Origin of the sequence: Mycobacterium sp. PO1, assembly GCF_017312405.1 — a bacterium.
In the GTDB taxonomy this organism is placed as follows: Bacteria; Actinomycetota; Actinomycetes; order Mycobacteriales; family Mycobacteriaceae; genus Mycobacterium.
In genome coordinates, this window is sequence record NZ_BLTG01000046.1 from 114,649 (window position 1) to 159,665 (window position 45,017).

Below are 45,017 nucleotides of genomic sequence, written 5' to 3' on the forward strand. Positions count from 1 at the left end.
TCCAGTGGCAGAGCAGCCGAAGAACGAGCAGCAGACGAAGAAGTCGCGCGCTGGGCGCGACCTGCCCGCGGCGATCGCCGTCGGCGTCGTGCTGGGGGCGATGGCGATCGGCATCCTGCTGTTCGCGCCGATCTGGTGGCTGGTCCTGGTGGCCGTGGCCATCGCCATCGCGACCCATGAGGTCATCCGGCGGATGCGCGAACACGGGTACGCGCTTCCGGTCGTGCCTCTGCTGGTCGGCGGTCAGGCGATGATCTGGTTGACCTGGCCGTACGGCGCGGCGGGGCTCCTGGGCGCCTACGGCGGCACCGTGATCGTGTGCATGGTGTGGCGCCTGCTGGGCCAGGGGCTCGGCCAACCGCCGGTCAACTATCTCCGTGACATCGCTGCCGCGGTGCTGCTCGCCACGTGGGTGCCGATGTTCGCCGCGTTCTCGGCGCTGTTGATCTTCGCCGACGACGGCGGGGTCCGGGTCTTCACCGTCATCGTCACCGTGGTGTTCGCCGACATCGGTGGCTACGTCGCCGGGGTGCTGTTCGGCCGACATCTGATGGTCCCGGCGATCAGCCCGAAGAAGTCGTGGGAGGGGTTGGGCGGCTCGCTGCTGTTCGGTATCGGCGCTGCGGTGGTGACCGTCACGTTCCTGCTCGACAAGCCCGCCTGGGTCGGTGTTCCGCTCGGGTTGATGCTGGTGATCACCGGAGTTCTCGGCGATCTGGTCGAGTCGCAGGTCAAGCGTGACCTGGGGATCAAGGACATGGGGACGCTGCTGCCGGGCCACGGCGGGCTCATGGACCGCATCGATGCGATGCTGCCCTCGGCCGTCGCCGGCTGGGCCGTGCTGACCCTGCTGGCCTGACCCGGCGCAGCGGACCGCCCGCCACCGCGGGAGTGCGATACTGGACCACGTCATGTCGAAATCCCTGCCGCTCGTCTTCGACGCTCCCCGCCGCGCGATGCCGCCGCGGCACTTCGCCGACCTCGACGACGATGCCCGGGCCGCGGCGGTCGCCGAGCTGGGTTTGCCGGCGTTTCGTGGAAAACAGCTGGCCAACCAGTACTTCAACCGGCTCATCGCCGATCCCGCAGAGATGACGGATCTGCCTGCCGGAGTTCGCGACCAGCTGGGCGCGGCACTGTTCCCGCCGCTGCTCGAGCCACTGCGGGAGATCGAATGCGACGCTGGGGAGACCCGCAAGGTTCTGTGGCGCGCCGTCGACGCCACGACGTTCGAGTCGGTGCTGATGCGATACCCGGACCGCAACACGGTGTGTATCTCGTCGCAGGCGGGCTGCGGAATGGCCTGTCCGTTCTGCGCGACCGGGCAGGGTGGACTCAAGCGCAATCTGTCGACGGCCGAGATCCTCGAGCAGGTCCGCGCCGCCGGCGCCGAGCTGCGCCACCGCGACGCGCGCCTGTCGAACATCGTGTTCATGGGCATGGGGGAGCCGCTGGCCAACTACAGCCGGGTGCTGGCCGCGGTGCGGCGCATCATCGCGGCGCCGCCCGGCGGTTTCGGGATCTCCGCGCGGTCGGTGACGGTGTCCACGGTCGGGCTGGCACCGGCGATCCGCAAGCTCGCCGATGAGCGGCTCAACGTCACGCTGGCGTTGTCGCTGCATGCGCCTGACGACGAACTCCGCGACACGTTGGTGCCGGTCAACAACCGGTGGAAGGTCAGCGAGGTTCTCGACGCCGCGCGCTACTACGCCGACGTCACAGGTCGCCGGGTGTCCATCGAGTACGCGTTGATCCGCGACGTCAACGACCAGCCGTGGCGGGCCGACCTGCTGGGCAAGCGTCTGCACGGCGCGCTGGGGGCGCTCGCTCACGTCAATCTGATCCCGCTCAACCCCACCCCGGGCAGCGAATGGGACGCCAGTCCCAAACCCGTCGAACGCGAATTCGTCCGGCGGGTCCGCGAGCGGGGGGTGTCATGCACCGTGCGCGACACCCGCGGTCGCGAGATCGCGGCCGCGTGCGGGCAGCTCGCCGCTCAGGGCTAGCGTCTCACCGTCAGGCGTTCCGGCGTCGTGATGGACGCGTCAGCTCAACGGATAGTCCACCACGGTGGCCACCGGCCCCTGTGCCGCGAGGCCGGATGCCGCTTCGATCCACTGGCCGGTGACGATCATCGTCAGGTTGGGCAGATTCACCACGTAGTCGCCGTAGGTGCGTAGGTAGGGATCGCCGACGTAGATGGCGCCACCGTAGTCGGGAAGCAGATTCTGCACGACCGTGCTCGATTCCGAGTCTTTGACCTGGACCGAACTGTTGTACAGCACGGAGGCCTCGATCTCGAGCTGCAGTCCGACGAACACGCCCGCCTTCTCCTTGAGCTTGATTCCCCCGCCGGCTGCCCAGCTCGCCGATTCCGTCTTGGTGGTGGTGATGGTGTAGTAGTACGAGTTCGTCTGCGAGCCCCGATTGACTTGCTGCTGAACGGGTCCGGATGTCGGCGCGTTGTAGTACGTGTCGCCGGTGACGTTGACCCCGCATCCGCCGGGCATCGCATCGCCGTACGCCGGAGTGCACGCCACGTCGACCGCCGCGGACGCAAGATTCGGGTTGTTGGTGACGTCCATCCGCCCGGGCGTCGAGTACGGGTAGATCAGGTACATGATCCCGGTGTCCCGGTCTGCGTCGTCACCGATGCATCCCGCGGTCTGGCAGGTGACCAGAGGTGCGCTGCCTCCGTTGAAGACCTTGAGCTCCGCCTTGATGTCGATTCCCGTCGAGTTCGTCCACGTCACGTACGCTTCTTGGTCGACGAAGACGTTGTAGTCGACCTCGATGTCGATCCGCTCGAAGGGTTGCAGAACGAAGCCCCTGGTCGGGGAGTCGTCCTGTTCGTATTCGCCCGTGATGCTGCTCAGTGTCTGCGCGTACGGCGAGAGGTTGATGATCTGGATCGTCTGGGAGCTGATGGCTCGGCCGGCGAAGACGATATTCGGCAGAACTCGGAAGGCCTGCAGCTGATCCCGAACGTAGCCTCCGATGATGCCGAACAGCGACCTCGGTGTCGCAGCGGGCGCCGGGAGGGGCGCCGCGATGTCGGGCGTTGTCACAAAGCCCGCACCGGCCGTCTCCGGAGGCGTCGGTGTCGAATTCGAGTCGGGATACGGGTGCGGACCCGTCCCGATCTCCCAGTCCACGGTGGTGTAGGTGACCGCGACCGGGTTTCCGTTCTCGTCGACGACGCCCGACGGGGCCAGACTGACGTACTCGACGTCGGGAATCGTGATCGTGACACCCGAATTGGTCAGCGTCATGTCGACATAGTCGTGGTACTCCGGGTACTGCACGTAGATCTGTCCGTAGCTTCCCGGCGGCACATCCAGGTCCACCTGGGATTCGGTGGTGAAGCCGTCACTCCAGCTGTGGCCGTACTTCTGTTGCACCAACGCGCCGATTTCCGTCTGGAAATCCAACGGGCCGAGCGAGAAGTTCAATGAGGTGCCGGCGACGATCTTGAGGTTCTCCTCGACACCGCTGGTCTTGGTGACCTCGTGGACGACCTTGTACCTGTTGGTGGAGATCACCGTTCCGTCGTTGAACAGGCTGTTGCCGACCTGCTTGGGTGCGCTGAGCCGCACCTGCTCGTCGACGACGTCCTGAGTGCAGGTGCCTGACACCTTGCACAGCGCCGCGGCGACGAGTGCTTGGCCGACAGGGTCGGTGCTGTCGATGGTGACCACTGTGCCGGCCTCCGGCAGGAGCACCAACGTTTCGCGCAATGAGATGAGCGAGGGACCAGTGATGGATTCCGGGGTCTCGAAGATGACGGTCTGGATCAAGCCGTTCGTCGTCGTCGCGACAGCGCCGCCCGCCTCGACGTCGACGCTGACGGTCGTGGCACCGTCCGACCACGTCATCGTGCCCGCGTAGGTCCAGTCGTCGTCGTGGTAGCTGTTGCCCTGATAAAACGCCAGCTCGACCTGGCGGGCGTGGTCGAGGACGAACCCTTGCTGTGGGCCATAGGTCAGCGGAAGCTTGGTGTCGAGGTCGGACAGCGTCACTGCCCTGCCGGTCAGGTTGAGCACGGTGACTTCGTTGCGGACCCAGGGGAGATAGATCTCACCGGTCGGGTTGCAGACATCGTCCCGGCACGCGCCAGGGGGGACGGGGTCGGCGCGGGTCCCGAGGATGAGGCCGCCGAGCTCGGTCAGAAGGGTCCCGATGGGTTTCAGAAGGGTGCTGACGGCCAGCGCGAAGCGATCGACCCGCTGGTTCGCCGACGTAACTGGCAGGGGGGCGCCGGTGACGGAGACCGGTGTGCTGATCTGCGCACGTGCAGTGGTCATTTCGTTGCCCGGCACGGTCGGCGAAATCCCTTGCGCCGACATGCCCGCCGCGACCGCGGGCGTCGCCGCCGCAGCCAGGGTCTCGCTGTCCCGGAGTGTGCCCCGCGCGGTGCTCGGTGAAGGGTCTGGTGTGTCGTCCGCACCGTCGGAATTCGTAGGAGGCGGGGCGTCACGGCTCTGTACGGGGCCGGCGGCGCTCTCGTCGGTGGCTTGCTCGTTGCCGCTGCGATGCGGCGAATCAGCTACGTTCTCTTCACCTTCGGAGTGATCGGCGGAAGCGTTGGCGGGGTTGGTGTCACGCGGTGTGGCCGCCTCATCCGCACTCTCTGAGTCCGTATCGTTGTCCTCGTTGTCCTCGTTGTCCTCGTTGTCCTCGTTGTCCTCGTTGTCCTCGTTGTCCTCGTTGTCCTCGTTGTCCTCGTTGTCCTCGTTGTCCGGATCCGACGCCGACTCGTTGCCGTGCTGTGGAGCCGGGTCTCTCTCCGATTGGGATGACGTGTCGTCGTCGGTCGGTGAGATCGAACGGTCGGTATCGCCGCCGCCCGACGCGTCGCCCTGCCTGCTCGTCGACGTGTCCTTCGAGCTCGAGTCGGACGTCGACCGCGAACCGGCGCCGTCCTCGGCGTGAGCGGCGCCGGCTCCGGCCACCAGCGCCGCGCTCATCCCCAATGTGATCGCACCTGCGCCCAGCCAGGTGTACGGGGCGATGCGGGACCGTGCCCCCTTCTTGGCCGCAGTGCGCTTGTGGCTTCGAGCCGACATCGGGGACCTCTCCTCGTGAGGCACATCAGCAAAGCTGTGTGACGCCGCTGGGGCAGCTTTTTCTACCACAGCATGCCGTCGGGCGATAGTCGGGCACCAATCCGCGCGACAGTGCGATGGTGCCTCTTTCTCCCTTGTGCGACAGTGATTTAAGACGACACCAAAGTCGGCCTGCGGTGAGGTGGCGCCCATTGGTGATGGTGCGACTTCGCCGTCCTCAGGCCGACGCCTTGCGGTAACCTGAGCAAATATTGACGTTCATCTGGAGTTTGGGTTTCGTGACGTCGTGAGTAGCGGTGCGAAAGCAGAGCGCTGACTCGGGGCTCAGCTGATCACCTGACGCGTGGACGCTGGCCGACCACGTTCTTCACTCGGGCATGCCGATGGTCTTGGTTTCGAGGTATTCCTTGTAGCCTTCGTCGCCGTTGCGGTAGCCCAGCCCGCTTTGTTTGGTGCCGCCGAACGGGCTGCCGATGCCGAAGTGGCTCTTGCCGTTGATGGTGACGTTGCCGGTGCGCATGCGGCACGCGATCGCGAATGCGCGGTCGACGTCGGCGCTGCTGACCTCGCCGGACAGCCCGTAAATGGTGTTGTTGGCGATCGCCACGGCGTCGTCGTCGGTGTCATAACCGGTGACGGTGAGTACCGGGCCGAAGATCTCTTCCTGGGCGATCAGGGAGTCGGGGTCGACATCGGCGAGCAGGGTGGGCTGGGTGTAGTAGCCCACGGGCAGGTCGGGCGGGATGCCGCCGCCGGTGATCAGGCGCGCACCGGCGTCGAGGCCGCTGCGGATCAGCCCGAGCACTTTCTGGCGCTGGGTTTCGCTGATCTGGGGGCCTTGCATGGTGCCCGGCGTCCACGGGTCGCCGACCGGGAAGTTCTCCATCGTGGTCTTGAGGATCTCGATGCCTTCGTCGTAGCGGCTGCGCGGCAGCAGGATTCGGCTGGGCAGGATGCAGCTCTGGCCTGACATGACGCACGCCATCATCGCCGCCATCGGCAGCGCGGCGTTGAAGTCGGCGTCGTCGAGCACGATGTGGGCGCTCTTGCCGCCGAGTTCGAGCAGCGTCTTCTTCACCGTCGCAGCCCCGGCTGCCAGGATCGCGCGCCCGGTGGCGGTCGAGCCGGTGAAGGTGATCATGTCCACGCGCGGGTCGGCCGACAGCGCCGCGCCGACGTCGTTGGCGTTGGAGGTGACGACGTTGAACACTCCGGCGGGGATGTCGGTCTCGTCGGCGACGATGCGCCCGTATTCGCTGCCCGACCACGGGGTCAGCTGGGCGGGTTTGAGGACCACGGTGTTGCCGGCCATCAGCGCGGGCACGGTCTCGGCGATGTTGAGGTAGAGCGGCACGTTCCACGGGGTGATCGCACCGACCACTCCGACGGGTTCGTAGTGGATCTTGCGCCGGGCCGGTCCGAGCGGGGTGTCGTGGACGCCGTTGTCGATGAGATAGTCGAAGTTCTTGCCGTGCTCGGCCCAGTGGGTGACTTCGGCGATCGGGCTCTCGATCTGGCTGCCGGTGACCGCGACCGGGCAGCCGACCTCGGTGATCAGGATGCGGCGCAGCCGCTCTTTGTTGCGTTCCAGTGCCTGCGCCAGCTGCGTCAGGCAGTGGTAGCGAAAGTCCAGGTCACGCGACCAGTCGGTGGTGACGAACGCGCGTCGGGCCGCGCCGATCGCGCGTGCCATGTCCTCGATGGTGCCGTCGCTGGCCTGCCCGGCGACCTGCTCACTGGCCGGATGGAGGACATCGAAAGTGGCTCCGCCGGAGGTCAATTGCAGTTCACCGTCGATGAGCATGCGCTGTTCGCCGGCCAGCACACCGGTCTCGGTCTCAGCTGTCGTCATGACAGCTAGCTTTACAAGAAATCGCTCGAGTGTCACGCGTTCGTGACGATCGGGCGGGCGCGTGGTCAGCCGGTCTTGATGCCCACCGCGTGCCGCAACTGCGCCAGGAACTGGTCGTCATCGTCGCTGCGCACGATGTAGTGCGACACAGCCACGCGGATGGCTGTGGCCGCCTTGACGGCGCCGTTGGGGCCCGGAAGCAGTTTCTCCAGCTGGGCACGCATGTCCGGGATGATGTGTCCCAGCCGGGCGATCACGACCTCGGGCTCGATGTCGACGACCCGAACGCCGGAGTAGGAGCGCTGGTAGGCGACGATGAACTGCATCGCGGCATCGACGCGCTCGTTGCCCCGCAGTCCCGCGGTGGCTTTGGCGATGCCCGTTTCGAACATTTCCCGCTCGTAGATACCGAACGCCTCGAGCAAGGCCGCTTTGTCGGCGAACCACCGGTAGAGCGTGGGGCGCGACACCCCGGCCTGCAGGGCGACCTCGGACAGGCTGAGTTTGGTCTGGCCCTGGCGGCCCAGCACTTCGGCGGTCGCGGCCAGGATGCGGTTTCTCGTCGAGGTGTCCTCGGCGAGCTCGGGGCGTTCGGATGCTGGGTGGTTCACGTACCTGGCCTGTCTTACGGGTTCGAGAACGATCGTAAAGCCCCGCGTGGACACAGAGCGACGGCACGCCCGGCAATGTCGGTCACAATGACCTCCTGAGCAGCGCCACGGTCTCGAGCTCTGCCAACGCCGCCAGGCTGCGCTCGACGCCTTTGAGGGCGATGTCCTCGGCCTGCATTCCGCCCATCCCCGCCGTGATCAACGCGGCCACATACGGATACAGCGCACCCTGGCGGTAGCGATCCCACAGATCGTCTCGGTCGAGCTCCGGTCCGCCGCCGGCAGACAGCGCGCCCCGATAGACATCCAGCAGTTCGCGCTGGGTGGATTGGCGGTCCTCGGCCGTCATCGACGTCACCAACGTGTAAGCCAGTTCGCGGCTGGGGTGACCGCGACGCACGGCCTGCCAGTCCAGCAACCCGGCCCGCCCGGCGCGGAAGTACACGTTGCCCGGGTGGGCGTCACCGTGCATGACGGTGTGCGGCCCGCGGTCGACGAGTGCGGCCAAAGCGCGGTAGTGCTCGTTGATGAAGCGGCCACGCTCCAGCGGCAGTTCGGTGCGCTGCGCCATCCGTTGCGCGGAGGTCCTCAACAGCGGCGCGGTGAGCAGCGAGGCGCTGTCCGCCGACGCGGAGTACACCCAGCCCAGTGGACCGGTGCCGGCGGCCTGCGGCAGCCGACCCCAGAACGTCCGGTGCAGCCGGGCCAGCAGCTCGACCACCAGGGCAGCCCGGTCGGGATCGATCGGGTGCAGCGTGTCGGGAAACTCGCACGGCGGAGCGGAGGGGTCCGCCAGGTCTTCGAGCACGAGGACGAAGCGGCCCGTCCACGCGTCGAAGGCGGAACCGTACGAGGCCGGCACCCCGGTCAGCTCGGGAGCCAGCTGGCGGTAGAAACGGGTCTCGGTGTCGGCGAGGTTGCCGAGTTCGCCCATCAGCCGGGTGGCAACCGTCTCCGCCGCCATCTTGACGAACACGGACGCGGGGACATCGTCGCCGGTCAGCGCGAGCCTCGCCCGCGAGGAAGTCCCGGCATCTCCGCCGATCACCTCGACCGAAGCCACGGGCCGTCCGATCAGTCGCGACAACGCCGCCGCATCGAGATCGGCAACGGTGCGCGGCATCCGGCGCAGGCGCCCGATCGCCGCGTCGGCCCCGATCCGCCGGATACCGCGGCCCAGATGTGCTGCCAACCCGATGGCCGGAGACACCCGATCGTCGATGATGGACACCGCGGGCCTCCTAGGCTCGAGCTGCAGCTCACACAGAGTTACAAAGAGTCGGCTGTTTGTAAAGCGTTGAGAAGGGAAGTCGTGCATGGCGGGTCCGTTGGAGGGGCTGCGTGTCGTCGAGCTGGGAGTCTGGGTCGCCGGTCCGGCCGCCGGGGGGATCCTGGCGGACTGGGGAGCCGACGTCGTCAAGATCGAGCCGCCCGCCGGGGATCCGGCCCGGACGTTCGGCCGCATGCTGGGGATCCCGCCGCACGATCGCCAGCACGAGAGCCCGCCCTTCGAGATGGACAACCGCGGAAAGCGCAGCGTCGTACTGGACCTCACCACCGAGGGCGGCAGAACCAGCGCCCTGGACCTACTCGCTGATGCGGACGTGTTCATCACCAACATCCGCACCGGTGCATTGCGGCGCATCGGGTTGGATTTCGAGTCCCTGGCGACGGCCAATCCCCGGCTGATATACGGGTTGATCACCGGATACGGCAACGACGGGCCCGATGCCGACCGTCCTGCATACGATGTGGCCGCGTTCTGGGCGCGGGCGGGCCTGGCGCATCTGTTGACCCGCCCCGGGGACACCCCGCCCTTTCAGCGCGGCGGCATGGGAGACCATTCGGTCGGGATGACCCTCGCCGGGGCGGTCTGCGCCGCCCTCGTCGCCCGCACCCGGACGGGAGCCGGCCAGCTGGTCTCGACGTCGCTGTACCGCCAAGGCGCCTACACCGTGAGCTTCGACCTGACGACGTTTCTGATCAGCGGCCAGCCGATCGCGATCGGACAGCGCGAATCGATGGGCAACCCGTGCATGAACAACTACACCGCCGCGGACGGCCGCCGCTTCTGGCTGGTGGGGTTACAGGGTGACCGGCACTGGCCGGCGTTGTGCGCCGCCGTGGGCCGGCAGGAGTGGATGGTCGACGAACGCTATGCGACGGCCCGTGCCCGGGCCGCCAACGCGGCCGGGTTGATCGCCGAACTCGATGCCGTCTTCGCCGCCAAACCGCTCGATGAGTGGGCCGAGGCCTTCGGCGCGCAACCGGAGCTGTTCTGGTCGCCGATCAACTCGATGGAAGACGTGGTGGCTGACGAGCAGTTTCACGCCGGCGGCGGAATCGTGTACGTGCCCACCCCGGACGGCTCGAGCGTCCCGATGGTCGCCACGCCCGCCGACTTCTCCGCGACCCCCTGCGAGGTACGCGGGTGCGCACCCGCGCTGGGCGAGCACACCGACGACGTACTGGCCGACAAGCGCGCGAACCGCGCCCGCTAGCTGCACCGACCGTCGGCGCGGGGAACAGTGCGGCGTGGTGGCGGCGCGAATTCCGTGACGCATGCGGCATGCCGGAGCTGGGCAAGGAAGTCGGCGCTGTCATCGCTGTGAACCAGGTACTGCGAAATCGCCACTCGCACCGCTGTCGCGGCCGACAGTCCGGAGTCTGGCCCGGCGCACAGTCGCTGCAGTCGCTCACGCATCAACGGAATGATCCTGGCGACCCGCCTGATCACCTGGTCGGGTTCGACGTCGACCATCCGCAGACCCGGATAGGACAACTGGTACCTCACGATCACCTGCAGCGCGGCATCGAGTTTCTGCGCGGCGGGCACTGCGGCGGTGGCCTCGGCGCTGGCCCGCTCGTACAGATGGCGTTCCCACACCGCGAAATCGTCGAGCAGGACCTGCTTGTCGGCGAAATAGCGGTACAGCGTGGGGCGGGACACCTTCGCCTCGGTCGCGACATCCGACAGCGACAGCTTGGTGGTGCCGTTGCGCCCCAGCACCTCTGCGGTCGCGGCCAGGATCCGCTGGCGAGTCGAGCTGTGCTCGTCGGTGAGGTCCGACATTCACACACTTTACAAAATGATGCCGCAGTGTCACGCTGTTTCGGTGCAGGTCCACCGGGAGCGGTCGTGAGGATCGACGTCGATCTGTCCCGGTGTACGGGCCACGGTATCTGCGAGACGATCGCCGAGGACGTCTTCGAGGTCCAGGATGACGGGACGGTGGTCATCACCGGTGCCGAGCGGCCCGAATCCGACCGTGACCGGATGATCCGCGCGGTCACCCAGTGCCCGGCCGCCGCCCTTCGGCTGATCGACTGAACCGTTGCCGGGTGAGTGCACCGCCAGTCGCAATGAGGCGAAAAGCCGCTACGAGGGAGGCGCTTTCGCGGACGCCAGCCTCGGTGGACGGGGGCGGACGAGCACTGACTGCTGGATCGCGCCCACCGCTCCGCTTTCGTCGAACAGCGTGCCTGACGTCATCCCGACGCCGTCGGGGCCGTACCTGGTCTCGGCGCGGATGCCGATCCACTCGCCGTCGGGCACGCGGTGGATGTGCACCACCAGATCGGTGTTGAGGAAGGTCCACCGGCGGATGTCGAGTTTGGCACCGATGCCGTTGGCGTCGTCGGCGACCGCGAACAGCCGCTCGAGCGGAGTCATCGTCTCACCCTTGACCAGATCGACCTCGGGGCGCAGCCACGACTCGCCCGGTCCCTGGTTCAGGGGAGTGGTGAGCCAGCGCCAATCCAGGCTGTGCACGTAGTTGCGCTCCCAGTCTTTTCTCATGTCTCGGGTGCGGGCTTGCGACACGGGGCGCAGCGGCTCGACCGGGGCCTGGGCGACCGCGGCCGTGTCCAGAGTCTGCAGCCGCCAGCCGCTGGCCCGGGCAACCGGCCGTGGCGATCCGTCGGGCCCCGCAGCGAGCAGTTCGGCGCCGATCAGCTCGATCTGCGTTCCGGAGCGCTCGCGGGTGGCCCGCACCCACAGATCTCCGTCCGCCGGTACCGGGCCGAGCAGGTCGACCAGTACCCGGCTGAGCCGGGTGTCTTCGCGTGGGTCGCACCGCTGCAATGCGCGGACCAGCAGCGCGGACACCGGGGCGGCGTGCTGGATCGCGGCTGACCAGGTGGATCGAACCAGGTCGGTCGCCACGAAGTGCTCGCCGTAGCTGTCGGTGTCGTCGATCTTCACGTAATAGGAGTCGGGCATGCCGGAATCGGACATCGTGTCCTCAGCTGCACCCGGCGGCGGGCACGTCGACGGTCACCGCGTCCAACCTGGCCAGCTTCGTGCCGCGCAGCCGCTCGGGGTAGGCGTCGGTGGCGGACAGCAGAAACAGGGTGCGGCCGTCGGATCCGCCCAGCGTGCACGCGATGGCGGTGCGGTCGCCGATGTCGATCCGATCGCTGACCGAATATCCGGCCCCGGTGGGTACGATCCGCTCGAATCGGTGGGCGAGTGTCATCGCCGTCCACACCCCGCCCTTGTCGTCGACGCAGATGCCGTCCGGGGGGCCTGCCAACCCTTCGGCGAAAACCGTTCTTTCCGAGAGGCTTCCGTCGTCATCGATGGTGAACGCAGAGAGTCTGCGCGCCGTGGATTCAGCGACGATCAGCCTCGAATGGTCGCTGGTGATGGCCATGCCGTTGGGGAAGTCGAGATCGCGGGCCACGACGGTGGCGCGCCGGCCCGGCTCCCGGTCGGGGTCGATCCGCACGATCACCCCGCCCGATCGGGCCTGGGAGCCGACATAGGCACAGCCGTAGCGGTCGATGACCATGTCGCCGAGCGGGGCGGGCGCCAGATCCGTCACGTCGGCGACCAGCGCGACCGTGTCGCCGTCATAGCTCAGCACCTGCCGGTCGTCGGTGGACACGATCAGCAGGGTGCCGTCGGGCCGGAAGCCGAGCCCGGAGGGCGCGTGGCCCGGCAACTCCAGAGTGCTCATCTCGCCGTGCAGGGTCACCGTGTGCACGGCCTCGCCGAGCATGTCCGAGAACCACACGAGTCCCTCGAACCATCGCGGACCCTCACCGAAGCAGAACCCTGAGGCAAGCGGGGCGGGCTTCATCGCGGCGGCTCCAGCGTCGAGCCAAACCCTACTTTACAAAACACCTCACAAGTGTCACGCTCGCTGGGTGCAGCTGTCAACCCGCCATGGGACACCCACGGGCGAAGGGACGTCTCCGATGGGGATTGCGCCGTGGCCATGAAGACCTACCACCGCCACACCCTGCTCTACCTGCACGAGACCATCGATCTCGGGTCCGGCGGCAGCGAGCGCTTCGTCGCGGAGTTCGACGACGTCTATCACCCGATGATGGGCGAACTCGGGGCCCGGCTGTTCGCCCTGTGGGAAACCACCCCCTACAACGGGCACTGGCCGCAGGTCACGGTCATCTGGGAGATCGACTCGTTCGCCGACTACGCCCGCATCGGTCGTGCCCAGACCCGCGGTGGCAGCCATGCCGCGGCATCGGCGCGGTGGTCGATGTTCCTGCGCGACAGCGGCGCTCGCGGGGAAGGGCGGATCATGTACGCGGGGCGCAGCAACCGGACGTTGGCGCAGCTCCAGGCCGACAACGTCACAGCGGGCCTGGTGATCCAGGAGATCATGCAGACCAAGCCGGGTCGGCAGGACGACTACATCCGCGAACTGGAACGGCTCTACGTTCCGTGGTCGGAATCGACCGGCAAAAGGTGGTTGGGCTCGTTCATCACGACCTTTCGGTTCAACGAGGTGATCCACTACTGGGCGCTGGAAGGGGACTGGAACTGTTTCGAGAATCACTACCCGTCGTGGAAAGAGCACCCGCCCGCCGAGATCGTCACCTGGATGAGCGTCGCGCCCGCGCTGCGTGACGGGTGGGAGGACTCCATTCTGGCCGCGCTGCCTCCGTCCCCGCTGCGATGACTCCGATGCAGACCGTCGGGGAATACGACCCGTTCGACCCAGCGGTGATGGCCGATCCGATGCCCTACTACCGGTGGCTTCGTGACCACGATCCCGTTCGCTACCTGCAGAGGTGGGACACCTACGCGCTGTCGCGGTTCGCCGACATCTGGAACGTGCTGGAGATCAACGACGGAACGTTCGTCGCGTCCGAGGGAACCCTGCCTGCCGCGACGGTGCTGGCTAGCCACAACGCCGGGCCGGTGCCCGATCCGCCGTTGCACCCCATGCCGTTTCACGCCAACTTCGACGCACCCCTCTACGACGAGGTGCGCCGCTGTACCGCCGCACCGTTTCGGCCCAAGTCCGTCGGCAAGCTCGCCGAGCGGATCCGGGAACTGGCCAACGCCCGCCTCGATGAGTTGCTGCCGCTCGGACGATTCGACCTCACTCAGGATTACGGCGGAATCGTCTCGGCCTCGGTGGTCTGTGAGCTGCTCGGGCTGCCCACCGAACTGGCCGCCGGCGTGCTCGCCACCGTCAATGCGGGAAGCCTGGCCCAGCCCGGCCAGGGAGTCGAGGTGGCGCAGGCGCGACCCGGCTACCTGGATTATCTGACGCCGGTGGTGGCGCACCGGCGTGCGGCCACCGACACAGGCGCGTTGCCGATCGTGGACAACCTGCTGGCCTATCGGCTGCCCGACGGATCTGCGCTGACGGACGACGAGGCCGCCGTGCAGTTACTCGGAGTGTTCATCGGGGGTACCGAAACCGTACCCAAGATCGTCGCGCACGGACTGTGGGAGCTGTCGCGGCACCCGGCCCAGTTGGCCACGGTGCGTTCGGACCTCGACGCCAACGTGCCGGTCGCACGCGAGGAGATGATCCGGTTCTGCGCCCCGGCGCAGTGGTTCGCCCGAACTCTGCGCCGGCCGTTCACCTTGCACGACACCACGATGAGGCCGGGTCAGCGGATCATTTCGCTGCTGGGCTCGGCCGGCCGGGACGAACGCGAATATCCCGAACCGGACAGCTTCATCTGGGACCGCCCGATCCCGCGGCTGCTGGCCTTCGGGCGCGGTCAGCACTTCTGTCTGGGTGCGCACCTCGCGCGCCTGGAGATCACCACTTTGGTGACCGAATGGCTCAGGCGGGTACCCGATTTCGCGATCGACGAGGCGGCGGCAGCGCGGCCACCGTCGAGCTTCCAGTGGGGTTGGAACAGTCTCCCCGTCGAGGTCTGCTGACATGTGGTCGTATCGGTTGGTGGCGCCGTACACCTTCGAACGCTCCGAGGTGCCTGCCCGCTCGCCGGAATCCCTGGGAGACGGGCAGGTGCTCCTGCGTTTTCTGGCCGCCGGCATCTGCGGCAGTGACCTGCCCGGATTCCGGGGCACGCAAGGAAGGGTCCCGGGCGACACCGGCCGATGTGCCGCCGAGAAAGAGGGCTTCCCGATCCACGAGGTGGTCGGTGAGGTGCTGGCCAGTCGCCACCCCGAACATCACGCCGGGGACCGGGTGGTCGGTTGGGCCTCGGGGTTCGACGGGCTGATGGAACAGGTCGTCGCCGACGGAGACGGACTGGCGTCCTACCACCGGTCCCTGCGCCCGGAACATGCCGTAGCCCTGCAGCCCTTGGCCTGTGTGCTCTATGCCGTCGAACAGTTGCCCGACCTGACCGGGCGGCACGTGGCGGTCCTCGGTCAGGGGTCGATCGGGCTGCTGTTCTCCTACGTCGCCAAGGCGGCCGGGGCTGCACAGGTCACCGGTGTCGATCCGGTCGACCGCACCGACATCGGCCCGGTCTTCGGCGTGGACACCGTGGTGCGCGCACCCAGCGACCGCTGGGTGTGTCACCTGCCCGCGCACGCCAAACCCGACATCGTCATCGAAGCGGTGGGCCATCAGGTCGCGACTCTGTCGCATGCGATCGAGGCCGCCGCGCCCGGTGGCACCGTCTTCTACTTCGGTGTCCCCGACGACGACTGCTATCCGGTGAGCATGCGCACCATGTTGCGCAACAACCTCACGCTGAAGTCCGGGGTGACGTTGCAACGCCGACGAGTGCTGGGCAAGGCCGACGAGTTCGTGCGGGCACATACCGGGCTGCTCGACAGCTATGTCACCCACACGTTCGGCGTCGACCAGGTTCAGGCTGCTTTCGACCTGGCCTGCCGCCCGGTCCCCGGCCGGGCCAAGATCGCGATCGTGGCCTGACATGACCGAGATGACCCCACTCGCCGCCGCACTCGCCGCCCAACGCCAGGTGTGGGGTGGCTGGGTGGTGGGTCCCACGACCGCCGGTCCGCAGGCCTTCGCCCAGACCGGTTACGACTACGTCGGATTCGACATCCAGCACGGTTACCTCAGCGACGCCGACGTGGCCGTCCTGCTGCGCGGCCTCGAACACGTGGGCATCGGCACCGTGGTGCGGATGGCGTCACCTGCGGCGGCGCCCATCGGGCGGGTGCTCGACGCGGGCGCCGATGGGGTGATCGTCCCGATGGTCGAAACTGCCCAGCAGGCCGCCGAAGCGGTGGCCGCCACCCGGTACGCCCCGCGGGGTGTGCGTAGTTTCGGTCCGCTGCGCACCGATCTCGGTGTCGACCCGGGCGTGCTGCAGGCGAGGGTCTCGGTGTTCGCGATGGTCGAGACCGCTGCCGGTGCCGCCGCCATCGACGAGATCTGTGCGGTCGAGGGCCTGACCGGCATCTACCTCGGGCCTGCGGACCTGGCGATCTCACAGGGTTACGCCCCAGATCAGGCCCGTACCCAGCCACAGGTCCGGGAGGCCATGGCGGCGATCCATCACGCCGCCACCGCAGCGGGTCTGGTCAGTGGCGTACACGCCGGCAGTGGTTCGTTCGGAAAACAGCTGGCGGAAGAGGGGTTCCGAATGATCACGCTGGCGTCGGAATCGCAGGCGCTGCGCCGCGGAGCCGCCGCGCATCTGGCCGAGGCCACCGACCGGGCATCGGAGCGCAACTCCGGCAACGCCTATCAGTAGAGGTGGCGAGGGGAACATGGTAGATCGTCGTGTCGCGCTGGTCACCGGGGCGGCCCGGGGTCAAGGCGCCGCGATCGCGGCCAGGTTGGTGGCCGACGGCTTCTGCGTGGCCGCCTGCGATCGACTCGTCGGCGAGGTGCAGGCCACCGCCGACGCTTTGGACCCGCGACGGGCGTTGGCCGTTCCACTGGACGTCACCTCCGCCGAACAGTGGCAGACGGCGGTGGCCACCACCGTGGCACGGTTCGGTGCGTTGACCACATTGGTGAACAACGCCGGGGTGTTGCATCGCGCCGCGCTCAGCGAGGAGTCCCCGGCCGCATTCGAGGGGAGCTGGCGGGTCAACTGTCTGGGTCCGTTCCTCGGCATCCAGGCTGCGCTGCCGCATCTGCGCGAGGCCGACGGCGCCTCCGTCGTCAACACCTGCAGCACCGGTGCGATCCGGCCGTTCCCCAATCACAGCGCCTACGGATCCTCGAAATGGGCCCTGCGCGGTCTCACACAGGTCGCTGCCGTCGAACTCGCTGCGGAGGGTATCCGCGTCAACGCAGTCTTCCCGGGCCCGGTGGACACTCCGATGCTGGACGACGCCACCCAGGCCCGACTGGCCGCACACGCGCTGATGGGCCGCATCGGCCGACCGGTGGACATCGCCGATGCGGTGGCCTTTCTGGTCTCCGAGCACGCCTCGTTCATCACCGGATCAGAACTCACCGTCGACGGTGGGCAGAGCCTGCAGATTGGATGACGACCGTATGGCGAAGAATCTGTCCATAGGCATCATCGGCGCCGGTCCCGGCGGCATGGCGCTGGGAATTTTCCTGCGCAAGGCCGGCTTCGACGACTTCACCATCTTCGACCGCGAGGACGGCGTCGGCGGAACGTGGCGCATCAACACCTATCCGGGCCTGGCCTGCGACGTGAAATCACACCTCTACTCGTACTCGTTCGACCTCAACGCACAATGGTCGCGGATGTGGTCCGGGCAAGCCGAGATCCTGCAGTACTTCGAGCGGTGCGCGCACCGTCACGGGTTGGCCGACCATCTGGTGCTGAACACCGAGATCGTCTCTGCACGCTGGGAGTCCGATGACCACACCTGGCGGCTGCAGACGTCGACCGGTGAGCAGCACACCTTCGACGTCGTCGTTTCGGCGGTCGGGATGTTCACCCGGCCGGTGATGCCCGATCTGGTCGAGGAGGAGCCGTTCACCGGCACCATCATGCACACCGCCCGCTGGGATCACTCGGTCGATCTGCACGGAGCCAGGGTCGCGGTTCTGGGTACGGGATCGACCGCGGCGCAACTGGTGCCCGAGGTCGCCAGACAGGCGGCCCAGGTCTACTCGGTGCAGCGGTCGCCGACGTGGGTGCTCCCCAAACCCGACCGGGCGTACACCGCGCGCGAGAAATGGCTGTTCGCCCACGTTCCGCTGGCGAAGAAGATCTACCGCGCCCGCTTGTGGCTGCGCAGCGAATCCAACATTGCCGTCATCGAGAACGGCAGCGACAAGACCCAGGAGTTCCGGGACGTCGCCCTGCGCACACTGGAAACCGCTGTCGCCGATGAGGACCTGCGGCGCCGGCTGACCCCGGAGCATCCGTTCGGCTGCAAGCGCCTCGTGTTCGCCACCGACTACCTGCAGACGCTCGCCCAACCCCATGTCAGCGTCGTCTCCAGTCCCGCCCGCGCCTTGCGGGCGAGATCGCTGGTGACCGAGGACGGTGCCGAATTGGGCGTCGACGTCGTGCTGTGCGCGACGGGATACGCCGCCGCGGACTACCTGGGACAACTCGAGGTCCGCGGAGCCGACGGAGCGGCGCTGAGTCACCTCTGGCGTAACGGGGCGTTCGCCTACCTGGGCATGGCGGTTCCCGGTTTCCCCAATTTCTTCATGCTCTACGGACCCAACACCAACGTCGGGTCCAACAGCGTCATCTTCATGCTCGAAGCCCAGGCGCGGTACCTGGTGCGTGCGCTGAAACACCTGCGCCGCACGAACTCCAGCTACATCGAAGTGCGCGCCGACGTGGTGACGAGGTTCCTGGCGAGGATCGACACATGGATGCAGGGCACCGTGTGGCTGACTCGGTGCAGCAACTACTTTCGGGCCGCCAACGGCCGCGTCGTCACCCAATGGCCGCGCAGCGCGCGCGATTTCTGGCTCCGGACGAGGTGGTTTCGTCCCGCCGACTACACCTTCGAGGCACCCGCAGCCCGTCCCGTCATCGAGGTGGGCGCCCAGAGCACGGGACAGAGGTAGCTCCGGTGGTGGCCCCGACCGCGCCAGGCGATGACATCGGCAGGCGACTCGACCCTGCGCTCGAGCACCTGGCCGGCACCCGCATCGACCTGTCTCCGGCCGTCCTGGGGGCGGTGCGGGACTCGCTGAACCAGCGACGGGCCGAGGCCGCGCCGACCGTCGACGATGTCGGCGTCGAGATCGAACAGCGCGAAATCCGGCTTTCGGTAGACCAGTCGGTGCATGTCCGGATCTATCGCGGCGCACCGGCGCCGTCGCCGGCGCTGCTGTACTTCCATTCGGGGGCCTTCGTTCTCGGCAACCTCGACACCGATCACCGCCAGTGCGTGGAGTTCGCCAGACGGGGCCGGTGCACCGTGGTCTCGGCCGACTACCGACTCGCTCCTGAGCATCCGTTCCCTGCCGCAGCCGACGACGCCCTGGCGATACTGCGGTGGGCGGTCGGCGCGGCCGCGGAGGTCGGTCTCGATGTGGCTGCTCTGGCTGTCGGCGGCAGCAGCGCCGGCGCGTCTTTGGCCGCGCGGCTGGCGCAGTGCGCCGCGGCCGGCGAGGCCCCGCCGGTGGTGTTCCAGCTGCTGCACCAACCCGTGCTCGACGACCGGCCCTCGCCGTCGAAGGACGAGTTCACCACCACACCGGGTTTCGACGGCGACGCGGTGGGGTGGATGTGGCGGCACTACCTCGCCGATACGCCACCGTCGGCGGACGCCGCCCCTGCACGGGCCGAGGAGCTGGGCGGTCTGGCGCCGGCGTTGATCACCTGTTCAGAGCTCGACCCATTGCGCGACGAAGCCGTCGACTACGCGCTCCGCCTCATGTGGGCCGGTGTGCGCACCGAGCTACACGTGTTCGCCGGCACGTGCCACGGCTTCGATTCGCTGGTGCCCGAGTGGGAGGTCAGCACGCAACTGTTCGAGATCCAGGGGTCGGCACTGCGGCGCGCCCTCTGGTGAACCGGGTGGCTTCCCGGCGGTGACCGGCTGCGTCATGCCAACTCGCGGGCGACCGCGGCATGGTAGGCGTCGATGTTGGCGGGATTGACGGTCCGAAAGAAGCCGTCGGGCAACGGATGATCCCGGTACGCCTCGATCGTCATGGTGCGACGGAACAGGGTGATGTTCTCTCCGGGTCGGCTGAACTCGTACTGCACCGTGATCCGTCCCGGCATGCCGCCGTCGCCGTCACTGTCGTGGCCGAGGTTGCCGACCGAGGTGAACATCCACAGCTTCGGACGGGTGGCCATCGCCAGATGCCAGGTGAAGATGCGGTTTCCGTCCGGACCTGTCTCGGTCCACGTGTCGCCCACCTCCAGCGGAAGCTTCTCGGGCACCCGGCCGACATGCGCGCTGCCGGGGTAGGTCTTCGGCCAATTGGCCGGATTGGTCACGAAGTCGTAGATCTGTTCGGGAGGCTGGGTGAACGCCGTTTCCGACGTCGTCGTCACGATCCCCACTGTGCTCCGTCCTGCGCCGTGGCCCGCGGGGGTGCGAACCGCCCCAAGCTTTACAAAATATCCAGGCGATGTCACGCCTCGGTTGAGGCGGTGAAGGGAGAGGCCCGCCTGTGCCCCCGCGGCGGCCGGACGCCCCTAGGCGTGCGGGAGTTGCGGAATCACCTCGGTGGACAGCAGCTCCAGGGTCTGTTCCGAGCATCGGTCGTGGGTGAACAACACCAGCTGGCCGAAACCCAGCTCGACCAGTTCGCCCAGCCGGTCCACCACGGCGGACGCCGTGCCGACCAGTCCCGCCTCCCGGAGGCCGAAACCCGGATCGCCGAAACGTTTCTCGGCAGTCTCGCGGACGCGGGGGAGCGCGGCTTCATCGGGCGCGAGTGCCATCACGGCCTCCACGGAGAGCACGATGCTGTCGGGGTCTCGGCCGATGTCCTGGCAGATCGCTCGCAGTGCGGCGAGCTTGGCCCCGATGTCGCCCAGCGCGTAGGTCGGCACATTCCACACGTCGGCGTAGCGCGCCACCAACGGCAGGGTGTACTTCTCGCCGACCCCACCGACGACGATCGGGGGATGCGGCTGCTGTGTCGGTCCGGGCTTGATGGGCAGGTCGGTGACGGCGAAGTGTTCGCCACTGAAGTGGATGCGCTCTTCGCTGAACGCCTGGTGCAGGATCTGCAGCGTCTCTCCCAGCTGTGCCGACCGGGCCGCGAACGTGCCCCAGGGCAGGCCGGCCCGGCGGTGTTCGTCTTCGATCGATCCGCTGCCGATGCCCAGCGACAGGCGCCCGCCCGAGATGTGGTCGAGGGTCGTCACCATCTTGGCCAGCATGACCGGGTGGCGAAACTGATTGCACAGCACCATGTGTCCGATTCGGATGCGGTCGGTGCGGGCGAGCAGCGCGGTGGCCAGGGTCCACGCTTCCAGCGAGGGGTAATCGGGCATGCCGGGAGCGAAGAGGTGGTCGTAGAGCCACAGCGAGTCGATGCCGGAGTTCTCGCACCGGCGGACACGGCGTTCCACGTCCTCGTAGGGCAGGCCCATGTGGGGCAGATAGATCCCGATCTCGGGCCTGGCCATCGGTGTCGCCCACCCCCTTCTTCGGTCGTGCCGCTGTACATCGCACTGCGTGCATGGTAACGACATTCTCACGCTTGGAGAAGGAAGTTACCCAGCGAGTACGGAGTGCCCACACATGACCGGCGAGGAGGCCTGGCTGTGAAATTCGCCATCACCCACCCGATGCACAGCCACCCGTACAACCCGGAGTTGGTGACCGGGGCGGGAATCGCCGAGGTCGCCGCGGCCGCCGAGACGGCCGGGTTCGACGGGTTCGGCTTCACCGATCACCCCGCTCCCAGCCAGCGGTGGCTCGAGTCCGGCGGGCACGACGCGCTCGACCCCTTCGTCGCGATGGGTTTCGCGGCCGCACACACCACCACGCTGCGCCTGATCCCCAACATCGTCGTGCTGCCGTACCGCAACCCGTTCCTCGTGGCCAAGGCCGGTGCGACGCTGGACCTGGTGTCCGGCGGTCGATTCACCCTCGCCGTCGGCGTCGGCTACCTCAAGCGGGAGTTCGCGGCCCTGGGGGTCGATTTCGACGACCGGGCCGCGCTGTTCGAGGAATCCCTTCAGGTGATCCGTGACATCTGGACCTCCGACGACGTCACCATCGGCGGCGAGCATTTCACCGCGAAGGGGATCACCGCCCACCCCCGGCCGGTGAGTGTCCCGCACCCGCCGATCTGGATCGGCGGCAACACCGCGGCCGCGCGGACCAGGGTGGTCGCGCACGGACAGGGTTGGTGCCCGTTCCGGGCGCCCGCGATGCTGGCGCAGACCGCGCGCACCGCTGCGCTGGAGTCACTGGCCGACCTCTCCGCCGGCATCGGCGACCTACGACGCCGGCTGGACGAGGCGGGCCGCGACCCGTCGACGGTCGACGTCGCGTTCACCAACCATGCCGGCGGCACCCCCGGTGCCGACGATTTCGACGCCGACGCGTACGTCGAAGGGCTCACCCAGCTCACCGACCTGGGCGTGACGTGGGTCCAGGTCGGTGTGCCCGGAGACAGCCTGGCGCACGCCCTGGAGGCCATCGACCAGTTCGGCGCCGACGTCATCGCGCGCCGGTGAGCGCTGCCCTCCCGCTCACGAACCGGAGAGCCGGACCAGTGTCTTGCCGATGTTCACACCGGTGAACAAGCCGTTGAGCGCGTCGACGCAGGATCCGATGCCCTCGAAGATGTGCTCGCGGTGCACCAGTAGCCCCTGTTCCTCCCACCCGCGCAGCGCAGCGAAGGCCTCGTCGAAACGGCCCCACTCGTCGAGTGCGTTGAACCCCTGCATCAAGGCCGTCTTGGCGAGCAGGTTGACGTAGTTGGCTGGTCCCGGGTGCTCACCGGTCAGATAACTGGAGATCACCCCACACAACACGACTCGGGCCTTGGGGGCCAGGCGCCCGAGCACGGCGTCGAGAATGGGGCCGCCCACGTTGTCGAAGTAGACGTCGACCCCCTTGGGGCAGTGCGTCTTCAGTGCCGAGGGCAGGTCGTCCTCGCGGTAGTCGATGCACGCGTCGAACCCGAAATCCTGCACCACCGCGCGGCACTTGTGCGCACCGCCGGCGATCCCCACCACCCGCGCTCCGGCGATCTTGGCGATCTGACCGGCCACCGAGCCGGTGGCGCCGGCCGCCGCGGAGACCACGACCGTCTCCCCGGCCACGGGGCGTCCGATGCCTGTCATACCGAAGTACGCGGTGGCGCCGGTCGGTCCGTAGATCGACATCACCGCACGCTGGTCGACCTGATCGCCCGGTCCGGGCACGGGCGTCGTGAACAGGTCGTCACGCACGATCGCGTACTCCTGGAAGCCGGTCAGTGTCGTCACGATGTCGCCGACAGCGTATGCGTCACAACGTGTTTCGATGACTTCGCCGATACCGGCAGCGCGGATGACCTCGCCGAGCCCGACCGGCGGCAGGTAGCCGGGCTGGTCATCCAGCCACGTCCGGGCGGCGGCGTCGATCCCGACGTAGGTGGTGCGCACCAATGCCTCACCGTGGGCCGGACGAGGTGCCGCCGTGGTCACCAGCTCGGTGTCCCCGGGCTCGACCAGCCCCCGGGGACGGCGGCGCAACAGGATCTGGCGATTCGTCAGCGTCGACACCAGCCGAACCTACGGCATGGCAGCCGACCGATGAAGTGATTCTGCCCGCGAGTTCACCCCACGATCAGAATGCGGCCTCGGGCAGGTCCATCAGCTCGGTGTCGACCGTGTCGACGATGGTGCGCAGCGCGGTCAGCGGCGGCAGCATGTTCGCGGTGAAGAACGCCGCAGTGGCGATCTTGCCCTCGTAGAACGCTGCGTCGGCGCGGCCGGGGTCGGCCTCGAGCGCGCTGTGTGCGACGCGCGCCTGCTCGAGCAGCCGCCAGCCGATCACCAGGTCGCCGACAGCCAGAAGCAGCCGCACGGAGACCAATCCGACCTTGTAGATCTCACCCGGCTGCTCCGAGGCGCCCAGCAGGTAACCGGTGACGGTGCCGATCATCGCCTGAACATCCTGCAGCGCGGTCGCCAGCAGGGCAGCCTGCGGCTTGAGGCGCCCGTCGCATGCCTGGACCGTGTGGGCGATCTGGGCGGCGACGTGGGCCAGCGCCTCGCCGCGGTCGCGGGCCACCTTGCGGAAGAAGAAGTCCATCGACTGGATCGCGGTGGTGCCCTCGTAGAGCGAATCGATCTTGGCATCGCGGATGTACTGCTCGATCGGGTAGTCCTGCAGGAAACCAGACCCGCCCAGCGTCTGCAGCGATTCGGTCAGCATCTCGTAGGCCCGTTCGGAGCCCACCCCTTTGACGATGGGCAGCAGCAAGTCGTCGACCCGGTGGGCCATGTCCGCATCAGCGCCTGAAACATGCTGCGCCACATCGCTGTTCTGGTGGGCAGCAGCGTACATGTACAACGCTCGCAGTCCCTCGGCATACGACTTCTGGGTCATCAGCGAGCGGCGGACGTCGGGATGTCGGATGATCGGCACCCTGGGCGCGGTCTTGTCGGTCATCTGGGTCAGGTCGGCGCCTTGCACCCGCTCCTTGGCGTACGCCAGCGCGTTGAGGTATCCGGTGGACAGCGTGCCGGCGGCCTTGACCCCGATCGTCATGCGGGCATGCTCGATGACGGTGAACATCTGCGCTATCCCGCGGTGCACGTCGCCGACCAGGTAACCGACCGCGGGCCTGTCGTGTACGCCGAAGCTGAGCTCACACGTCGGCGAAGCCTTGAGGCCCATCTTGTGCTCCAGGCCCGTCGCGTACACCCCGTTGCGCTCACCGATCTCGAGGGTCTGCGGATCGAAGAGGAACTTGGGTACGTAGAACAGGCTCAACCCCTTCGTGCCCGGCCCGGCGCCCTCGGGTCGTGCCAGCACCAGATGGAAGATGTTCTCGGCGGTGTCCCCGACGTCGCCACCCGAGATGAAACGCTTGACGCCCTCGATGTGCCACGTTCCGTCGGGTTGTGCGATGGCCTTGGCGCGTCCCGCCCCGACATCGGAGCCGGCGTCCGGCTCGGTCAGCACCATGGTGGCTGCCCAGCCCCGCTCCAGGCCTTCGGCCGCCCAACGGCGCTGCTGCTCGTTGCCCTCGGCGGCAAGGGCGTGCGCCATCGCGGGGCCGAGGGCGTAGAAGAAGCCGACGGACGGATTGGCGCACAGCAGCATCTCGTTGATGGCCCAGGCCAACGCTGCGGGCGCCGGAAGCCCGCCGATCTCCTCGGCGATGCCGACCCGCCACCAGTCGGACTCCTTGACCGCGGCCACCGTGCGCGCGATCTCGTCGGACACCGAGATCGCGTGGGTGCTGGGGTCGAAGACCGGCGGATGGCGGTCGGCGTCGGCGAACGACGCGGCGATCGGGCCCTGTGCGAGGCGGGCCACCTCGTCGAGCATGGTGCGCGCGGTGTCGGTGTCCAGGTCCCCGTAACCGCCATCGGCCAGGACGTCGCCCAGCGACAACACCTCGAAGAGGTTGAACTCGATGTCCCGCACATTGGCGATGTAGTGGCTCGACGCATGTGTCATAGCCCGGAGTGTGGCGGTCCAGCAAAGACGTACGCAACCGTAACCTGCGCAGACCTACGGTGACGCAACCGTAGGGTGCGAGGTCACCGAGGCATGTGATATCGGTCACGCCCGTGCGGCAGTTCGGCCTGCACGGCGGCGCGATCGGGGTCGAAGCTCACCATCGATGCGATCGGCGAGCTCTCGGGCAGGGGATCCTCGTAGCTCCACGCCACGTCGGGGACGACCACATCACCGACCACCGCGCTCCAATAGGTCGCCCACCCCTTGTAGTTGCAGTATGTCGCGGTGTCCGAGCGCCGGAGGACCTCGGCGCGCACCGCCTCGACGCTGACGTACAGCCGGGGTGCCAGCGATGTCTCGAACACGATCGTGGTGTCTGCGGTGTCGACCACGGTGACCCCCAGGATCTTCACGCGCAGCCGTCGGCGGGTCGGTCGGCAATCGACGCGGTGGTAGGGGTTGGGTGGGTAGTGCACCAACCGGCGGCCCTCCTCGAACCAGGCGTCCACCGCGGTCCACGGCACCGACACGAAGCCGGGTGCCTCGAGGACCGGGGTGGTGGGCAGCTCGCTGACGTCCTCGGCGGCGAACGCATAACTCAGCGGCTGGCCGCGCCGGTGCACCATCAATGCACCCTCGGTGTCGATCAGGGTGCGGTCTCCGAGCACGGCCTGGATCCGGCGGGGGTGTGGCTCGACGTAGACGAGGTTGCCCTCGACGGTGGGGCTGAAGGCGCCCGCCCGGTCCTGGCCCAGGGGTCCGGTTCCCGCGGTGAGACTCACCGGATACGTCCCGGGCCACGGCGTTTCGTCCGATGGGTCATTGCCGGCGCCTCAATGACCGATCCGCGGCGAACATGTCGCCAGTTTACAAAAGCGGTAGCGGATGTCACGACGCCCGCCGGGGCTCTGGGTGCGGAACGCTGTCCAATGCGCGGACACGCGGTGACAGATCGGCGGGAACGACACATCCGGGAAGCGAAACACGGTGCAATGGGTACCCGGAGGCGGCATCGGCACGACGAACGGGGGATGGGTGAAGCGGCTCAACGGTGTGGACGCGATGATGCTCTACGGCGAGACGCCGGAAGTTCACATGCACACCCTCAAGATCGGTGTGCTCGATGTGTCGGCGCTGCCCGGCTACGACTTCGACATGTTCCGCAGGCTGGCGGCACCCCGCCTCCACGCGCTCGCGCCACTGCGCTGCCAACTGGTCGACATCCCCCTGAAGTTCCACCACCCGATGTGGGTGCAGAACGCCGAGATCGATCTGGACTATCACGTCCGCCGCGCTCACGTCCGTGCTCCGGGTGGACGCCGCGAACTCGATGAGCTGATCGGTGACATCGCCGGCACCCCGCTGGACCGTGACCATCCGCTGTGGGTCATGTATGTCGCGGAGGGGCTCGCGGACAACCGCATCGCCGTCATCCACAAGGTGCATCACGTCCTGGCCGACGGGATGGCCTCGGCCAACCAGATGGCGATGGCCATCCAGTCGGAACAGCCCGAGGTCGGCGGTGAGCTCGGCGACGCGCCGCCCGACTCCCGATCGGCGGCCAACCTGCTCCGCGCGGCCGGCCGTGATCACCTGCACCAGTTGGCCCGGTTACCGGGGCTGGTCGGCGAGACGGTCGCGGGCATAGCGCGCGTGCGTAGGCGGGCCCGAGAGCGCGGTGTGCAACCTGACCTGGCACGCAATTTCGCGCCCCCGCAGACCTTCCTCAACCACGTCGTTTCCCCGGGGCGGCGGTTCGCGACCGCGCCGCTCGCGCTCGACGACGTCAAGCAGACGGCCAAACACCTCGGCGTCACCCTCAACGACATCGTGCTGGCCACGGCCGCCGGGGCGCTGCGGGAGCTGCAGCTGCGCTATGACGGGGCAGCGGACTCGCCGCTGATCGCCGGGGTGCCGGTGAGCTACAACCCCTCTCCGGATCGTTTGATGGGCAACGAATTCACCTACATGACACCGTCGTTGCCGGTGCACATCGCCGACCCCCTCGAGCGGGTGCGGCTGACCGCGACCGCGACTGCCATCGCGAAGGAGAACCACCGGCTGCTCGGACCGACGCTGCTGCCGTCATGGTTGACCTACCTGCCGCCCGCCACGACTCCGAGCGTCTTTCGCACCCAGGCGCGTCGGCTGGAATCGGCGATGGTGATGAACCTGACGATCTCCAACGTGCCCGGGCCGCGTGAGCGTGGCTTCATCGAGGGCGCCGTCGTCGACGAGATCTACTCGGTCGGCCCGATCGTGGCCGGGAGCGGGATGAACATCACGGTGTGGAGCTACGTCGATCAGCTCTCGCTGTCGGTCCTGACCGACGACCGCACCCTCGGGGACCCCCATGAAGCGACCGACGCACTGATCAACGCCTTCGCCGAAATCCGCGCGGCGGCCGGACTGTCCGCCGACCTCACGCCGGTGGCGGCCGCCATGCCGGTTGCGCCCGCTCGCTGACGATCTCGCGACCTGACGATCTCGCGACCTGATGATCTCGCGCGCGGACGATCTCGCGGAAACGGCTGGCGGGAGTGCCGTTTCGGTTCCGGAGCGTCGGCACGCCCACGGTCGATGCCCGTAAGTACTTTACAGATCTTGCTCAAAGTGTCACCCTGTCCTGGGTGCCGAACGATGCGCGCCCGACGGTGGCGCGAGGACGACCTCGGCTCTGGCTCTCTGGGAGGCAACCGGTGACCGCACGCACTTTCGACGTCGACGACCTGCGGACAGGCGGGCACAAGGGGCCGGGCGTGCGGAAGACAGGGGAGAAGCTGCTCACCTACGACCTCGCCGTTCTCGCCGGCGACGTCGCGACCGTCGTGACGGCGGCCGGCGGTTGGCTCTGCGATCGGGTGCGAGCCGGCTGGCGTGTCACGGTCCTCACTCCGGGCGCCGTCGACACCACCGCACTGACCATCCTCGGGGTGGACTGGGCGCCCGGAACCAGTCTCAGCGAACTGCCGGGCGGGCACGACCCCACCGCGGTGGCGGTCGACGCCCGATTGCTCGCCGGGTGCGCGTCCACCCGCAGCGCCCTGCTGGAGGTTCTCGACGGTGCCCGCACCGAGGTCACCGTATGGGGCGAATCGCCGTCACTCGAGGCGGGCCGGAAGTTCCACCGGGTACATCACCGCCTCAGCGCCGCCGCTCGAGCGTTCAAATCTCACGCGGTCCAGGCCTGCGGAGGACCGGCGGACCTGTCGGTCGAAGAGTTCCACAGCATCGCGCTCTGGTATGCCCCCGACGGCACCGACCTCGCTCCTGCCGGCCGGCCGGCCGGCACCTGAAACGGGCCGGAACTACCGCGTCTCGCGGTTGCGGCCCACGTACCAGCTGCGCGCCACGACACCGAGCACCAGCGCGGCGAAGCCGACGAGGAACCAGTCCTCGACGCGACCCACGTGGTTGCCGTGCATCATGAGCAGCAGGAAAGCCGCGCCGAGCAGTCCGCCGATCTGGATGACGCGGGGGTTCTCTTTCGACCATCCCCACTCCGCCGACGGCACTTCCTCGACGTCGACGCCGGTGTGACGCTCCACCTCGGTGCTTGCCACGGCTGCTCCTCACGGTCGGCGGCATGTCTGTGAAGGTCATTCTGACACAGCTCTACTACGCCCCGCCGTAGTAGTCCGCCGGCAGACCGCGCGCGCAGTAGGCTCGCCGGTCATGGGTATCCAGCAGGCTCGTGGCCTGCTCGAGGACAGGGTCGTCTTCATCACCGGAGCCGCGCGCGGGCAGGGCCGGGCGCATGCAGTCCGGTTCGCCGAGGAAGGCGCCGACGTCATCGCCGTCGACCTGTGCGCACAGCTCGACAGCGTCGCCTACCCCATGGCCACCCCGGAAGACCTCGAGGAGACGGTGCGGTTGGTCGAGAAGACCGGGCGCCGCATCGTCGCCGAGCAGGGCGACGTCCGCGACCGCGATCGGCTGGCAGCGGTGGTGCAGCGCGGCCTCGCCGAGTTCGGCCGACTCGACTTCGTGCTGGCCAATGCCGGAATCCTGCCCGCGGCCGGCGTGGCCGGCACATCGCTCACCGCATTCACCGACGCGATCGCGGTCATGCTCAACGGCGTCTACTACACCATCGATGCCGCTTTGCCGGCGCTGTTGAGCAACCCCGACGGCGGTGCGGTGGTGATCACCAGCTCAGCGGCGGGCTTCACATCGGTGAGCACGGAGTTCGGCACGATGAGCCACGGCGCGGCGGGTTACACCGCCGCCAAGCATGGCGTCATCGGGGTGATGCGTCACTTCGCCCGCTCGCTGGCGGAGAAGAACATCCGGGTCAACTCCGTGCACCCCGGTGGCGTGGCTACCCCGATGGTCCTCAATGAGGCGATGGCCGAGTGGGTCGGGCGCCATCCGTCTTTCAGCGATGCTCAGCAGCCGCTGCTGCGGTTGCCGATGATGAAACCCGGCGACATCAGCGACGCCATGGTCTATCTGTGCGGGCCGGCCGGTCGCTACCTGACCGGGGTGGCCCTACCGGTGGACGCCGGCCAGACGCTGAAGTAGCAGGCTACTTCTTTACTGCGTCGTACCTCCGCAGGGCCTCCTCGCGTTCCCGCTTGTGGTCCACCATCGGCTCCGGGTAGCCGGCAGGGCGCTCTCCGTCGAGGTCGTGCACGTCACCGTCGAACTCGGCCAGTTCGGACACCCAGCGGCGGATGTAATCCCCGGAGGGGTCGAACTTCTTACCCTGCGTCGTCGGGTTGAACACCCGGAAATAGGGCGCCGCATCGGTGCCGCATCCCGCCGCCCACTGCCAGCCGTGCTGGTTGTTGGCCATGTCGCCGTCCACCAGCTGTTCGAGAAACCACCGCGCCCCCCATTGCCACGGCAGGTGCAGGTCCTTGACCAGAAACGACGCCACGATCATCCGCACGCGGTTGTGCATGAAACCGCTCTGGGCCAACTGCCGCATCCCGGCGTCGACGATCGGAAAACCCGTCCGGCCTTCTTTCCACGTCTCGTAGGCCTTCGTGGCCTCGCGGCCTTCATCGACCTCGATCGCGTCGAAGGCCTCGTTCCAGTTCCACCAGACACTGCGCGGCCACTCGTAGAGCACCGACGCGTAGAAGTCGCGGAACGCGAGCTCTCTGAGATAGGCCTGCGCGCCTTTACCGCTGCCCAGGTCGGCAGCCAGAGTCCTGGGGTGCACCGTGCCGAATTTCAGATGTGCCGACATGCGGCTGCTCGCATCGAGATCCGGGCGGTTGCGGTCGTCGGCGTAACCGTCGAGTCCGTCGTGCAGAAACGTCCGCCATTGCTTGCTGGCCGCGGTCTCGCCCGCCGGCAGCTCCAATTCGACACCCTCGTCAGGGATGTCGGACAGCCCCGGCTTGCCGGTCACCTCGGCCGGGTCGATCCACCGCGCCGACGACGTCGTCGACTGCGCCGGCTTGCGCCAGCCGTGTTTACGCCACGCGTCATAGAACGGTGTGAAGACCTTGTAGGGCGTGCCGTCGTCCTTGGTCACCCGCCCGGGAGACACCAGATACGGCGAGCCGGTGGCGACCAGTTCGACGTCACCCAACGCCTCCTGAACCCGCTCGTCGCGCCGTCGGCCGTAGGGGGAGAAGTCCTCGGACACATGCACCGTCTCGGCGCCGACCTTCTTGGCCAGCGCCGGGATGCGAGTCTTCGGGTCACCCCGCGTCACCAGCAGCCGTCCGTCGAGCCGGTCGTGCAGATCGCGCAGCGCGTCGTAGAGGTACTGCATACGGCGCAGGCCGGCAGACGCCTTCAGCGCGGGATCCAGGACGTAGCACGCGAGCACGTCGTCGGCGCTGTCGGCCGCAGCCAGCAACGCCGGATGATCGGACAGCCGCAGATCGCGGCGAAACCACAACACAGCGGGCATGACACTGATGCTGCCCGCGATGTCCGCCGGAGAAACCAACTACGACGACTCCGTAAGAACTCGAGGAACACCACCTGCGGTCACGCTGCGATTCAGCGACCGTGACACCGCCGTGGTCGGCGCACACCCATGGTCGGATTCCTGGGTGCTCGCCGTCCGACAGACCCGCCCGCGGCCTGCCACAATGCCTGCATGACCGCCGGGCCCGTCGACCGCTATCCCCGCGACATGATCGGGTACGGGCCGCACCCACCGGATCCGCATTGGCCCGGCGGCGCCAGGATCGCGGTGCAGTTCGTGCTCAACTACGAAGAGGGCGCCGAGAACAGCGTCTTGCACGGTGACCCGGCCTCGGAGACGTTTCTTTCTGAAATCATTGCCGCGCAGCCTTTCCCGAACCGCCACATGAGCATGGAGTCACTGTACGAGTACGGCTCGCGGGCCGGGTTGTGGCGTGTGCTGCGCGCATTCGACCGGCGCGGGCTTCCGCTGACCGTCTTCGGGGTGGCCATGGCGCTCGCCCGTAACCCCGAGGCCTTGGCAGCGTTCCGTGCGCGCGGTGACGAGATCGCCTGCCACGGCCTGCGCTGGATCAGCTACCAACTGGTCGAGCCGGATGTGGAACGGGAGCACCTGAGCGAGGCCGTGCGCCTGATGACCGACCTCACCGGCGCTGCCCCGCTGGGCTGGTACACCGGCCGAGACTCGCCGCAGACCCGGCGGCTGGTCGTCGAGCACGGTGGTTTCGTCTACGACTCGGACTCCTATGCCGACGACCTGCCGTACTGGACACACGTCGCGGGTACCGACCACCTGGTGGTCCCGTATGCGCTCGACACCAACGACATGCGCTTCGCGATCGCGGGCGGGTTCCCCAGCGGTGACGAGTTCTTCACTCACCTGCGCGACGCGTTCGACGTGCTCTACGCCGAGGGGCAGGCAGGTTCGCCGAAGATGCTGTCGGTCGGGCTGCATTGCCGGTTGGCCGGCCGACCCGCCCGCACCGCGGCCCTGGAACGGTTCCTCGACCACGTGCAGTCGCACGACGAGGTGTGGGTAGCGCGCCGCATCGACATCGCCCGGCACTGGATCGAGCACTTCCCGCCCAGGAAGTGAGCACCGCTGGGGTTCCGCTGGGTCCCAGATCACATGGGCGGCATCAGGACCGTGTCGATCAGGTAGACGGTCGCGTTCGCGGTCTGCACGCCGCCGCAGATCACCGACGCGTCGTTGACCATGAGCTCATTCGGGTGCCCGGTGACAGTGACGTCGCTGCCCTGCACGGTGGTGTGGGTGCCGACGACCTGATCCGGAGCGGCGCGGCCCGGCACCACGTGATAGGTCAGGACATTGGTCAGCAGGGGAGCGTCGGTGGCGAGCTTGTCGATGGTCGCCTGGTCGATCTTGGCGAACGCCGCGTCCGTCGGCGCGAACACGGTGAACTCACCGCCGTCGAGCGTCTCGACCAGATTCACCTCCGGGTTGAGCTGGCCGGAAACAGCTTTGGTCAGTGTGGTGAGAAGCGGATTGTTCGATGCGGCGACAGTGAGCGGCGCCGGCGCCATGCCCTGCACTGAGCCCGGTCCCTCGGGAACCTGCTCGACATAGGCCGCGCACCCCGGCCCTGTCGGTTGTGCACCGGCGGTCGTCGCCGTCGTCAGGGACATGCCGATCGCGGCAGCAGCTGCCAATCCCGTTGCGGCCAGGTTCTTCCCGTTGATCCTCATGATGTCGATCTCCTTGTTTCCGGGGATGGTCGTACACCTGGTCTTCGGAGCCGGTGGGAATATGGATGGGGTTGACAGGCAACAGATTTGACGCATTTTCCGGCCAAAAGCACGAATCCCCCCGCCCGGTGACACGGGCGGAGGGATCCGAGGGGTTCGTCGGCCGATCAGCTGGCCGGCGGCATCAGCACAGTGTCGATCATGTAGACGACGGCGTTCGAGGTCTTGACGCCACCGCACACCAGGCCGGCGTCGTTGACCATGAGGTCGTCGCCTTCACCGGTCACGTTCAGCGTCGCGCCCTGGACGGTCTCATGCTCGCCGGGCACCTGATCCGGGGCGGCCTGGCCCGGCACCACGTGGTAGGTCAGGATGCTGGTGAGCAGATCGGAATCGGTCTTGAGCGTCTCGATGGTCGCCGGATCGAGCTTGGCGAAGGCGTCGTCGGTCGGCGCGAACACGGTGAACTCGCCACCGTCGAGCGTCTCGACGAGGTTGACATCAGGGTTGAGCTGGCCCGACAGCGCCTGGGTCAGCGTGGTGAGCATCGGGTTGTTGGACGCCGCCACGGTCACCGGGGCGGAGGCCATCCCGGTCACCGAACCCGGGCCGGTGGGCACCTGCTCCGCATAGGCGGCGCAGCCGCTACCGACCAAGTTGGCTGCCGGATCGGCCATCGCGCTGGTGGTCGGGACCATCGATGTGGTCGTCTCCGCCGCAGCCGACGTCGTCGTGGTGGTCGCGTCGGTCGCTTCGGTCGAGCTGTCGCTCGAACAGGCGGCCACCCCGAGCATCGCGGCGGCGGCCACGCCTACGGCGGCAACCGACTTACGGTTCACGGTGATCATCACTTTCTTCCCTTCACGTCGTCATTGACGGACTCTCTGCCCGCACTGTGCTGACACGGGTGATTCATCGCCGGTCGCCGATTGGATGGGTCGTGATCCGAGACGTCAGATTCACGTCACAGACGCGCATCGGCGGTCACGGGTGATCGGGGGAGTGGCCACCGCCGCCGACACGGCACAATGAAGCCGTGACGGTCACCGGTGATTCCCCGAGGGACAGAACCCGGGTGCTGCTGCTGGGCAGCACCGGGTCGATCGGCACCCAGGCGCTCGACGTGATCGCCGCCAACCCGGACCGGTTCGAGGTCGTCGGGCTGGCCGCGGGCGGTGGAAACACCGATCTGCTCGCCAGGCAGCGGGCCGAGACCGGGGTGACGAACATCGCGGTGGCCGATCCGGCCGCCGCGCAGCGCCTCGGAGGTGTGCCGTACAGCGGTCCGCGCGCGGTGACCCGGCTGATCGAGGAGACCGCCGCCGGGCCCGGCGTCGACGTGGTGCTCAACGCGCTCGTGGGGGCGCTCGGTCTGGAACCGACACTCGCGGCGCTGGCCACCGGAGCGCGCCTGGCGCTGGCCAACAAGGAGTCGCTGGTGGCCGGCGGGCCGCTGGTGCTCAAGGCGGCCCGTCCGGGTCAGATCGTGCCCGTCGATTCCGAGCATTCCGCGTTGGCGCAGTGCCTGCGCGGAGGTGCCGCCGACGAGGTCGCCAAGCTGGTCCTGACCGCTTCCGGCGGTCCGTTCCGCGGCTGGAGCGCGGCCCAGCTCCACGGTGTCACACCCCAGCAGGCCGGCAGCCATCCCACCTGGTCGATGGGGCCGATGAACACTCTCAACTCCGCGTCCCTGGTGAACAAGGGCCTCGAGCTGATCGAGACGCACCTTCTGTTCGGGGTCGATTACGACCGCATCGAGGTCGTTGTGCATCCGCAGTCCATCGTGCATTCGATGGTGACGTTCACCGACGGTTCGACGCTGGCGCAGGCCAGCCCGCCCGACATGAAGTTGCCGATCGCGTTGGCGCTGGGCTGGCCGTCACGGGTGGCCGCGGCAGCGCCGGCCTGCGACTTCAGCACCGCAGCGCGCTGGGACTTCGAGCCGCTCGACGACGCCGTTTTTCCCGCCGTGGAGCTGGCCCGGGCGGCCGGCCGAGGTGGCGGCTGCCTGCCTGCGGTCTACAACGCGGCCAACGAAGAGGCCGCGCAGGCCTTTCTCGACGGGCGCATTCCTTTCCCGGCGATCGTGGGCACGGTGGCGCAGGTCGTGCGCGGTGCCGACCAGTGGGCGGCCGAACCAGCTACCGTGGATGAGGTGCTCGACGCGCAGGACTGGGCCCGCGACCGGGCGCGGCGCGTCGTCGAGCACGACCACGCAGGTACTGCAAGGAGATAGGGAACTGGCCGCCTCATGATGTTCGCGATCGGCGTCGTGCTCTTCGCACTCGCCATCCTGCTGTCGGTGGCGCTGCACGAATGCGGCCACATGTGGGTGGCCCGCGCCACCGGGATGAAGGTGCGCCGCTACTTCGTCGGTTTCGGCCCCACCCTGTGGTCCACTCGCCGGGCCAACAAGCTCGGCGAAACCGAGTACGGCGTCAAGGCGGTTCCGCTCGGCGGCTTCTGCGACATCGCCGGCATGACGTCGGTCGAGGAACTGGCACCTGACGAGCGCCCCTACGCGATGTACCGGCAGAAGACCTGGAAGCGCGTCGCCGTGCTCGCCGCCGGCCCCGGGATGAACTTCGTCATCGGGTTCGTGTTGATCTATGCCATCGCGATCATCTGGGGGCTGCCGAACCTGAATCAGCCGACCACCGCCATGGTGGGCGAGACCTCCTGCGTGAAGTCCGAGGTCAGCCAGGGTGAGCTGGGGGACTGCCTGGTGTCCAGCCCGGCCGCTGCGGCCGGCATCCGCGCGGGTGACGTCGTGGTCGCGGTCGGTGACACCCCGGTGGCGAACTTCGACGAGTTGGTCGAGGCGGTCCGGCCGCTGAACGGACCCACCGAATTCACCGTGCAGCGCGACCAGGACGGACGCACCGAGGAGTTCACCACCACCGTCGACGTCACCCCGAGCCAGCGTTACGTGGCTGCAGACGCGGCCGATGCCGCACCGGTACCCACCGACGTCGGCACCATCGGGGTGACCGCAGCGATCTTCGGGCCCACCCAGTACAACCCGCTGGCCGCGGTGCCCGCCACCTTCGCCTTCACCGGCGATCTCGCCGTCGAACTGGGCAAGGCGCTGGCCAAGATCCCCACCAAGGTCGGCGCGCTCGTCGATTCCATCGGCGGTGGCGAGCGCGATCCCGAAACCCCGATCAGCGTCGTCGGTGCCAGCATCATCGGCGGCGACACCGTCGACCAGGGGCTGTGGGTGGCGTTCTGGTTCTTCCTGGCGCAGCTGAATTTCGTGCTGGGCGCGGTGAACCTGATCCCGCTGCTGCCGTTCGACGGCGGCCACATCGCGATCGCGGTGTTCGAGAAGCTGCGCAACCTGTTCCGGTCCGCGCGTGGCATGGTGGCCGCCGCCCCGGTGAACTACCTGAAGTTGATGCCGGCCACCTACGTCGTCCTGGTCGTGGTGGCCGGATACATGTTGTTGACGGTCACCGCCGACTTCGTCAACCCGATCAGACCCTTCCAGTAGGAGAACGATGACCTCCATAGGTCTGGGCATGCCGGCACCGCCGGCCCCTGTTTTGGCCCCCCGCCGCACCACCCGTCAGCTGATGGTCCGCGATGTCGGGGTCGGCAGCGAGCACCCCATCTCGGTGCAGTCGATGTGCACCACCAAGACCCACGACATCAACTCCACGCTGCAGCAGATCGCCGAGCTGACCGCGTCGGGTTGCGACATCGTCCGCGTGGCGTGCCCGCGCCAGGAGGACGCCGACGCGCTTCCGACGATTGCCAAGAAGTCGCAGATCCCCGTGATCGCCGACATCCATTTCCAGCCGAAATACATCTTCGCCGCCATCGACGCCGGTTGCGCCGCGGTGCGGGTCAACCCGGGCAACATCAAGGAATTCGACGGCCGGGTGAAGGAAGTCGCGAAGGCTGCGGCGTCCGCCGGTATCCCGATCCGCATCGGCGTCAACGCCGGATCGTTGGACAAGCGCTTCATGGAGAAGTACGGCAAGGCCACCCCCGAGGCGCTCGTCGAGTCGGCGCTCTGGGAGGCGTCACTGTTCGAGGAGCACGGTTTCGGCGACATCAAGATCAGCGTCAAGCACAACGACCCCGTCGTCATGGTCGCGGCCTACGAGCAGCTCGCCGAGCAGTGCGACTATCCGCTGCACCTCGGCGTGACCGAGGCGGGCCCGGCCTTCCAGGGCACGATCAAGTCGGCGGTCGCGTTCGGCGCTCTGCTGTCGCGGGGCATCGGTGACACCATCCGGGTCTCGTTGTCGGCGCCGCCGGCCGAAGAGGTCAAGGTGGGCATCCAGATCCTGGAATCGCTCAACCTGCGGCCCCGGTCCCTGGAGATCGTCTCCTGCCCGTCGTGCGGGCGGGCCCAGGTCGACGTCTACACCTTGGCCAACGAGGTGACCGCCGGCCTGGAGGGCATGGAGGTGCCGTTGCGGGTGGCGGTGATGGGGTGCGTCGTCAACGGTCCGGGCGAGGCTCGGGAAGCTGACCTCGGTGTGGCCTCGGGCAACGGCAAGGGTCAGATCTTCGTCAAGGGTGAGGTCATCAAGACCGTTCCGGAGGCGCAGATCGTGGAGACGTTGATCGAAGAGGCGCTGCGAATCGCGGAAGAACGCGGTTTGGAGGATGCCAGCGGTTCACCGGTTGTGACCGTAAGCTAGACCACAGGCCCCCCGGGCGTGCGGGTCGGCTGCTCAGGATTTGTCGCAGAAAGAGTCCAGATGTCGGCTCCTCCGCTTTTCCGTCTCGTCGACGAGCGAAGGGTGTCGGTGGCGCGCGACATCACCGCCGTGCGCGACGTTCTCGACTCCGACCCCGTAGCCGCGTGCATGGTCGCCTCCCGCGTAGCCGAGCACGGCATCGAGCCGTCGGCCATCGGCGGAGAGCTCTGGACGCGGCGCCGGGTCAACGAGTCGCTGTGTTACGCCGGCGCCAATCTGATTCCGCTGCGGGGCGCGCTGGGTGATCTCAACGCGTTCGCCGACAAGGCCATGAGCAGTCCGCGCCGGTGCTCGTCGCTGGTCGGGCGCGCGGAGCTCGTGCTGCCGATGTGGCAGCGACTCGAACAGGTGTGGGGCCCCGCGCGCGACGTGCGCTCCCATCAACCCTTGATGGCGCTGAACACCGCGCCCGTCTGCGCGATCGACCCCGCGGTGCGCCCGGTGCGCATGGAGGAACTCGACGCCTACCTCGTCGCCGCGGTCGACATGTTCATCGGTGAGGTCGGTATCGATCCCCGCCTGGGCGACGGTGGCCGCGGTTACCGCCGCCGCGTCGCGTCGCTGATCGCCTCGGGGCGGGCCTGGGCACGCTTCGAGCGTGGGCAGGTGGTGTTCAAGGCCGAGGTCGGTTCACAGTCACCGGCGGTGGGCCAGATCCAGGGTGTCTGGGTGCACCCGGACCGGCGGGGCCGCGGCCTGGGTACCGCGGGGACCGCCGCGCTGGCTGCGGCCGTGGTCGCCGGTGGCCGCATCGCCAGCCTGTACGTCAACAGCTTCAACACCGTGGCGCGGGCGACTTACGCACGCATCGGATTCGTCGAGGTCGGCTCGTTCGCGACAGTGCTGCTGGACTGACGCTGACTGGGTTGACGTTGCTGGAACGACGTCGCTGAATTGACTTGCTGGTTCAAGCTCGGCCGGAACGCCGCGCGCGTGCCGACTGTGTCGATGGATTGATCGTGCCGGATCGACCTTGGCGCACTGCGTGACACGTACGCTTGCTGTCCATGACCGAGGACATGGACGGGCACGAGGCCGGCGCTGAACGCAGAGCCATCGCCGATGCCCTCGTACGCGCGCTGGACCGTCGCCACGAGGTCCTCGACGCCGTGGTCGCCTCGGAGGACTACGACGCCGCGATCGACGCCATCGCCGATCTGCTCGACACCTCTGCTCCAGCGGCCGAAGCTGTGCTGAGGTTGTCCTTCGATCGGCTCACCAAGGTCGCGCGCAACCGAATCGCCGCTGAATTGCAGGACCTGAGCAGTCAGTCGGCGATTTTCACCCCGCCTGAGCCTCCCGGAGGGCGGGCCCGGCGGCTGATGTTGCGGCCGTTCACCGCGGAGGAGGACCGCGACATCTTCGCGGCCCGCACCGAGGACATCCGCCTGGCTGGCGATGGTACCCAAGTCCCGGCCGGCGACCTCGGCGACGAAATCCGGGGCGCAATGGCGCGTTTCGCCGCCGAGGAGGCCGCCTGGCTGGTGGCCGAGGTTGGTTCGACCAAAGTCGGCATGGTGTTCGGTGAACTCGCCGACGGAGAGGTCGACGTCCGGATCTGGATTCACCCGGCGCATCGCAAGCAGGGCTACGGCACCGCCGCGCTGCGCGCGTCCCGGTCGGAGATGGCGGCGTACTTTCCGGCTGCGCCGCTGGTGGTGCGGGCAGCGGCCGCCGGCGCATAGCCCCGTCGCGCGGGCGGGAGCGCGGGCATGGCCGCCGGTTCGTAGCCGCGGGCCGGGCGCTGGCAGTGGCCGCCGGTCCGTAGCCGCGGGCGGGGCGCGAGCGTACGGTTTCTGACAGAAATCGCCCGATATTCATCAGAAACCGTACTTTCGCGGCCAGGGGCTACGGCCGCGGGCGAGGGGACAGCCCGCTCGCGTGGTGAGGGGATAGCCCGCTCGCGCGGGCGAGTGAGAGCCAGCCGCGGGCGAGGGGATAGCCCGCTCGCGCGGGCGAGTGAGAGCCGTCGCGGGCTCGCATGTCGGGCCACAGTCGCGGGCGCATAACTCCGTCGCGGGTGCGCGATCTCCGACCCGAGGTGCCTCTCGGCGTGCCTGCGCCGAAACCGGATCGTTATTTCTTAACATTCGTCTCAATGGTCACACTGATCTCATCCGTAACACGCGCCGTCGCCGTGGTGTCCGCTGTCGCGACCGTGGCCGCGCTCAGTGCATGCACCCCGCGTCCCGACGGGCCCGAGCCGGTCGCCGAACGGTTCTTCGTCGCCCTGGCCGAGGGGGACACCTCCGAGGCCAGCGCGTTCGCCGATCGCCCCGAACTCGCGCGCGCCGCGCTCAACGAGGCGTGGGCGGGTCTGCAGGCGACCGGCTTGGACGCCCAGATCCTGAGCTCCAAGTACGCCGAGGACACCGGGAGCATCGCCTACCGCTACACCTGGCACCTGCCCAAGGACCGGACCTGGAGTTACGACGGCCGGCTGAACATGATCCGGGACGACGGACGGTGGCAGGTGCGATGGAGCGCCACCGACATCCACCCGCGGCTGGGCGAGAACCAGACATTCGCTCTGCGCGCCGACGATCCGCCGCGCGCCTCGGTGCACGAGCGCAGCGGCACGAACGTGTTGGTGCCCGGATACCGCTACCACTTCGCGCTGGATGCCCAGCAGGCCGGCAGCGCTCTGATGCCCACCGCCCGCGTCGTCGCCGATGTGCTCCGCCGGTTCGACAACACCCTCGATGCCCAGCGTCTGGCCGAGCAGTCCAGTTCGATCAAGGGGCCGCTGAGCCTGATCACGCTGCGCAAGGCCGACCACGACGAGGTCGTGGGCGCCCTGGCCGCGCTGCCCGGGGTGGTGATCACGCCGCAGCCCGAAATGGTGCCCACCGACCAGGACTTCGCGCCCACCTTGATCAACGAGATCAAGAAGACGGTGACCGATGATCTGGACGGGACGCCGGGCTGGCGGGTCGTCACGGTCAACCAGAACGGCGCCGACGTCGACGTGCTGCACGAGGTGCGCGGTGACCCGGCGCCGTCGGTCAGCATCAGCCTGGACCGGTCGGTGCAGGAGGCGGCGCAGAACGCCGTCGACACCACCGGTAAGCAGGCGATGATCGTCGTGATCCGACCCTCTACCGGCGAAATCCTGGCCGTGGCGCAGAACGAGGCCGCCGACCGGGAGGGTCCGATCGCCACGATGGGCCTCTACCCACCGGGGTCGACGTTCAAGATCGTCACCGCGGGTGCGGCCATCGAACGCGACATGGCGACTCCCAACACGCTGCTGGGATGTCCCGGGCAGATGGACATCGGCCACCGCAGCGTGCCCAACTACGGCGGCTTCGACCTCGGCACCGTGCCGATGTCCCGGGCCTTCGCCAGCTCCTGCAACACCACGTTCGCCGAGCTGGCCAGCCGGATGCCGCCGCGCGGGCTCACCCAGGCCGCCGCGCAGTACGGCATCGGACCCGACTACCGCATCGCCGGACTTCCCACGGTCAGCGGGTCGGTGCCCCCCACGGTGAATCTCACCGAGCGCACCGAGGACGGTTTCGGTCAGGGCAAGGTGGTGGCCAGCCCGTTCGGCATGGCGCTGGCGGCGGCGACGGTAGCGGCCGGGCACACCCCGGTGCCGAAGCTCATCGACGGCCGGGAGACCGAAATCACCGGGGACCGGGCCCAGATTCCGGCCGAGGTCGTGGAAAGTCTGCGACCGATGATGCGGCTGGTGGTGACCAACGGGACCGCCGAAGATCTCCAGGGTGCCGGTGACGTGCGCGGCAAGACCGGCGAAGCGGAGTTCGCGGGCGGCTCGCATTCCTGGTTCACCGGATACCGCGGGGACATGGCGTTCTCGGCGCTGATCGTCGGCGGCGGCAGCTCGGAATACGCGGTGCGCATGCTCAAGGGCATGCTCGACGCCCTCCCGCCCGATTTCCTGGCCTGACGGCGGTACCGTGGGAGGGTCATGACCGACATCAACCACGGCAGAACCCACCGCGTCGCCGACGCGTCGTTGGTGCGCGCGTCGGCGGATGCCGTCGAGATGAGGATCTCCGACGCCGACCGCAACGGCACGCTGCGCCGACTGCACAACGCGGTGGCCCTCGGACTCATCGACATCGACGAGTTCGAGGAACGCTCGGCGATGGTGGCGCGGGCCAGGCTGCGGTCGGAGTTGGACGCCCTGGTCGGCGACCTGCCCGGACCGGGGGCGATCGTCACCTCGGCGGCCGACCGCGTCGAGTTGCGCGGTGTGCTGGGCTCGCTGACTCGCCAGGGCGAATGGATCGTGCCGACTCGGCTGGCGCTGCACCGCCGGATGGGTTCGGTCGACCTCGACCTGACCCGGGCCCGGTTCGCCGGCCCCATCGTGGTAATCGAGTTGGATCTGGTGTTCGGTGGGCTCGAACTGCGACTTCCCGACGGGGCGAGTGCCTCCATCGACGATGTCGAGGTCAACGTCGGCCGCGCCCACGATCACCGTAAAGACGCCCCCGCGGAGGGGAAGCCGCACGTCATCCTCACCGGCAAGGTGGTCTGCGGTTCGGTCGACGTGCGAGGCCCCCGAAAGGGATGGCGGCGCAACCGGTTCGCCCGCACTACCTGAGGGGTTCCTCGGCCACGCCGTAGCGCTCCTGGTATCGGCGCACCCGCTGTCGCACCTCGCCGGCGTCGAGACCGGTGTCTGCCCAGCGGTAGCGCGTACCGCCGTGGTCGCCGGGATGCGCAGCCAGGTGTTCACGCATCCGGGTCTCGGTGGCGCAGTTCAGTTCTCGGCCCATCGCCGTGTACAGCGTCCGGACAGTGGCCAGCGGGTCACGCATGAATTCGGTGAAGTGCACGTCGATGACCTGGCTGTCGGGCACCACGCCGGAATCTCGCATCTCGATGGCCCGGTCCAGCCCGACGACGATCTCTTCGCAGGACTGGGCGGCGCAGTCGGTGATCGAGGATTCGTCGGAGGCCAGCCGCCGTAGATGGTGGGTCAGCGCGCTGATCGAGGAGATGACGTTGAGGGGGTCGCGGTGGGTCTGCACGATCAGAGCGTCCGGATACTCGGCGACGAGCGCCTCGAGTTGCCACAGATGCGCCGGCGATTTCAGCAGCCACTGACCGCCGACGGCGGATTGCAGGTGCTGCAGGAACATCCGGTGGTACCGGTAGGCCGGCCCATGGTCGGCTTCGTTGAGTAGCCACCGGTAGTAGTCGGGCAGGCGGTACTGCACCGAGAAGATCATGCTGGTGAACTGACCGGCGGTCATGCGCACGCATTCCTGGCCGACTCGCGCCCCCATCGGGTGATGCACCAGCAGGCCGGGCACGATCTGCTCGGACATCTCGATGCCGGCCTGGGTCGCGGCGATGCGCGGGTCGGTGTCGTACTCCCTCGGGTCGGGGAGAGGGTGTGGGTTGTCCACCTCCCAGGTCAGCGGCGCCCGTAGTTCGGGGTCGGTGGCCAGCAGATCGAACAGGATGGTGGTGCCGGTGCGGGGCTGGCCCACGATGACGATGGGCCGTTCGACCGGTGCGGTGGTGACCTCGGGGTGGCTCGTGCGCCACGCGATGATCTGGAGGCGGTGGGTCAGCGCGCGTACGAGGTCGGTCGAGGCGATCTCGACCCCGAGCGCGTTGAGTCGGGCCTGGCTGATCAGACCGTCGCACAGCCTGTTCAGCCCCTCGCGCCAGCTGTCCTCCCCGAAGTCGTCACAGCCGGCGGCGTGGCAGGCCTGCTCGATCAGGTCGTCAGGGCGGAAGCGTGCCGCGATCATGATGCGTCTCCACGGTGGCGGATCGACGTGCGCACCGCCGGAGGCGCTGGGTTGTCCAGCCAGCGCAGGATCACGAAACCGCGTTGCCGGCCGCCGGTGTCCAGCCAGTGCCCGTGTCCGAAGTCCCCGGCGCCGATCGCGATCCGGACCACCCCGGACGGATCCGGTGCCACGCCCTTGTTGGTGACAGAGCTGTGCCGGTGGCGCGGCTCGAGGCACTCGTGCCAGACGTTTTCCAGCGTGACGTTCCAGAACCGGGTCTGCGGGGGAGTGAACTCCAGCACCAAGGATTCATCGGGGTCCAACGCGAACGAGCCGATCATGTAGAGGTTGTCGGGCGTCGTGTCGGCGGCACCGAGCTCGGCGGCCTCAGCGGTCACCAGCCGGTTGGGTTGGGCCAGCAGCTCGGGCATCACCGTGCGGTGAAGAGTGGCGAGCTTGACGATGGTCCACCCCATCGCGGTGAACGCCTCGCCCGTGGCCGCATCCGACAGCGGTTGCAGCGCCTCGGCGTCCAGGCAGTCGATCGCCATACTGGCCTCAGATTCCGAGCAGCGGTCGGAGATGTACTCGCGCACCACGACCGCGGAGGCGTCGTCGGGAATCGGAACCCACTGCGCGGCGCCGAGTTCGTCCGGGGCCGGTTGGCCGGCGGACAGCAGCATCTCGAAGGTTCCGTCGACGCAGTGCAGGTCACGGTCACCGAGATAGGCGGCCATCCGGCGCGGCGTCAGACCGGTGCCGGCGAGCACCTGGAAGCCCAGATAGGCGGTGCTGCCGCGGGTTCCGCTGATCCGGTATGCCCGGTCACCGCGGATCGCGGCCAGCAGGTAGCGACCGTCGGGATTGGGTCCGCCGATCATCCGCGTGGGCGTGCACATGTCGAAGAACAGCGGGCGCTGCGGGTCGGCCTCCACGGACAGTTCGGTGCACAGTGCGCTCACCTTGGCCAGCACCCGCAGACCTTCGAGCAGTTCACGTTCGTCGGCTGCATCATCGACCACCGTCGCGGTCAGGTCCGCCAGCATCTGGCGGACGAAGTCCCAGCCGGCGAGCGCCGCAGCGGCCAGATCATTGCTTTCGACGTCCATTGTGAGACATAGTCTCACCATGGACGCTGTCTCGAGTCGTGATTCGCGCGAAAGTCTCACCGTGCGCAAGCAGCGCGCGACCAAGGCGCGGATCGCGGCGGCCGCGGCGCGCGCCGTCGCCGACCACGGGCTCGCCGGGGCGACGGTGGAACAGATCGCCGCAGCCGCCGAGGTCGGGCGAGCCACTTTCTTCCGCTACTTCTCGGCCAAGGAAGACGCAGTTGCCGAGGGCATGACCACCCGGTGGCTCGACGTGATCACCGCCGCCCTGGCCGCCCAGCCGCCCGACCTGGCCGCCGACGCCGCGGTACGCGGTGCGTTCGACGACCTCGGTGACGGATTCGAGGCCATCAGTGACCAGGTGCGCGAGTTGGCCGCGCTGACCCGGTCATCGCCGGTGTTCAGCGCATGGACGCTGCAGATCTACCTGCGCTACGAAGCCGCGATCGCCGAGCTGGTGTCCCCACGGTTCGCCGACCCGAGGCCCGACGACCCACGCCCGCGGTTGCTGGGGGCGTTGGCCATGGCCTCGGTGCGGGTCGCGCTCGACGACTGGCTGGTCCATGGCGGATCGCTGCCGGCGCGGGTGCGCTCGGCGCTCGCGTCGGTCACGGTGGCGTGAGCCGCCAGTT

General features: G+C 68.0%; 42 protein-coding genes (1 of these 42 running past the window's edge). 24 read left to right on the top strand and 18 right to left on the bottom strand.

The genetic code is table 11. The annotated features are described in order from the left end of the window. Together J3476_RS16740 and rlmN are read left to right on the top strand one after the other, a co-directional pair. Positions 1 to 859, top strand: the 3' portion of a protein-coding gene (locus J3476_RS16740; protein WP_207067524.1) for a phosphatidate cytidylyltransferase. It extends 20 nt beyond the left edge of the window; only the last 859 of its 879 coding nucleotides appear in the window; its start codon lies off the left edge, out of view; the stop codon is at positions 857 to 859. 52 nt (positions 860 to 911) lie between these two features. Beyond that, entirely contained in the window at positions 912 to 2,006 is a 1,095-nt protein-coding gene (rlmN, locus tag J3476_RS16745; protein WP_207067525.1) for a 23S rRNA (adenine(2503)-C(2))-methyltransferase RlmN, read from the top strand. 39 nt (positions 2,007 to 2,045) lie between these two features. Here rlmN and J3476_RS16750 read toward each other — a convergent pair whose 3' ends face one another. The 4 genes from J3476_RS16750 to J3476_RS16765 form a co-directional block, all read right to left on the bottom strand. Continuing rightward, positions 2,046 to 5,066 carry a hypothetical protein gene (locus tag J3476_RS16750; protein WP_207067526.1) on the bottom strand — a complete coding sequence of 1,007 codons (3,021 nt, stop codon included), beginning with the start codon at positions 5,064 to 5,066 and terminating at the stop codon, positions 2,046 to 2,048. Between the two features lie 367 nt (positions 5,067 to 5,433). Continuing rightward, positions 5,434 to 6,918, bottom strand: coding sequence for an aldehyde dehydrogenase family protein (locus J3476_RS16755; protein ID WP_207067527.1), 1,485 nt, complete (start codon positions 6,916 to 6,918; stop codon positions 5,434 to 5,436). Positions 6,919 to 6,983: 65 nt separating this feature from the next. After that, on the bottom strand, positions 6,984 to 7,529 hold the full coding sequence (locus tag J3476_RS16760; RefSeq protein WP_207067528.1) for a TetR/AcrR family transcriptional regulator: 546 nt from the start codon (positions 7,527 to 7,529) through the stop codon (positions 6,984 to 6,986). Between the two features lie 82 nt (positions 7,530 to 7,611). Beyond that, positions 7,612 to 8,760, bottom strand: a complete 1,149-nt coding sequence (locus J3476_RS16765) for a phosphotransferase (protein WP_286183239.1) — start codon at positions 8,758 to 8,760, stop codon at positions 7,612 to 7,614. Positions 8,761 to 8,845: 85 nt separating this feature from the next. Between J3476_RS16765 and J3476_RS16770 the strand changes: the two genes are divergently transcribed. Next, positions 8,846 to 10,030, top strand: coding sequence for a CaiB/BaiF CoA-transferase family protein (locus J3476_RS16770; RefSeq protein ID WP_207067530.1), 1,185 nt, complete (start codon positions 8,846 to 8,848; stop codon positions 10,028 to 10,030). Here the strand turns inward: J3476_RS16770 and J3476_RS16775 are convergent. Next, on the bottom strand, positions 10,027 to 10,602 hold the full coding sequence (locus tag J3476_RS16775; RefSeq protein WP_207067531.1) for a TetR/AcrR family transcriptional regulator: 576 nt from the start codon (positions 10,600 to 10,602) through the stop codon (positions 10,027 to 10,029). The two genes, J3476_RS16770 and J3476_RS16775, sit on opposite strands and share 4 nt — an antisense overlap. 66 nt (positions 10,603 to 10,668) lie before the next feature. On the opposite strand from J3476_RS16775, the gene J3476_RS16780 reads away from it, so the two are divergent. Further along, positions 10,669 to 10,860: a ferredoxin gene (locus J3476_RS16780; protein WP_207067532.1), complete on the top strand. Its 192-nt coding sequence runs from the start codon at positions 10,669 to 10,671 to the stop codon at positions 10,858 to 10,860. Positions 10,861 to 10,908: 48 nt separating this feature from the next. On the opposite strand, the gene J3476_RS16785 is transcribed toward J3476_RS16780, so the two are convergent. Both J3476_RS16785 and J3476_RS16790 read right to left on the bottom strand, forming a co-directional pair. After that, positions 10,909 to 11,751: a thioesterase family protein gene (locus tag J3476_RS16785; RefSeq protein WP_207067533.1), complete on the bottom strand. Its 843-nt coding sequence runs from the start codon at positions 11,749 to 11,751 to the stop codon at positions 10,909 to 10,911. A 22-nt stretch (positions 11,752 to 11,773) separates the two neighbouring features. Next, on the bottom strand, positions 11,774 to 12,613 hold the full coding sequence (locus J3476_RS16790) for an SMP-30/gluconolactonase/LRE family protein (protein ID WP_207067534.1): 840 nt from the start codon (positions 12,611 to 12,613) through the stop codon (positions 11,774 to 11,776). A 138-nt stretch (positions 12,614 to 12,751) separates the two neighbouring features. Between J3476_RS16790 and J3476_RS16795 the strand changes: the two genes are divergently transcribed. The 7 genes from J3476_RS16795 to J3476_RS16825 are packed head-to-tail and all read left to right on the top strand — an operon-like array spanning position 12,752 to position 19,659. Beyond that, positions 12,752 to 13,456 carry an NIPSNAP family protein gene (locus J3476_RS16795; RefSeq protein WP_207067570.1) on the top strand — a complete coding sequence of 235 codons (705 nt, stop codon included), beginning with the start codon at positions 12,752 to 12,754 and terminating at the stop codon, positions 13,454 to 13,456. Between the two features lie 5 nt (positions 13,457 to 13,461). Further along, positions 13,462 to 14,682 (top strand): cytochrome P450, encoded by a 1,221-nt coding sequence (locus J3476_RS16800; RefSeq protein WP_207067535.1) that lies wholly within the window; start codon positions 13,462 to 13,464, stop codon positions 14,680 to 14,682. A 1-nt stretch (position 14,683) separates the two neighbouring features. After that, complete coding sequence (locus tag J3476_RS16805) at positions 14,684 to 15,652, top strand: zinc-binding dehydrogenase (protein WP_207067536.1); 969 nt, start codon at positions 14,684 to 14,686, stop codon at positions 15,650 to 15,652. A 10-nt stretch (positions 15,653 to 15,662) separates the two neighbouring features. Beyond that, positions 15,663 to 16,442: an HpcH/HpaI aldolase/citrate lyase family protein gene (locus J3476_RS16810; RefSeq protein WP_373889086.1), complete on the top strand. Its 780-nt coding sequence runs from the start codon at positions 15,663 to 15,665 to the stop codon at positions 16,440 to 16,442. Between the two features lie 16 nt (positions 16,443 to 16,458). After that, positions 16,459 to 17,190 (top strand): SDR family NAD(P)-dependent oxidoreductase, encoded by a 732-nt coding sequence (locus tag J3476_RS16815; protein WP_207067538.1) that lies wholly within the window; start codon positions 16,459 to 16,461, stop codon positions 17,188 to 17,190. 7 nt (positions 17,191 to 17,197) lie between these two features. Beyond that, positions 17,198 to 18,706, top strand: a complete 1,509-nt coding sequence (locus tag J3476_RS16820) for an NAD(P)/FAD-dependent oxidoreductase (RefSeq protein WP_207067539.1) — start codon at positions 17,198 to 17,200, stop codon at positions 18,704 to 18,706. Between the two features lie 5 nt (positions 18,707 to 18,711). Continuing rightward, positions 18,712 to 19,659, top strand: a complete 948-nt coding sequence (locus J3476_RS16825) for an alpha/beta hydrolase (RefSeq protein ID WP_286183240.1) — start codon at positions 18,712 to 18,714, stop codon at positions 19,657 to 19,659. A gap of 32 nt (positions 19,660 to 19,691) precedes the next feature. On the opposite strand, the gene J3476_RS16830 is transcribed toward J3476_RS16825, so the two are convergent. After that, the gene (locus J3476_RS16830) at positions 19,692 to 20,159 is read right to left on the bottom strand and encodes an SRPBCC family protein (RefSeq protein ID WP_207067540.1); all 468 of its coding nucleotides are present in this window, start codon (positions 20,157 to 20,159) and stop codon (positions 19,692 to 19,694) included. Positions 20,160 to 20,294: 135 nt separating this feature from the next. Further along, positions 20,295 to 21,236: an LLM class flavin-dependent oxidoreductase gene (locus J3476_RS16835; protein WP_207067541.1), complete on the bottom strand. Its 942-nt coding sequence runs from the start codon at positions 21,234 to 21,236 to the stop codon at positions 20,295 to 20,297. Positions 21,237 to 21,374: 138 nt separating this feature from the next. Here J3476_RS16835 and J3476_RS16840 point away from each other — a divergent pair, with 138 nt between their 5' ends. Next, the gene (locus J3476_RS16840; RefSeq protein ID WP_207067542.1) at positions 21,375 to 22,295 is read left to right on the top strand and encodes an LLM class F420-dependent oxidoreductase; all 921 of its coding nucleotides are present in this window, start codon (positions 21,375 to 21,377) and stop codon (positions 22,293 to 22,295) included. Between the two features lie 15 nt (positions 22,296 to 22,310). On the opposite strand, the gene J3476_RS16845 is transcribed toward J3476_RS16840, so the two are convergent. From J3476_RS16845 to J3476_RS16855, 3 genes are all read right to left on the bottom strand, one after another. After that, the gene (locus J3476_RS16845; protein ID WP_207067543.1) at positions 22,311 to 23,330 is read right to left on the bottom strand and encodes an NADP-dependent oxidoreductase; all 1,020 of its coding nucleotides are present in this window, start codon (positions 23,328 to 23,330) and stop codon (positions 22,311 to 22,313) included. A 64-nt stretch (positions 23,331 to 23,394) separates the two neighbouring features. Then, the gene (locus J3476_RS16850) at positions 23,395 to 25,239 is read right to left on the bottom strand and encodes an acyl-CoA dehydrogenase (protein WP_207067544.1); all 1,845 of its coding nucleotides are present in this window, start codon (positions 25,237 to 25,239) and stop codon (positions 23,395 to 23,397) included. 83 nt (positions 25,240 to 25,322) lie between these two features. Continuing rightward, the gene (locus J3476_RS16855) at positions 25,323 to 26,024 is read right to left on the bottom strand and encodes a DUF427 domain-containing protein (RefSeq protein WP_207067545.1); all 702 of its coding nucleotides are present in this window, start codon (positions 26,022 to 26,024) and stop codon (positions 25,323 to 25,325) included. A 253-nt stretch (positions 26,025 to 26,277) separates the two neighbouring features. Here J3476_RS16855 and J3476_RS16860 point away from each other — a divergent pair, with 253 nt between their 5' ends. Both J3476_RS16860 and J3476_RS16865 read left to right on the top strand, forming a co-directional pair. After that, complete coding sequence (locus J3476_RS16860; protein WP_207067572.1) at positions 26,278 to 27,708, top strand: wax ester/triacylglycerol synthase family O-acyltransferase; 1,431 nt, start codon at positions 26,278 to 26,280, stop codon at positions 27,706 to 27,708. A gap of 233 nt (positions 27,709 to 27,941) precedes the next feature. Beyond that, the gene (locus J3476_RS16865) at positions 27,942 to 28,538 is read left to right on the top strand and encodes a hypothetical protein (protein ID WP_207067546.1); all 597 of its coding nucleotides are present in this window, start codon (positions 27,942 to 27,944) and stop codon (positions 28,536 to 28,538) included. Positions 28,539 to 28,550: 12 nt separating this feature from the next. On the opposite strand, the gene J3476_RS16870 is transcribed toward J3476_RS16865, so the two are convergent. After that, on the bottom strand, positions 28,551 to 28,805 hold the full coding sequence (locus J3476_RS16870; RefSeq protein ID WP_207067547.1) for a DUF2631 domain-containing protein: 255 nt from the start codon (positions 28,803 to 28,805) through the stop codon (positions 28,551 to 28,553). A gap of 112 nt (positions 28,806 to 28,917) precedes the next feature. Between J3476_RS16870 and J3476_RS16875 the strand changes: the two genes are divergently transcribed. Beyond that, a complete protein-coding gene (locus tag J3476_RS16875) occupies positions 28,918 to 29,766 on the top strand; it encodes a mycofactocin-coupled SDR family oxidoreductase (RefSeq protein WP_207067548.1) in 849 nt (282 codons plus the stop codon). Between the two features lie 4 nt (positions 29,767 to 29,770). Here the strand turns inward: J3476_RS16875 and J3476_RS16880 are convergent, their stop codons facing one another. Next, positions 29,771 to 31,114 (bottom strand): deoxyribodipyrimidine photo-lyase, encoded by a 1,344-nt coding sequence (locus J3476_RS16880; RefSeq protein ID WP_207067549.1) that lies wholly within the window; start codon positions 31,112 to 31,114, stop codon positions 29,771 to 29,773. A 192-nt stretch (positions 31,115 to 31,306) separates the two neighbouring features. Here J3476_RS16880 and puuE point away from each other — a divergent pair, with 192 nt between their 5' ends. Beyond that, the gene (gene puuE, locus J3476_RS16885) at positions 31,307 to 32,230 is read left to right on the top strand and encodes an allantoinase PuuE (protein WP_207067550.1); all 924 of its coding nucleotides are present in this window, start codon (positions 31,307 to 31,309) and stop codon (positions 32,228 to 32,230) included. 29 nt (positions 32,231 to 32,259) lie between these two features. Here puuE and J3476_RS16890 read toward each other — a convergent pair whose 3' ends face one another. Together J3476_RS16890 and J3476_RS16895 are read right to left on the bottom strand one after the other, a co-directional pair. Then, complete coding sequence (locus tag J3476_RS16890; RefSeq protein ID WP_207067551.1) at positions 32,260 to 32,841, bottom strand: fasciclin domain-containing protein; 582 nt, start codon at positions 32,839 to 32,841, stop codon at positions 32,260 to 32,262. A 167-nt stretch (positions 32,842 to 33,008) separates the two neighbouring features. Then, positions 33,009 to 33,689, bottom strand: coding sequence for a fasciclin domain-containing protein (locus J3476_RS16895; protein ID WP_207067552.1), 681 nt, complete (start codon positions 33,687 to 33,689; stop codon positions 33,009 to 33,011). A 188-nt stretch (positions 33,690 to 33,877) separates the two neighbouring features. Here J3476_RS16895 and dxr point away from each other — a divergent pair, with 188 nt between their 5' ends. From dxr to J3476_RS16930, 7 genes are all read left to right on the top strand, one after another. After that, a complete protein-coding gene (dxr, locus tag J3476_RS16900) occupies positions 33,878 to 35,077 on the top strand; it encodes a 1-deoxy-D-xylulose-5-phosphate reductoisomerase (RefSeq protein WP_207067553.1) in 1,200 nt (399 codons plus the stop codon). Positions 35,078 to 35,092: 15 nt separating this feature from the next. Beyond that, the gene (locus J3476_RS16905; RefSeq protein WP_207067554.1) at positions 35,093 to 36,334 is read left to right on the top strand and encodes an RIP metalloprotease; all 1,242 of its coding nucleotides are present in this window, start codon (positions 35,093 to 35,095) and stop codon (positions 36,332 to 36,334) included. 7 nt (positions 36,335 to 36,341) lie between these two features. After that, on the top strand, positions 36,342 to 37,496 hold the full coding sequence (gene ispG, locus J3476_RS16910; RefSeq protein ID WP_152516688.1) for a flavodoxin-dependent (E)-4-hydroxy-3-methylbut-2-enyl-diphosphate synthase: 1,155 nt from the start codon (positions 36,342 to 36,344) through the stop codon (positions 37,494 to 37,496). 60 nt (positions 37,497 to 37,556) lie between these two features. Next, on the top strand, positions 37,557 to 38,411 hold the full coding sequence (locus J3476_RS16915; RefSeq protein WP_207067555.1) for a GNAT family N-acetyltransferase: 855 nt from the start codon (positions 37,557 to 37,559) through the stop codon (positions 38,409 to 38,411). A gap of 152 nt (positions 38,412 to 38,563) precedes the next feature. After that, the gene (locus tag J3476_RS16920; RefSeq protein WP_373889078.1) at positions 38,564 to 39,241 is read left to right on the top strand and encodes a GNAT family N-acetyltransferase; all 678 of its coding nucleotides are present in this window, start codon (positions 38,564 to 38,566) and stop codon (positions 39,239 to 39,241) included. Between the two features lie 413 nt (positions 39,242 to 39,654). Then, the gene (locus tag J3476_RS16925; protein WP_207067556.1) at positions 39,655 to 41,469 is read left to right on the top strand and encodes a penicillin-binding transpeptidase domain-containing protein; all 1,815 of its coding nucleotides are present in this window, start codon (positions 39,655 to 39,657) and stop codon (positions 41,467 to 41,469) included. A 21-nt stretch (positions 41,470 to 41,490) separates the two neighbouring features. After that, the gene (locus J3476_RS16930) at positions 41,491 to 42,132 is read left to right on the top strand and encodes a DUF1707 domain-containing protein (protein WP_373889079.1); all 642 of its coding nucleotides are present in this window, start codon (positions 41,491 to 41,493) and stop codon (positions 42,130 to 42,132) included. On the opposite strand, the gene J3476_RS16935 is transcribed toward J3476_RS16930, so the two are convergent. Further along, positions 42,125 to 43,294 (bottom strand): sulfotransferase, encoded by a 1,170-nt coding sequence (locus tag J3476_RS16935; protein WP_373889080.1) that lies wholly within the window; start codon positions 43,292 to 43,294, stop codon positions 42,125 to 42,127. The genes J3476_RS16930 and J3476_RS16935 overlap by 8 nt on opposite strands. Next, positions 43,291 to 44,385 (bottom strand): DUF1214 domain-containing protein, encoded by a 1,095-nt coding sequence (locus tag J3476_RS16940; RefSeq protein WP_286183242.1) that lies wholly within the window; start codon positions 44,383 to 44,385, stop codon positions 43,291 to 43,293. The genes J3476_RS16935 and J3476_RS16940 overlap by 4 nt, the downstream gene beginning before the upstream one ends. 19 nt (positions 44,386 to 44,404) lie before the next feature. Between J3476_RS16940 and J3476_RS16945 the strand changes: the two genes are divergently transcribed. Next, positions 44,405 to 45,007 (top strand): TetR family transcriptional regulator, encoded by a 603-nt coding sequence (locus J3476_RS16945; RefSeq protein WP_207067557.1) that lies wholly within the window; start codon positions 44,405 to 44,407, stop codon positions 45,005 to 45,007. The last annotated feature ends 10 nt before the right edge of the window (positions 45,008 to 45,017 follow it).

Coding starts and splice junctions, on each gene's coding strand:
- rlmN (WP_207067525.1), top strand. CDS start 912: ATGTCGAAATCCCTGCCGCTCGTCTTCGACGCTCCCCGCCGCGCGATG.
- J3476_RS16750 (WP_207067526.1), bottom strand. CDS start 5,066: ATGTCGGCTCGAAGCCACAAGCGCACTGCGGCCAAGAAGGGGGCACGG.
- J3476_RS16755 (WP_207067527.1), bottom strand. CDS start 6,918: ATGACGACAGCTGAGACCGAGACCGGTGTGCTGGCCGGCGAACAGCGC.
- J3476_RS16770 (WP_207067530.1), top strand. CDS start 8,846: ATGGCGGGTCCGTTGGAGGGGCTGCGTGTCGTCGAGCTGGGAGTCTGG.
- J3476_RS16775 (WP_207067531.1), bottom strand. CDS start 10,602: ATGTCGGACCTCACCGACGAGCACAGCTCGACTCGCCAGCGGATCCTG.
- J3476_RS16785 (WP_207067533.1), bottom strand. CDS start 11,751: ATGCCCGACTCCTATTACGTGAAGATCGACGACACCGACAGCTACGGC.
- J3476_RS16790 (WP_207067534.1), bottom strand. CDS start 12,613: ATGAAGCCCGCCCCGCTTGCCTCAGGGTTCTGCTTCGGTGAGGGTCCG.
- J3476_RS16795 (WP_207067570.1), top strand. CDS start 12,752: ATGAAGACCTACCACCGCCACACCCTGCTCTACCTGCACGAGACCATC.
- J3476_RS16800 (WP_207067535.1), top strand. CDS start 13,462: ATGCAGACCGTCGGGGAATACGACCCGTTCGACCCAGCGGTGATGGCC.
- J3476_RS16805 (WP_207067536.1), top strand. CDS start 14,684: ATGTGGTCGTATCGGTTGGTGGCGCCGTACACCTTCGAACGCTCCGAG.
- J3476_RS16810 (WP_373889086.1), top strand. CDS start 15,663: ATGACCCCACTCGCCGCCGCACTCGCCGCCCAACGCCAGGTGTGGGGT.
- J3476_RS16815 (WP_207067538.1), top strand. CDS start 16,459: ATGGTAGATCGTCGTGTCGCGCTGGTCACCGGGGCGGCCCGGGGTCAA.
- J3476_RS16820 (WP_207067539.1), top strand. CDS start 17,198: ATGGCGAAGAATCTGTCCATAGGCATCATCGGCGCCGGTCCCGGCGGC.
- J3476_RS16835 (WP_207067541.1), bottom strand. CDS start 21,236: ATGGCCAGGCCCGAGATCGGGATCTATCTGCCCCACATGGGCCTGCCC.
- J3476_RS16850 (WP_207067544.1), bottom strand. CDS start 25,239: ATGACACATGCGTCGAGCCACTACATCGCCAATGTGCGGGACATCGAG.
- J3476_RS16875 (WP_207067548.1), top strand. CDS start 28,918: ATGGGTATCCAGCAGGCTCGTGGCCTGCTCGAGGACAGGGTCGTCTTC.
- J3476_RS16880 (WP_207067549.1), bottom strand. CDS start 31,114: ATGCCCGCTGTGTTGTGGTTTCGCCGCGATCTGCGGCTGTCCGATCAT.
- puuE (WP_207067550.1), top strand. CDS start 31,307: ATGACCGCCGGGCCCGTCGACCGCTATCCCCGCGACATGATCGGGTAC.
- J3476_RS16890 (WP_207067551.1), bottom strand. CDS start 32,841: ATGAGGATCAACGGGAAGAACCTGGCCGCAACGGGATTGGCAGCTGCT.
- J3476_RS16895 (WP_207067552.1), bottom strand. CDS start 33,689: ATGATCACCGTGAACCGTAAGTCGGTTGCCGCCGTAGGCGTGGCCGCC.
- J3476_RS16905 (WP_207067554.1), top strand. CDS start 35,093: ATGATGTTCGCGATCGGCGTCGTGCTCTTCGCACTCGCCATCCTGCTG.
- ispG (WP_152516688.1), top strand. CDS start 36,342: ATGACCTCCATAGGTCTGGGCATGCCGGCACCGCCGGCCCCTGTTTTG.
- J3476_RS16915 (WP_207067555.1), top strand. CDS start 37,557: ATGTCGGCTCCTCCGCTTTTCCGTCTCGTCGACGAGCGAAGGGTGTCG.
- J3476_RS16920 (WP_373889078.1), top strand. CDS start 38,564: ATGACCGAGGACATGGACGGGCACGAGGCCGGCGCTGAACGCAGAGCC.
- J3476_RS16925 (WP_207067556.1), top strand. CDS start 39,655: ATGGTCACACTGATCTCATCCGTAACACGCGCCGTCGCCGTGGTGTCC.
- J3476_RS16930 (WP_373889079.1), top strand. CDS start 41,491: ATGACCGACATCAACCACGGCAGAACCCACCGCGTCGCCGACGCGTCG.
- J3476_RS16935 (WP_373889080.1), bottom strand. CDS start 43,294: ATGATCGCGGCACGCTTCCGCCCTGACGACCTGATCGAGCAGGCCTGC.
- J3476_RS16940 (WP_286183242.1), bottom strand. CDS start 44,385: ATGGACGTCGAAAGCAATGATCTGGCCGCTGCGGCGCTCGCCGGCTGG.
- J3476_RS16945 (WP_207067557.1), top strand. CDS start 44,405: ATGGACGCTGTCTCGAGTCGTGATTCGCGCGAAAGTCTCACCGTGCGC.